Source organism: Vibrio sp. MOR3, from assembly GCF_001557775.1.
Taxonomy (GTDB): Bacteria; Pseudomonadota; Gammaproteobacteria; order Enterobacterales; family Vibrionaceae; genus Vibrio; species Vibrio jasicida.
In genome coordinates this window covers 230342-288012 of record NZ_LNRD01000004.1, presented here as the reverse complement: position 1 = coordinate 288012, position 57671 = coordinate 230342, and the positions used below count along the sequence as shown (strand labels likewise).

General features: G+C 45.6%; 52 protein-coding genes (2 of these 52 running past the window's edge). 20 read left to right on the top strand and 32 right to left on the bottom strand.

Translation table 11 applies throughout. From position 1 onward, the window contains the following. Window positions 1-409: the 5' portion of an AraC family transcriptional regulator gene (locus ATB76_RS11055; RefSeq protein ID WP_227741140.1), read on the bottom strand. 284 nt of this gene lie to the left of the window's left edge; 409 of the gene's 693 nt are visible here — the first part of the coding sequence; the start codon lies at window positions 407-409; the stop codon falls past the left edge of the window. A 660-nt stretch (window positions 410-1069) separates the two neighbouring features. On the opposite strand from ATB76_RS11055, the gene ATB76_RS11045 reads away from it, so the two are divergent. After that, complete coding sequence (locus ATB76_RS11045; protein WP_038880092.1) at window positions 1070-1846, top strand: hypothetical protein; 777 nt, start codon at window positions 1070-1072, stop codon at window positions 1844-1846. Between the two features lie 51 nt (window positions 1847-1897). Here ATB76_RS11045 and ATB76_RS11040 read toward each other — a convergent pair whose 3' ends face one another. Both ATB76_RS11040 and gltS (ATB76_RS11035) read right to left on the bottom strand, forming a co-directional pair. Next, window positions 1898-2653, bottom strand: a complete 756-nt coding sequence (locus ATB76_RS11040; RefSeq protein WP_061035196.1) for a hypothetical protein — start codon at window positions 2651-2653, stop codon at window positions 1898-1900. Between the two features lie 243 nt (window positions 2654-2896). Next, a complete protein-coding gene (gltS, locus tag ATB76_RS11035) occupies window positions 2897-4123 on the bottom strand; it encodes a sodium/glutamate symporter (RefSeq protein WP_061035195.1) in 1227 nt (408 codons plus the stop codon). A 448-nt stretch (window positions 4124-4571) separates the two neighbouring features. Here gltS (ATB76_RS11035) and ATB76_RS11030 point away from each other — a divergent pair, with 448 nt between their 5' ends. Genes ATB76_RS11030 through ATB76_RS11020 form a run of 3 tightly spaced genes read left to right on the top strand, consistent with a single transcriptional unit; the run spans window position 4572 to window position 6627 of the window. Then, window positions 4572-4943, top strand: a complete 372-nt coding sequence (locus tag ATB76_RS11030) for a GntR family transcriptional regulator (RefSeq protein ID WP_005428840.1) — start codon at window positions 4572-4574, stop codon at window positions 4941-4943. Then, complete coding sequence (locus ATB76_RS11025; protein WP_061035194.1) at window positions 4940-5797, top strand: ABC transporter ATP-binding protein; 858 nt, start codon at window positions 4940-4942, stop codon at window positions 5795-5797. The genes ATB76_RS11030 and ATB76_RS11025 overlap by 4 nt, the downstream gene beginning before the upstream one ends. Further along, entirely contained in the window at window positions 5797-6627 is an 831-nt protein-coding gene (locus tag ATB76_RS11020; protein ID WP_061035193.1) for a hypothetical protein, read from the top strand. Before ATB76_RS11025 ends, ATB76_RS11020 begins: the two co-directional genes overlap by 1 nt. 96 nt (window positions 6628-6723) lie before the next feature. Here ATB76_RS11020 and ATB76_RS11015 read toward each other — a convergent pair whose 3' ends face one another. Further along, the gene (locus ATB76_RS11015; protein WP_061035192.1) at window positions 6724-8085 is read right to left on the bottom strand and encodes a tetratricopeptide repeat protein; all 1362 of its coding nucleotides are present in this window, start codon (window positions 8083-8085) and stop codon (window positions 6724-6726) included. Between the two features lie 75 nt (window positions 8086-8160). After that, on the bottom strand, window positions 8161-8730 hold the full coding sequence (locus ATB76_RS11010; RefSeq protein ID WP_061035191.1) for a TetR/AcrR family transcriptional regulator: 570 nt from the start codon (window positions 8728-8730) through the stop codon (window positions 8161-8163). Window positions 8731-8865: 135 nt separating this feature from the next. Between ATB76_RS11010 and ATB76_RS11005 the strand changes: the two genes are divergently transcribed. Further along, entirely contained in the window at window positions 8866-9963 is a 1098-nt protein-coding gene (locus tag ATB76_RS11005) for an FAD-dependent oxidoreductase (RefSeq protein WP_061035190.1), read from the top strand. Window positions 9964-10182: 219 nt separating this feature from the next. Further along, window positions 10183-10710 (top strand): RNA methyltransferase, encoded by a 528-nt coding sequence (locus ATB76_RS11000; RefSeq protein WP_061035189.1) that lies wholly within the window; start codon window positions 10183-10185, stop codon window positions 10708-10710. A 94-nt stretch (window positions 10711-10804) separates the two neighbouring features. On the opposite strand, the gene ATB76_RS10995 is transcribed toward ATB76_RS11000, so the two are convergent. The 4 genes from ATB76_RS10995 to ATB76_RS10980 all read right to left on the bottom strand — a co-directional run bounded on the left by ATB76_RS10995 (window position 10805) and on the right by ATB76_RS10980 (window position 14940). Then, on the bottom strand, window positions 10805-11350 hold the full coding sequence (locus tag ATB76_RS10995) for an OsmC family protein (protein ID WP_038869862.1): 546 nt from the start codon (window positions 11348-11350) through the stop codon (window positions 10805-10807). Between the two features lie 101 nt (window positions 11351-11451). Further along, on the bottom strand, window positions 11452-12222 hold the full coding sequence (locus ATB76_RS10990; protein ID WP_061035188.1) for an SDR family oxidoreductase: 771 nt from the start codon (window positions 12220-12222) through the stop codon (window positions 11452-11454). Window positions 12223-12507: 285 nt separating this feature from the next. Continuing rightward, a complete protein-coding gene (gltS, locus tag ATB76_RS10985) occupies window positions 12508-13743 on the bottom strand; it encodes a sodium/glutamate symporter (protein ID WP_038869865.1) in 1236 nt (411 codons plus the stop codon). A gap of 564 nt (window positions 13744-14307) precedes the next feature. Next, window positions 14308-14940, bottom strand: coding sequence for a CatB-related O-acetyltransferase (locus ATB76_RS10980; RefSeq protein WP_061035187.1), 633 nt, complete (start codon window positions 14938-14940; stop codon window positions 14308-14310). A 198-nt stretch (window positions 14941-15138) separates the two neighbouring features. Between ATB76_RS10980 and ATB76_RS10975 the strand changes: the two genes are divergently transcribed. The 4 genes from ATB76_RS10975 to ATB76_RS10960 all read left to right on the top strand — a co-directional run bounded on the left by ATB76_RS10975 (window position 15139) and on the right by ATB76_RS10960 (window position 18793). After that, the gene (locus tag ATB76_RS10975; protein WP_061035274.1) at window positions 15139-15912 is read left to right on the top strand and encodes a DUF4344 domain-containing metallopeptidase; all 774 of its coding nucleotides are present in this window, start codon (window positions 15139-15141) and stop codon (window positions 15910-15912) included. A 41-nt stretch (window positions 15913-15953) separates the two neighbouring features. Then, window positions 15954-16340: a DUF393 domain-containing protein gene (locus tag ATB76_RS10970; protein ID WP_039986424.1), complete on the top strand. Its 387-nt coding sequence runs from the start codon at window positions 15954-15956 to the stop codon at window positions 16338-16340. A 175-nt stretch (window positions 16341-16515) separates the two neighbouring features. After that, the gene (locus ATB76_RS10965; RefSeq protein ID WP_061035186.1) at window positions 16516-18177 is read left to right on the top strand and encodes a methyl-accepting chemotaxis protein; all 1662 of its coding nucleotides are present in this window, start codon (window positions 16516-16518) and stop codon (window positions 18175-18177) included. A 121-nt stretch (window positions 18178-18298) separates the two neighbouring features. After that, window positions 18299-18793 (top strand): peptidylprolyl isomerase, encoded by a 495-nt coding sequence (locus ATB76_RS10960; RefSeq protein WP_020195057.1) that lies wholly within the window; start codon window positions 18299-18301, stop codon window positions 18791-18793. Between the two features lie 103 nt (window positions 18794-18896). Here the strand turns inward: ATB76_RS10960 and ATB76_RS10955 are convergent, their stop codons facing one another. From ATB76_RS10955 to ATB76_RS10915, 9 genes are all read right to left on the bottom strand, one after another. Continuing rightward, on the bottom strand, window positions 18897-19547 hold the full coding sequence (locus tag ATB76_RS10955; RefSeq protein ID WP_061035185.1) for a DUF2268 domain-containing putative Zn-dependent protease: 651 nt from the start codon (window positions 19545-19547) through the stop codon (window positions 18897-18899). A 68-nt stretch (window positions 19548-19615) separates the two neighbouring features. Continuing rightward, window positions 19616-20407 carry a LytTR family DNA-binding domain-containing protein gene (locus ATB76_RS10950; protein ID WP_061035184.1) on the bottom strand — a complete coding sequence of 264 codons (792 nt, stop codon included), beginning with the start codon at window positions 20405-20407 and terminating at the stop codon, window positions 19616-19618. 15 nt (window positions 20408-20422) lie between these two features. Further along, window positions 20423-21445 carry a sensor histidine kinase gene (locus tag ATB76_RS10945; protein WP_061035183.1) on the bottom strand — a complete coding sequence of 341 codons (1023 nt, stop codon included), beginning with the start codon at window positions 21443-21445 and terminating at the stop codon, window positions 20423-20425. After that, window positions 21446-22792, bottom strand: a complete 1347-nt coding sequence (locus tag ATB76_RS10940; protein ID WP_061035182.1) for a hypothetical protein — start codon at window positions 22790-22792, stop codon at window positions 21446-21448. It abuts the gene before it with no gap. Window positions 22793-22837: 45 nt separating this feature from the next. Beyond that, window positions 22838-23623: an outer membrane lipoprotein-sorting protein gene (locus ATB76_RS10935; RefSeq protein WP_061035181.1), complete on the bottom strand. Its 786-nt coding sequence runs from the start codon at window positions 23621-23623 to the stop codon at window positions 22838-22840. Further along, window positions 23616-24884 carry an ABC transporter permease gene (locus ATB76_RS10930; protein WP_061035180.1) on the bottom strand — a complete coding sequence of 423 codons (1269 nt, stop codon included), beginning with the start codon at window positions 24882-24884 and terminating at the stop codon, window positions 23616-23618. The genes ATB76_RS10935 and ATB76_RS10930 overlap by 8 nt, the downstream gene beginning before the upstream one ends. Beyond that, a complete protein-coding gene (locus ATB76_RS10925; protein WP_061035179.1) occupies window positions 24872-25570 on the bottom strand; it encodes an ABC transporter ATP-binding protein in 699 nt (232 codons plus the stop codon). The genes ATB76_RS10930 and ATB76_RS10925 overlap by 13 nt, the downstream gene beginning before the upstream one ends. Before the next feature lie 9 nt (window positions 25571-25579). Further along, complete coding sequence (locus ATB76_RS10920) at window positions 25580-26248, bottom strand: hypothetical protein (RefSeq protein ID WP_061035178.1); 669 nt, start codon at window positions 26246-26248, stop codon at window positions 25580-25582. A gap of 84 nt (window positions 26249-26332) precedes the next feature. Next, on the bottom strand, window positions 26333-27253 hold the full coding sequence (locus ATB76_RS10915; RefSeq protein ID WP_061035177.1) for a LysR family transcriptional regulator: 921 nt from the start codon (window positions 27251-27253) through the stop codon (window positions 26333-26335). 119 nt (window positions 27254-27372) lie between these two features. Here ATB76_RS10915 and ATB76_RS10910 point away from each other — a divergent pair, with 119 nt between their 5' ends. The 3 genes from ATB76_RS10910 (at window position 27373) to rodA (ending at window position 30841) form a co-directional block, all read left to right on the top strand. Further along, complete coding sequence (locus ATB76_RS10910) at window positions 27373-28422, top strand: HlyD family secretion protein (RefSeq protein ID WP_061035176.1); 1050 nt, start codon at window positions 27373-27375, stop codon at window positions 28420-28422. Between the two features lie 10 nt (window positions 28423-28432). After that, entirely contained in the window at window positions 28433-29443 is a 1011-nt protein-coding gene (locus tag ATB76_RS10905; protein WP_061035175.1) for a DUF2955 domain-containing protein, read from the top strand. A 315-nt stretch (window positions 29444-29758) separates the two neighbouring features. After that, entirely contained in the window at window positions 29759-30841 is a 1083-nt protein-coding gene (gene rodA / locus ATB76_RS10900) for a rod shape-determining protein RodA (protein ID WP_038869887.1), read from the top strand. Window positions 30842-30925: 84 nt separating this feature from the next. On the opposite strand, the gene ATB76_RS10895 is transcribed toward rodA, so the two are convergent. From ATB76_RS10895 to ATB76_RS10885, 3 genes are all read right to left on the bottom strand, one after another. Next, window positions 30926-31642: a YebC/PmpR family DNA-binding transcriptional regulator gene (locus ATB76_RS10895; protein WP_038869888.1), complete on the bottom strand. Its 717-nt coding sequence runs from the start codon at window positions 31640-31642 to the stop codon at window positions 30926-30928. Between the two features lie 135 nt (window positions 31643-31777). Further along, window positions 31778-31987, bottom strand: coding sequence for a DUF3283 family protein (locus tag ATB76_RS10890; RefSeq protein WP_038869889.1), 210 nt, complete (start codon window positions 31985-31987; stop codon window positions 31778-31780). Window positions 31988-32078: 91 nt separating this feature from the next. Further along, window positions 32079-34007, bottom strand: a complete 1929-nt coding sequence (locus ATB76_RS10885) for a hybrid sensor histidine kinase/response regulator (protein WP_061035174.1) — start codon at window positions 34005-34007, stop codon at window positions 32079-32081. A 68-nt stretch (window positions 34008-34075) separates the two neighbouring features. Here ATB76_RS10885 and ATB76_RS10880 point away from each other — a divergent pair, with 68 nt between their 5' ends. Then, window positions 34076-34831 (top strand): transporter substrate-binding domain-containing protein, encoded by a 756-nt coding sequence (locus tag ATB76_RS10880; protein ID WP_038869892.1) that lies wholly within the window; start codon window positions 34076-34078, stop codon window positions 34829-34831. A 96-nt stretch (window positions 34832-34927) separates the two neighbouring features. On the opposite strand, the gene ribA is transcribed toward ATB76_RS10880, so the two are convergent. Both ribA and ATB76_RS10865 read right to left on the bottom strand, forming a co-directional pair. Beyond that, entirely contained in the window at window positions 34928-35986 is a 1059-nt protein-coding gene (gene ribA / locus ATB76_RS27195) for a GTP cyclohydrolase II (protein WP_081094906.1), read from the bottom strand. A gap of 167 nt (window positions 35987-36153) precedes the next feature. After that, a complete protein-coding gene (locus ATB76_RS10865; protein ID WP_038869893.1) occupies window positions 36154-36351 on the bottom strand; it encodes a hypothetical protein in 198 nt (65 codons plus the stop codon). Between the two features lie 361 nt (window positions 36352-36712). Here ATB76_RS10865 and ATB76_RS10860 point away from each other — a divergent pair, with 361 nt between their 5' ends. Genes ATB76_RS10860 through ATB76_RS10850 form a run of 3 tightly spaced genes read left to right on the top strand, consistent with a single transcriptional unit; the run spans window position 36713 to window position 38963 of the window. Beyond that, the gene (locus ATB76_RS10860) at window positions 36713-37567 is read left to right on the top strand and encodes an ABC transporter ATP-binding protein (protein ID WP_038869895.1); all 855 of its coding nucleotides are present in this window, start codon (window positions 36713-36715) and stop codon (window positions 37565-37567) included. After that, complete coding sequence (locus tag ATB76_RS10855) at window positions 37564-38496, top strand: ATP-binding cassette domain-containing protein (RefSeq protein ID WP_061035173.1); 933 nt, start codon at window positions 37564-37566, stop codon at window positions 38494-38496. Before ATB76_RS10860 ends, ATB76_RS10855 begins: the two co-directional genes overlap by 4 nt. Further along, on the top strand, window positions 38496-38963 hold the full coding sequence (locus ATB76_RS10850) for a hypothetical protein (protein ID WP_042600295.1): 468 nt from the start codon (window positions 38496-38498) through the stop codon (window positions 38961-38963). Before ATB76_RS10855 ends, ATB76_RS10850 begins: the two co-directional genes overlap by 1 nt. A 310-nt stretch (window positions 38964-39273) precedes the next feature. On the opposite strand, the gene ATB76_RS10845 is transcribed toward ATB76_RS10850, so the two are convergent. Beyond that, window positions 39274-41244, bottom strand: a complete 1971-nt coding sequence (locus ATB76_RS10845; RefSeq protein ID WP_042600294.1) for a replication initiator protein RctB domain-containing protein — start codon at window positions 41242-41244, stop codon at window positions 39274-39276. Window positions 41245-42488: 1244 nt separating this feature from the next. Here ATB76_RS10845 and ATB76_RS10840 point away from each other — a divergent pair. The 3 genes from ATB76_RS10840 (at window position 42489) to ATB76_RS10830 (ending at window position 46822) form a co-directional block, all read left to right on the top strand. Then, window positions 42489-43706: an AAA family ATPase gene (locus ATB76_RS10840; RefSeq protein ID WP_038871606.1), complete on the top strand. Its 1218-nt coding sequence runs from the start codon at window positions 42489-42491 to the stop codon at window positions 43704-43706. Between the two features lie 7 nt (window positions 43707-43713). Further along, window positions 43714-44688 (top strand): ParB/RepB/Spo0J family partition protein, encoded by a 975-nt coding sequence (locus ATB76_RS10835; RefSeq protein WP_038880009.1) that lies wholly within the window; start codon window positions 43714-43716, stop codon window positions 44686-44688. Window positions 44689-44803: 115 nt separating this feature from the next. Continuing rightward, window positions 44804-46822 carry a GNAT family N-acetyltransferase gene (locus ATB76_RS10830; protein WP_061035172.1) on the top strand — a complete coding sequence of 673 codons (2019 nt, stop codon included), beginning with the start codon at window positions 44804-44806 and terminating at the stop codon, window positions 46820-46822. A gap of 105 nt (window positions 46823-46927) precedes the next feature. Here ATB76_RS10830 and ATB76_RS10825 read toward each other — a convergent pair whose 3' ends face one another. From ATB76_RS10825 to ATB76_RS10790, 8 genes are all read right to left on the bottom strand, one after another. After that, a complete protein-coding gene (locus ATB76_RS10825) occupies window positions 46928-47752 on the bottom strand; it encodes an energy transducer TonB (RefSeq protein WP_042600292.1) in 825 nt (274 codons plus the stop codon). Beyond that, window positions 47749-48180: a TonB system transport protein ExbD gene (gene exbD / locus ATB76_RS10820; RefSeq protein ID WP_042600291.1), complete on the bottom strand. Its 432-nt coding sequence runs from the start codon at window positions 48178-48180 to the stop codon at window positions 47749-47751. The genes ATB76_RS10825 and exbD overlap by 4 nt, the downstream gene beginning before the upstream one ends. A 3-nt stretch (window positions 48181-48183) precedes the next feature. Then, window positions 48184-49044 carry a tonB-system energizer ExbB gene (gene exbB / locus ATB76_RS10815; RefSeq protein ID WP_017818307.1) on the bottom strand — a complete coding sequence of 287 codons (861 nt, stop codon included), beginning with the start codon at window positions 49042-49044 and terminating at the stop codon, window positions 48184-48186. A 154-nt stretch (window positions 49045-49198) separates the two neighbouring features. Beyond that, on the bottom strand, window positions 49199-50677 hold the full coding sequence (locus tag ATB76_RS10810) for a surface lipoprotein assembly modifier (protein WP_061035171.1): 1479 nt from the start codon (window positions 50675-50677) through the stop codon (window positions 49199-49201). A gap of 64 nt (window positions 50678-50741) precedes the next feature. Next, a complete protein-coding gene (locus ATB76_RS10805; protein ID WP_005450033.1) occupies window positions 50742-51467 on the bottom strand; it encodes a Slam-dependent surface lipoprotein in 726 nt (241 codons plus the stop codon). 206 nt (window positions 51468-51673) lie between these two features. Further along, a complete protein-coding gene (locus ATB76_RS10800; protein WP_009696523.1) occupies window positions 51674-53086 on the bottom strand; it encodes a hypothetical protein in 1413 nt (470 codons plus the stop codon). Between the two features lie 149 nt (window positions 53087-53235). Further along, window positions 53236-54555 carry a PKD domain-containing protein gene (locus ATB76_RS10795; protein WP_042600289.1) on the bottom strand — a complete coding sequence of 440 codons (1320 nt, stop codon included), beginning with the start codon at window positions 54553-54555 and terminating at the stop codon, window positions 53236-53238. A gap of 179 nt (window positions 54556-54734) precedes the next feature. Then, a protein-coding gene (locus ATB76_RS10790) for a TonB-dependent receptor (protein WP_061035170.1) crosses the window boundary here: on the bottom strand, window positions 54735-57671 show its 3' portion. 156 nt of this gene lie beyond the right edge of the window; only the last 2937 of its 3093 coding nucleotides appear in the window; the start codon falls outside the window, past its right edge — the gene reads right to left on this strand; it ends in the stop codon at window positions 54735-54737.

Sequence of the window (57671 nt, the reverse complement as noted above, 5' to 3'; positions counted from 1 at the left end):
GTTCAGACATAAACAGCTTGGCTAAACGAGAAGACAACGATATGTGATAATCACTGTTAAACAATATGCTGACATCCACACCTTTTTTATACAGCAGTAATACCAAGTGAAAGATACTCTGCTTCAATGCGATATTTTTAATGCTTTTCAGCTTTTGGCAATTATTAAGTTGTCTATTTGAGTAAAAAATTTCGCACAGTTCTTTACTCTTATACAGAATAAATGACTCATTCTTGTTTTTGTTTAAGATGAGGTCATTAAGCTTTTCGAGCTTCACCTTCATCTTTTTGATGTCAGTCTTGTTGAGAGTCACTACCTCAAATGAGTTCTCATCCCCCTGCCTAAGCAGATCGCACTCCACCATCGCCCCTTCTGGGATAACCAGTAAGCTATTGTTAAACAATGGCACTTCGTTTCCGTTGATGGCGATGAACCCTTGGTAATTGGAGATCCGAACGAGTAAGCTCCTTTTCGAACGGTAGGGCTTCAATGTGACTTTCTTTGATTGAACTTGATGGAAAAACATATGCGAATAACCTGATGCTTTTTTCTGAGAGTATCACTCCTCCTACTGAAAACATCGTGAGCCATAATCAATGAGATATTTTCAAAATAATATGATGGTATTTCTACATTTCGTATTTATTGGTGTATTTTCTGGTAAAAAAATGCAGTTAACATGATAAGCGGCTGTTTATTATAGAAAACAGACAGAAAATCCTGCCCTTGTTATTTAATAACTTATAATAACAACCACTTAGTTATTCGCTTATTCGATATAACACAGCTAGGTTGGTACACTATCTGGGTTTCTGTTTATATTTTTTAAATCATCTGATGACATACCACATTTATCGAAGGAATTATGGAGCGAATTATTCGATTTTTTACTTTCGGACTTTGGGGAACGAAGGAAGAGCGACACCTTTCAAGAAAGATCAATCATTCTTACACATCATTAAAAGTCGTTGGCAGGGGGACCGTGTTTATATCTGCCAAAGAGGTTCATCAAGACCTAATGACGAACAATATTTATGAAAGAGCTCGGTTACTCGTTGAGGAGAAATAGTTGTTTTTGTTGCTAATCTTACCAATCTTGGTAAGTGGTTTTTTGGTTTGTCATATCCATCCGTTCTATCGATACAAGGTACACCGTTATGAAGGGCAGTACCTGTATTTAAAAAGCGCAAACTTAGGCATGATGTGTTTGTTTATCGCCTTAGGCTTAGTCTTGATCGTTAATCGCCACGCGTATTTTTTCACAGCCATCACACATGTCGCTCCGATAAAATGGTTGCCTGACGCATTATTTGCACAGACGCCTTATGAGTTCACATCGAACCTACTCTATGAACTGGATGCCTTTACCAATCAAGAGGTAATCAATCTCACCTGGGTAACCATGATTACGTTTTCGATGTTGCTTGTGCCTGTGTTCTGGTCTCTACTCGCCTACATCAAATATTGCGTTCGCTACATGACGTTAAGCCCAAAAGAACGGCTTAATGCGAGAGTCTTTTCCGACAGCTCACTGGATGACTTTCTCTTTAAGTCTGCGTTAGAAAAAGGGGACAAAATGGTCATGCTGACACTGTCGGATAGAAGGTTATATGTGGGGAAAGTACTCAGCTTAGGCGAGCCCAACGAAGCGGAAGGACTCAACCAAGAGATATCGATAAAGCCGGTAATGAGTGGGTATCGAGACAAGGGTACGCTAGAAGTCCATTTTACTAAGCACTACGCCAACACTGATGCCAATGCCGTCACCATCATAAAGCAAGATCTGATCTCCTCAGCTTGCGCTTTTAGCTTTGCAACCTATGAGAAATTGCATCGAAAAGGCTAAAACTTGTGAAAGCGTATCACCACACCTTTGGTTGATACGCTTATCATGCATCTACGCCAGCTTTACGTTTAAAAGAAATTGCTCTAGTGAACCGATTCCCGCCAGCTCAAAAATCTGATTAAGCACGTTCTGATGGTAATTGTGCATATCAAGGATTTCCTCAATCACCTCTCGATCCAAACTCCCCAGAAAAATGCCCGCTAATATCGTGTCAAACCAGCGGAAAGTACACCGAGCGACGACGTTTTTTACGTTAAGTTCATTTGCCCTAATCGTAATGTCTAGCAGCAGTTGGTACTTATAAAAATACAGCTCACTGCCATATTCCTCCGTAATAGGGAACGCCTCCGCTTCCTCGCCAAATATCAACAAGCAATCTTCTATCATTTCTTGATGCTTGGTTTGCACATTGCGTTTGAAATTACTGACTTCCACACCCAACCATGAACCGACCAGCAAGATGTAGCTGTCCATACCTTGGAGGCTCTCAAGTGCTTCCTGCTGCTTTTCACAGATGGCCTTTCTCACCGCTGGCACTTTAGCCTTCGGGCATAAACCACGCCAAGCAAGGTCCAATAAAGTCACAAGCTCATTGGGATCTTCCTGATCCGAGTAATAAAAAGTAGAACGGTTGATGAAGCGATCTGCCAAACGTTGATGTTTATCCCTGTAGAGGTGAATCAGACAAGCATCCGTCGTTTTACAATAAGCTTCACAAGGTATAGAAACATAGTGTGATTGGACACGGTTGACTTGGTAATGCGTGTTCTCGCACGAGTGTCCCAAAATACGTTTTAAGAGGCCCATAAATCTCCTAAAGACCTACAAGAGGTTGATATCCTTAACAAACAAACTTAATGGTGACTCTGCACCCTAGCACGTTCGTTTTTTATTTGGGTCTCATACCGGAAGTTGACGGTTTTTCACTGTAACTTGCTTGAGAATCTAAAGGAGAGAAGCCTTGCACCACAACTCATTCAAGAGAAGAAGTACGTCAGATCAAAAAAGCCAGTCTCTCGGGACTGGCTTTGTTTTGTGGAGCACGGCTGGTTACTTAATAAATGAAATACAGCCTTGCAGAATCACTAGGTTAACGATGTCGATAAAGAATGCGCCAACGATAGGCACCACCATAAAGGCTTGTGGTGATGGACCGAAGCGATTAACGATGGAGCCCATGTTCATGACTGCGGTTGGGGTTGCGCCCAGACCAAAGCCACAGTGACCACTTGCGATGACTGCTGCATCGTAGTTGCTGCCCATCACACGGAACGTTACGTAGTAAGCGAAGACCGCCAGAATCACCGATTGCACTGCCAAAATGATGAGGAACGGGATTGCCAAATCAAAGATGTTCCACAGTTTTAGGCTCATTAGCGCCATCGCTAGGAACAAAGACAGCGAAACCGTACCAAGAATATCAACCGTCTCGACATCCACTTTGCGAAGTTTGGTCACTTCCATGATGTTGGTGATCACCACACCAATAAACAGCGCGTAAACAAAGTCCGGAATCATCAACCATTTGATGCCAAAGCTGCTCACCCAACCTTCTAAGTAGCCAGCACCAGTGACACACAGCAGGATGATCGACAAGCTCTCGACCACTTTCTTCGCCGTCACGCGGTCTTCTTCGTGCTCGTTGTAAGTCACCAATTCAGGGAAACGCTCGTGAGTCTGGTTGGTGCGCCCGTATTCAGATTCAAGGTTGTGCTTATCAATTAAGCGCTGCGCTACTGGGCTGCCGATGATGCCACCAATCACCAAACCAAAGGTAGCGGATGCCATTGCCACTTCTAAAACGTTGTGCAAGCCGTACATGTCTTGGAAGGTTTGCGACCATGCTGCGCCCGTACCGTGACCGCCCGATAGTGTTATAGAACCGGCAATCAAGCCCATTAGCGGGTCTAAGCCGAGCGCGGTTGCCAAAGAGACACCGACCGCGTTTTGGATAAGAATGTACACCGATGCCACGGCTAAGAAGATAAACACCTTAGCGCCGCCTTTGATCAACTGGGAGTAGTTCGCCGCTAAGCCAACGGTGGCGAAAAACATCAACATGAAAGTGTTTTGCAGCGGTAAATCGAAAACTAAATCCACGCCATTGAAGTGCATCGCGGTGATCGCACATGCGACAATCAAACCACCCACGATTGGCTCGGGAATATTGAATTTCTTTAAGATCGGTAATTTAGCGTTAACGAATTGTCCCAAGAACAACACACAAATAGCGACGAGAAACGACTCTTGTGGACCGACAGAAATGACCTGATTCATAAAACCTCTTTGCCTCCTTTTTTCTCATCCTTTGAGTAACAACTCGCCGGCTGAGCGGTATTTAGGCAGGTCAGAGTGCCTACTGAACGTGTGGTTTTCTAGGGTCCAAACCCACTAAATTCTCATTAAATAAGAAAGCAACAACTCGAATATTCCCCCAATTCTCACTCAGTGAAAAAACACACTTTTTCACCAAGTTTTGTAGCGCAATTTTCTCGTTTTTTTGGCACTTCTCAACTTATGAGAAGTGAACAATTTTTTACCGGTTTTTGAAGGCAAAAACGTATGCGATTGCGTGCAAATTTTGCGTGAAACTCTGGTGTAAACTTTGTCGAATTTTCATCAACAAAAGTGATTGAGAAAACAGCGCAAGAAGATTGGCGCTTTCTATCCCACCGTCAAGGTGTTATACATATATATAACACCAACTCAGCCAAGGAAACCAATCATGACGCATTGGCATGATCGCCAACCGATTTTCCGTCAGTTGGCTGACCAGATCACCCAGCAAATTTTGCAAGGCATCTGGCAAGAGGGCGAAGCTTTGCCTTCGGTACGCAGTGTCTCTGCGGATATGAAGATCAACCACCTGACGGTCATGAAAGGCTATCAGTTATTGGTTGATGAAGGATTGGTTGAGAAGAAACGTGGGCAAGGCATGTTTGTCGCCCAAGGAGCAAAAAAACAGCTGCTTGCTGATGAAAAAGCCCGTTTCCTTGAACAACAAATTCCGCAGATCGCCGACACACTACAACGTCTGGATATGTCTCTTGATGAATTTATCCAACAAATCCAAACACATATTGAAGGTGACCAATGAGCGCATTAGTCAGTGTAAAACACGTCTCCAAGCAATATCGTCAGCAGGGTGAAGCGCTGCATGACGTGAGCTTTGATCTACAAGCGGGTCAGGTGCTTGGCTTGTTAGGTCATAACGGTGCGGGTAAATCGACTCTCATTAACGCCCTACTCGGTGCACACGAATATCAGGGCACCATTCGCATCAACGGCTTTGAGCCAATCATGCAACGCGACAAAATCATGCAGAGCTTGTCTTACATCTCGGATGTGAACGTTCTGCCAAACTGGATGACGGTTGCTCAGCTGCTCGATTACACCGAGGGCGTACACCCAGGCTTCAATCGCAGCAAAGCCGATGCCATGCTTCGTCAAACCGACATCAAGCCGCGCGCACGCATCAAATCCCTATCCAAAGGCATGAAGGTGCAATTGCACTTGGCCGTTGTCATCGCGACCAATACACAGATTCTGATTCTGGACGAGCCAACGCTTGGCTTAGATTTGGTTTATCGCGATACCTTCTACCGTCATTTGCTGGAATGGTTCCACGATGGCGAGCGTGTGCTGATCATAGCGAGCCATGAAGTATCGGAAATCGAACACCTACTGACGGACGTGCTAATTCTTAAACACGGTCGACCTGTTCTGCAAACCTCAATGGACAGCATCAGCGAAGATTACTTCATACTCGATGCCAGTGATGAGCATCGCGCACAAATCGAATCGCTGAAACCACTGTCATCGCAAAAGGGCTTAGGCACGACTAAATGGTTGTTGTCATCACAATACGCAGAACAAGTTGCAGGTCTGGGTAATGTGTATGGCGTCAAGCTTGCGGATCTGTTCTTGGCATTGCAGAAGGAGGCAGCATAATGAAATCGATTATCGCGATGTTGCGTAAAGAATGGCTAGAGAACCCATTGGTTACACGCGTGCCGTTATTTATGTTTGCCTGTGGCGTGCTGCTGTTTGTCAGCTTGATGAGTAGCTCGACACTGCAACACAATATGTTCTTCCAAATGAGCTTTGGCGGTGATGTCAGTGACATCCACAAAGAACTCGGCGATGAAGTCAACATGCTGATCACCGGCGGAATTGGTTTGTTGTCTATCCTGCTTGGCACTCAATACTTCCCGAGAACGCTGCGTAAAGAGCGCTCAGAGGGCAGTATCATGTTTTGGCGCAGTATGCCTGTCAGTGACGTAAAAACCCATCTGGTGAAGCTGGTGTTTGGTTTATTGGTGATTCCATTGGTGTGCTCGGTATTGGTTTTCGCTGCCGACTTTATGCTGTGGATGTTGAATGTTTCAACTGACCACCAGTTGGCGTTGTTGTATCGCCAAGCATCATTGGGTTTCGTGCTGCTGAACTGGATTGAATTTTTGCTTCGAATGGTAGTGGCTGGCGTGTTGTTATTGCCGCTCGCACTAACCGCAATGGCAATCTCACAGAAAGTGAACTCACCCCTGTTGGTGATCTTGATTGGTATTTACGCACTTCGTTGGATGCCGATTGCGATGTTCAACTTCTATGGTCTGGATGACTTCTTCTCTGCTATTTTCTATCTACCATTGCACGCGATTCTTGCACCGAATCCGTTCAGCGCAATTCCAGATGCAGGTTGGATGAATGTCGGTATTTATGCGTTCATCGGTGTGCTTGCTTGGACAGCGAGCATCAAATTCAGCCGCACCGTGAACTAGCAAACACAGGCAAAATAAACCCATCAAAAGCGAGGTACTGTCCTCGCTTTTTTATTTCCGCGCCCATTTTATTTACGCACCCTAGCAGCATTTGCGCTAAACCACTTTGACTAAGCTAGGCAGCAGAGCGTCGATGTTTTTCACTTCATCGAACTGAGCCAACTTTCGCTGTATCCGCTCTGCTGGCAGCGCTTGTACTCTTGCGATATAGCGGTTTTTCAACAGGCACGCCACTTGATCCCACTGTTGTATATGCGCATGGGCCATCAGCAGGTATTGTGAAATGACGTCTTGCTGCGCGTGACTTCCCCCCAGCTTGCTGTGCACATCTCTCACCTGGTTAATCAACTCAATGCAATGACGGTAGTTCGAACTGTGGTACGCCTTGATGGCCTGCATCAACTTGCTGCCTGTCATAAACTCCACTTCCTGAGTTTGTAGTGGCGAACTGATAATTTGCGTTATATTGGCATCTAACTGGTCATGATGATCGGTTTTCGCTAACACCATGGCATTGTGAATTTCAGTAAACATGATAGTGCTGTCGGCAGAAATCTCTAGTGCTCCGGCACTCAATCGATGCCAACGCTCTCCAACATCAGCTCCCATGAACTCCAAGCGAGCCAATAACGAAGCTGCGTTTTGGATATCAAGGTATATCGAAGACTCTGCAGGGTAGATGTACTGATCAAACAAAACCAAGGCGCCATCAATATTGCCTTGCTCAAGATGGAACAACGCAAGGTGCCACCAAAGATGGCCGCGAAACGCATTGTGATTTGAAAACGTATTCGTATGACCTTGTAAGAACTCAATGCCCTCTTTCGCCTCGCCTTGCATCTCAAAAATATGAGCCATCGTATGCTTGGCGATTAGGTCTTGGTGGTTCAACCCTAACGTCTGGCGCGCAAACGCCTCTGCCAATTCATATTCCCCCGCCTCTTCGAGTGCAAAGGCATGAGCGGCGGCAAACATCCAATATCCTGGCGTCTGCTCATCCCAATAGGGTAAGACTTGCAAAGAAACGTGCAGTGCCCGTTGCTTTTGGCCAAACCAAAATGTTTGCCCCGTAAATTGGCGATAGGCAATGATATCCAAAGGCCAAAGACTCAGAATATGTTGCCATGTATCCAGAGCCCCCTTCAGATTGCTTTGGCTCCATTGTTTCAACGCATGCATGTGCAGCGCTTCACGCTTGGTGGCCGATTGCGCGAACTGATCCAACTGCGTAACCATTTTAGCCACGATGGGTAAAGTAGAACGACGCCCATCACTCGCATGGCTGTACGCCTTAAAAATCCATCCCATCATAAAGTCCGGATAGAGCAGTAGCAGTTGATCGAGATCGCTCATTGCACTGGGAAGAAAGGTCAACGTATCTTCGAGAATCCGTTCAAATTGTTCTGCGCCTGCAGCATCAATGCCGTTCATCTCTAGCGTTCTTTTGTCTTTAACCATTACATACCTACTAGTAGATAGCCATTAAATTTAAAATAATACCCGCACTTATCGCGGGCAGTATTATGAATAATATTAGCGTTTAAGGAGTGCGAGACAACTCGCCTTCACGCTGCGAATGTAATCGGCATCTTTAAACTGAGAAAGTAACATACTGCCTTCCAGCGCAACAAAGATTAGCCTTGCAACTTGGGCTGATTCCACTCGTAAGTCGAACTCTCCGTTCTCTACACCCTGATCAATGATTTTTTGTAGCCATTGCTCATTCGTTTGCACAAAACGCGACAGCAGCCCTTCTAGGCCATCTGCCAAAGAGTAAAAGTCAGAAGCGTACATACCACACAAACACAGCTTATCTTGCTCGCGTACGCCAATAAAAATATCAGCCAGCGCTTCAATTTTTTCCTCAGCACTGCTTGGTTGGCCCTCGATCTGAATTAACGCCGCTTCGTAATTTGCGAGATAGCGTTCAAACACCGCTTCAGCCAAGTCTTGCTTGGTTTTAAAATGGTAATGAATACTCGCGGTCTTAATACCCAGCTCATTTTGGATGTCGCGAAAGCTAAAACCATTAAAACCTCGGCTTTGTATGTAGCTTTCAGCAAGGTCGGCAATCTTTGCAGCCGTCGGGCTAAGTTCTTTCATGTGGCTTCCACCTTAAACATTTTTGCAAAAGATAGCATGCCCTCACGAACCTGTCTACCTACTGGTAGGTATTGTTTATTTTTCAAAAAAGGCTTAACCTACCTATCAGTAGATAATTAGCATTAAAGGCAAACAATGAAATACGATTTTATTATTATCGGAGGCGGTTTGAGCGGTCTCTACACCGCAGCGTACCTAGAAAAAGCGGGGTATAACTACTTGCTACTTGAGGCGAGAAGCAGACTCGGCGGTCGAATTCTTTCTTCTGCGAGCTTGGCAGCAAACAGTCAACACGACCAATTTGACCTCGGCCCATCTTGGTTTTGGCCCAAGATGAATCATCGCGTCATGAGGCTTGTCGACAACTTATCGCTTCCCATCGTAGAACAGTATGAAACTGGCGATATGTTAATCGAACAAGCCGGGCAGGCTGGTATTCGTCAAGTATCGAATCAATTCTTTTCTTCTCCTCAATCCATGCGAGTATCGGGTGGCATGGCGCAATTGGTAGCAGGAGTAGCAAAGTTACTCAACCCAGAAAACATCAAATATGAGCATCAAGTGCACGCAGTGAGTCATACTGAAAGCCAAGGATATAGCGTCGATGTTATCCACCAAGCAGAGCGGCTGACCTTAGAGAGTGAGAACATCATCTTCGCTCTCCCTCATCGTTTGATTGCCAATAACATCCGCTTGACGCCCCCCCTTCCAACAACGGCGTTAAATGCGCTGGAAAAAACGCCCACATGGATGGCCGCTCACGCGAAATTCTTCGCCATTTATGACCGACCTTTCTGGCGTGCAAACGGATTGTCCGGTTACGCAAACAGCCAAGTTGGCCCATTAGTGGAAATTCATGACGCCAGTGCTGAAAATGGTCATGCCGCCCTGTTCGGTTTTATCGGTTACGATGCTCAAGATCGCGCACAGCTAGGCGCCACTGAATTGAAAACCATGGCAGTTGAGCAACTAGCGAGACTCTTTGGCCCCGAGGCGTATAACGTCACTGAAGTAAAACTGCTCGACTGGTCGAAAGAGGCATACACGGCGGTTGAAAAGGATCACACCATGCCAACTCATCACCCGCGTTATGGACTCAACGCATCACTGGAGCAATTAAGCCAACAGGGCATGTACTTTGCGGGAACAGAATCAGCACAAGAGTTCGGTGGATTTATTGAGGGCGCATTAGAAGCAGCAGAGAGTGTTATCGAAAAGCTTGCCGCTCGTTAAATTGCTCTATCCATTCATTTATGGGGAGGTTGTTGCTCCCCGTAACCCACTCGTCCCTTAGTTCTACTTCTACTTCTACTTCTACTTCTACTTCTACTTCTACTTCTACTTCTACTTCTAAAAAATATTGTGATAGTACTTCTGGCGGGTTAAGTCCATAATCCCACGATCAACGAGCATCAAGCTCTTATCTTGAAACCATTAAGTAGAACAACAGTAATGACAGCACAGTCAACGGTCATTCTTGGACTGTATAACCCGAAAGATCCAACCAATGTGGGAGCGGTAATGCGCGCAGCAGGTTGTTATGACGCCACACAAGTTCGTTATAACGGTACTCGCTATAATCGTGCGGTAAAATTCCGAACCGACACGAAGAACATGCACGAACGTATCAATTTGATCGAAATGGACGATCTCACCGCTCACCTTGCTGAAGACGTGAAAGTGGTGTGTGTTGAGTTGGCAGTTGGCGCTACGGCGTTGCCTCTTTTTACTCACCCAGAAAACGCGGTGTATGTCTTTGGCCCAGAAGATGGCTCACTGCCGCAAGAGGTTATCGATAAGGCTGACCACGTAGTGTATGTTCCCACCAATGGCTGCATGAACTTGGCGGCAACGGTCAATGTTGTCTTGTATGATCGTTTGGCGAAAAATCTGGGCACGATTGACGACCATCAACAAGTGATTACCAACCGAGACAACAAAAATCGATTGAAGGTCAAAGACTGCGTATCAGCGCAATAATTTGTACTCGGTACTGCTTAATAAAAAAGAGCCTATATCGAAATATAGGCTCAAAGCAGTGAAAAAGTGTGCGTGATTTTGATTAATATTTTAGTTATGCAACGATGGCTGAAACTTTGACCGCATCGCTAATGGTGCGATAGTTTGGAGAGAACTGCTGTACGCTCGCAATGACTTCGTCATAATCAGCCTGAGTCCCCTCACCTTTTACTTCAAATTGAAATTGGATTTCATCAAAGCCAACTGGCGCTTCTTCACTCACATTTAGGAAGCCACGTAAATCCAGAGCGCCCTTGATGGTTAACTTCACAGCGTCTAGCTTGATACCACGAGCACTTGCGCCCGCAACAAAACCCACCATCATGCAACCAGCCATGCCGCCCAATAGGTAATCTTGAGGTGTTGGGTATGCATTGTTGCCCAATAGCTCTTCTGGCTCACCAACTTCAAAGCTGAAGTCTTTGACGATTTCTTTTCCGCCAACCTTTTGATTCAAAGTACGGATTTCACTGTGAACGCCGCCTTTCCATTCAGCAACAATGCCGTATTCAGAGATCGCCTGCGTTGCGTCTTCAGTGATCACTTGAGTGTAAGCCGCTAGGTCATCGAGTTTAATGCCGTTTAGTGGTGAGTTATCCATGATATGTCCTTGTTATTATTTGATGTCGTGTTTACTACTGAATTTTTAATTGGGGCCTTTAGGGATGGAGTGAAAGGCCCCAATTCGCACGTTTAGTGATGTTAGTTACGGCCAGCCATTACACCGCCGTCGACATTAAGCACTGTGCCAGTTACCCAAGACGATTTGTCTGACAGTAAGTACTCAATCGCGTCTGCCACATCTTCTGTTGAACCGATACGGCCAATCGGGTGGAAATCATTGAAGCCTTGCAGTGCTGATTCGATTTCTTCTTCCGCGATAAATGACTTGTAAATCGTCGACATCACAACAGCTGGTGCTACAGCATTTACGCGTACGCCGTGATCACCAAGTTCAATTGCTAGGTTTTTCGTCAGAGCATGAAGACCCGCTTTTTGCATTGAGTACGCTGATGATGGCGTTGCTTTAATTGCTTGGTGAGCCCACATAGAACCGATATTTACGATCGCACCGCTGCCGTGCTCTTTCATGTTTTTCGCCACAGCCTGAGTGATGAAGAAAAACGCGCGGTTCATGTCTAGTTGTAGGTCGTAATCACGCTCTGAGTGGTCAAGGAAATCAACCGGTTTGAAGAAGCCAGCAGCATTAACCAAGTAACCAATATGACGTTTTTCAGCATTCAATTGTTCGATAAAGCTTTTCACTGCACTTGGGTCATACAGATCAACTTGAGCGGTTTCTACCTGGCCTTTGGTCACACTTTCTAAATCCTGCTTTGCTTCAGCAAGGTTGTTTTTATCGTGCGAAAGAATCATGACGGATACACCAGCTTTAAGAAGTCGCTCTGCTGTCGCTTTACCCATACCTGATGAGCCGCCTACGATAAGTGCAATTGAAGATGTGTTGAACATAATACGTTTCCTTTCTCTCATTAACCTACCTACTAGTAAGTAGGTGGTGTTTTTATTAAAAAAGGAGGTGGTTTGGGAACCAGCTCCTCGTCAGTGGTTGTTACTCTAAGATCATATTATTTTCACGTCAATAACTTTATCTACCTACCAATAGGTATATTTGGTTATTTCCTTATTATTCAAGCACTTATTTGTAATACTTTTTATTCTACCCGTTCACATCATCAATAAATAAAAAAAAAAGCCACAGATAAACTGTGGCCTCTATAAGTATTTTTTATCAATCTAGCCAAGGAACGAAATGTAGCCTTGCAGAATGATCAAGTTAACGATGTCGATGAAGAAGGCACCAACAATCGGTACAACCATGAAAGCTTGTGGCGACGGACCAAAGCGGTTAACGATAGAACCCATGTTCATTACCGCTGTTGGGGTTGCCCCCAAACCAAAACCACAGTGACCACCAGAGATAACCGCTGCATCATAGTTACTACCCATCACCTTGAACGTTACGTAGTAGGTAAAGATAGCCAGAATCACCGACTGCACGCCCAGAATCACCAAGAATGGGATCGCTAGGTCGAAAATGTTCCACAGTTTCAGGCTCATCAATGCCATTGCCAAGAACAGAGACAACGATACCGTACCTAGCATATCGACCGTTTCTGTATCTAACTTACGGACTTTAGTTACTTCCAAGAAGTTAGTGATGATCACACCAATGAACAATGCGTAGACGAAGTCTGGAATCATCAGCCATTGAATATCGTAAGTGCTCACCCATTGCTCTACGTACTTAGCGCCTGTCACACAGATCAATAGGAAGAATAATTTCTCAACCACTTTTTTCGCGGTTACTTTGTCTTCTTCGTATTCGTTGTACGTCACCAATTCTGGGAATTTTTCGTGGGTTTTGGCATCTCTGCCCCCAGGACCATACTCAGATTCGATCTTGTTCTTTTCGATCAATCGCTGAGCAACCGGACTACCGATGATACCACCGATGATCAAACCGAATGTTGCTGACGCCATCGCGATTTCCAACACGTTATTTAATCCATACACGTCTTGGAACGTTTGTGACCATGCCGCTCCTGTGCCGTGGCCACCTGAAAGAGTAATCGAACCTGCGATAAGCCCCATCAGCGGATCTAAACCCAATGCCGCCGCTAATGAAACACCGACACCGTTTTGTATGATGATGTAGAACGACGCGACCGCTAAGAAGATAAAGACCTTCGCGCCCCCTTTCATCAACTGAGTGTAGTTTGCTGCTAAACCAACAGTAGCAAAGAACATCAGCATAAATGTGTTCTGCAACGGCAAATCGAATTCCAGATCGATACCGTTGAAATGAAGAGCAGTAATGGCGCAGGCGACTATCAAGCCCCCTACAATCGGCTCAGGTATGTTGAATTTCTTTAAGATCGGTAGCTTAGCATTAATGAAATGCCCCAAAAAAAGCACACTGATCGCAACCAAAAAGGACTCCAGTGCACCTACAGATATCAAATGATTCATATCGCCTCTTATTATTGTTCTCTTCATCCTCCGTAATGATTGAGTGTTAGTTTAACCTTCGCTCAATAGCAAATTTTCTCGCTATATTTTTTCGAAAATACTCAAAAGGTTGTGTTAAATGCGCCTTAGGCTAGTTTAAGGGACGGTCGTTAAGCGATGTTCTGATTTATGCGCTATTCGCAAGCCCTAAAATGTAAAAGGAGCCGATTAAGCTCCTTCTTATCCGGTTCACATTCAAAGCAAAAATGACTGCTTGATGTGGATGGACATATAGTGTTGTGAGTATTGTCCGAGAGAGACTTTCTGAACCGCTATCGGGCTCCCTTACTTAAACAGAAAGTCATCCTCACTATTGGGCAAAGTTCCTTCCCGTTATAACGAATAGAGCGCCGTGGTGGCGCTCTAACATCTGGGTTTGCTTGTATCCTATCGTAGTTCAATAACTCTGACTCATGATGATTAAAACGAGCCGAATCCAAGGAAATTCTCAAGCTTGCAACAAGTGTTCTCGTTACAACGGAGCGAGATTATAACATATCGCTGAAAATTTTCCTCATTTCAGTGCTATTCGCCACTTTTATACTTTTCTTCTGCAATGATTAACTGTTCTATATCATTGTTGCAGACGAAAGAGCGAAGCGCCTCAAACTTATCTTCATCCCACGTGTAGATTTGCAGCGCGAGCAGCTTATCGATGGTGTCTTGCTCAAAGCGAAGCTTGATGGGTTTTGCGGGCGATCCTGCCACCACGGTATAAGGCGGGATATCTCTAGTCACCACACTGTTTGCCGCGATCACTGCGCCTTCCCCAATGGTGACGCCGGGCATGATCATCGCGCGCATACCAATCCAAGCCGCGTCACCAATAACGGTATCGCCTTTGCCTTGGTAAGATTGCTCAATGTCATCAAGAAACGGATACAGACAGAACCAGTCCGTCCTGTGATTATGGTTGCCGCCCATCAAAATCACCGCTTCAGCCGCGATACAAACGTAATCACCGATGTAGAGCTGATCGACTTCCCACCTCGGCTGCCACGCTTTACTGACTTCATCGCCATGCAGATAACGCACGACCGAATCTTCAAAGCCGTTATCCCAACAATCGCTGTAATAACTGTGGGTGCCTTTGATGTGGATGTTTTGGTTTTGCACCACTTGGTGCAGGTACTGAAATTTGGACCAATGTTTTTTCATGACAATTACCTCAATAGAGTAAATGTATGCCACGGAACGATTTCTCGTGGCGTTGTTGCTGCGTTCTCAGTCAACGACGCCTATTGGATGCGGGGTTGCAGTAGCAATGGATTATTCATGAATGTGCCCTCCAGCGCGCACACTATAAAAAGCATGTATAATTTTCAAGCAAACCAAACAAATAACAAGATTCCGAAAATGAAAAGTCACTCTGCCTTTGCCTCTCTGCTGCTGTTTGCTGCCACAGCGTCTGCGAGCGAAAACATTAAAATCGAATACCTCCCAGCGGAAACTGCCGATGATCGCTTTGCTGCGCAAGTGATTGAAAGCAGTGAAGTGAACGGCATCTTTGTCCAGCTTTCTGATGATTACTTCCCGTTTGATAACCCACTAACACTGAACTACGGTGGCGAAGACGGTCCGCTTTACGATCCAGAAACCCACATCATCCATATTCCCTACACCTTCTATCTGGAGTCATTTAACTACTTCACCAACAACAAATACCAAGAACGTTACGGTAAATCACCGAAAACGGGCGCGCTCGATACTTTGCTGCACACGCTATTGCACGAAGCCGGACACGCTTACATTGCCGATCAAAACATTCCGGTACTGGGTAAAGAGGAAGATGCGGTCGATAACTTCGCTACCATTTTGTTGATTGACTACGTTGATGAAGGTGCCGATGTGGCGATCAGTGCTGCAGACATGTTCGCATTCGAATCCGACGACAGACCGGACTACTACGATTTTGGCGAGTACATTGACGAGCACAGTTTCGATCTGCAGCGCTACTTCTCTACCCTGTGTCTGGTTTACGGCAGCAATCCAGAGCGATATAAAGCCTTGTTAGATGAGGTAGAAAAAGATTACTTACGCGATCGTAAAGAGTTCTGCCAATTCAATTACGGCAACATCCGTGATAATTGGCTGCATTACTTGCAAGACAATGAACTAAAAGAAAAATAATCGCGTAAAAGGGATAAGAACAGCCAATAATGAGCTCAATCATGACCAAACTGACCGTATTTTACGATGGCACTTGTCCCTTGTGCGCCAAAGAGATGAAGGCGCTAAAACAACGCGATGCCAAGCAGCAGATTAAAACCGTCGATATCTACAGCGAAGCGTTCGCCGCTTATCCGCAGATCGATCCGGAACAAGCCAACACCATTTTGCACGCCCTCAACGATAAGGGTGAGCTGCTGCTTGGGCTGGACGTGACTCATCGTGCATGGCAACTGGTCGGTCGCGGTTGGTTGTATGCACCGCTGCGTTGGCGCGCTGTCAAACCTGTTGCGGATTGGCTTTACCTCAAATTTGCCAAAAACCGCTACCGCGTCTCCTACTGGTTAACGGGCACTTCTCGCTGCAATAACGGTTCGTGTTCACGTTAATTGTGATCCTGCTTAAAAATGCTACGACCTTAGTCTAAATTTATAAACTTCCTGTACTTCTGATTGATTAACTCGGTTAATCTCTAAGCATTACAACAATAAGTATTAATAATTTTATCAGGCAAGCTTATTCAGCTTGTCACTTGTAACGCTGCGCCGAGAGAAGGACGTCTCTATGAATCTGACGATCAGAAAACGACTATATATCCTTTCAATAATTCCAATTCTAACCATGGCAATAGGCATGATGTGGTTCACCTATCTACAAACCACAGCCTACAACGAACACGAGATTGAACAGACTCGAAGTCAAATGATGGAGATGAAAAAAGCCGAGCTCAAAAACTACGTCCAAATGGCGCGCTCCGCCGTCGAGCCACTACTCGCTCAAAATGCCTCGCTTGAAGAAGCACTGCCTATCTTGAAACAGTTGGAGTTTGGCCAATCCGGCTACATCTTCGGTTACGATTCAAAAGGCGTGCGTGTCGTGGTGGGTAAAAACACCAAAGGCATAGGAGAGAACTTCTATAACTTGCAGGACAAGAAAGGCAACTACTTGATTCAGGATTTGATCAAAAATTCCAAAACTGGTGAGTTCACGACTTATTACTTCCCGAAACTCGGTCAGAGCGAAGCGCTACCGAAACTGAGCTACTCAGTCTTTATTCCTGAATGGGATTTGATGTTGGGAACGGGTTTCTACACTGACGATATCGACGCCATTGTGGCAAACATGGAAGAAGCCGCGCATCAGGCCCTCAACACCACACTGACGGCAATTGCTCTGTTCTGTGTCTCGATTGCTGCGATCGTCGCAGTCTTCGCGGTGTTTGTTAACCGCAGCATCATGAAGCCTATTGAGCAGTTTGATGCCTCAATTCACTCTTTCGCGCAAGGCGATGCAGACTTAACCGCGCGGATGGCAGAATCAAGCGTGCCGGAGTTCACTCAGTTGAGCCGTAACTTCAATATCTTCGTTGAAAGCCTGCAAGGCATCATCAAGAGCGTTAGCCATGTCGGGCAAGAAGTGGTTTCAGAGACCAACGACATGTCACAGCGAGCATCGCAAGTGGACGAATTGGCTTCAGGTCAGCGTGAAGAAACCGAACAGGTCGCTGCGGCAATGACCGAGATGACAGCAACGGCGCACGAGATTTCCAGCAACGCTAACCAAGCGGCGCAATCCGCCAAAGACGCCGATGAAAATTCACAGCAAGCGAAACACATTGTTGATTCCGCAGCAAACTCTGTCGAAGCGCTCGCGCTAGAGGTGTCGGAAGCCAGCACGGTGATTTCTCGCTTAGAAAGCGATGTACAAAACATTTCTTCTTCGCTAGAAGTGATTCAAGACATCGCCGAGCAAACCAACCTATTGGCACTGAACGCAGCCATTGAAGCAGCCCGTGCAGGCGAACAAGGCCGCGGCTTCGCAGTCGTTGCCGATGAGGTTCGTAAACTGGCGAGTCGCACTCAAGACAGCACAGGCGAAATTCACCAAATGATTGAGCAGTTGAAGTCTGGCTCGGATGCAGCAGTGAAAGCCATGGGTTCAAGCCAAGCGCGCGGTGAAGCAACGGTTGAGGAAGCACGAGCTGCCTCTGCCGCACTGCAAGAAATCCAAGCCGCAATTGCTAACATCATGGACATGAACACCCTGATCGCAACGGCAACCGAAGAGCAAAGCCAAGTTGGGCAAGAGATTTCACAACGTATTGAAGTGATCTCTCAACAAAGCAGCCAATCGGCGCACCTTGCAAATCAAAACCGCGCAGGCAGTGGCAACCTCAACCACAAAGCTAACGAGCTGTATGACTTAGTCGGTCGCTTTACGGTTTAAAGCTTTCCTCACCCTTCCACTATGCAAACAGCGACGCCAAAACGTCGCTGTTTTTATTTCTGCTATCCTCAGAAGTCTTAGCTATAATGCCGCCAACTAAGCACCCACAAGGGCAAACCAGATGATTATTATGACCACCAATTTCGGTGACATCGAGATTGAACTGAACCTAGAACGAGCGCCGGTTAGCTCAAAGAACTTCAAAAAATACTGTGAAGATGGCTTCTACAACGGCACCATTTTTCACCGCGTTATCGACGGCTTTATGATCCAAGGTGGCGGTCACACCGAAGACATGGCAGAAAAGCCAACGCGCGCGCCGATCGCGAACGAAGCAAACCGTGGTCTTAAGAACCTTGTTGGCACTATCGCAATGGCGCGTACCGATGCACCGCACTCTGCAACGGCACAGTTCTTCATTAACTTGGAAGACAATGATTTCCTAGACCACACCGCAACTACCAACCTAGGCTGGGGCTACGCCGTGTTTGGTAAAGTGACCGCGGGTATGGATGTCGTAAATCGCATCGCGAAAGTAAAAACGACCTCTAAGCTTGGTCACGATGATGTGCCATGCGATCCAATCATTATTGAGAAAGTGACAATCAGCGAATAAGCACATTCGCCTCTTCGGAGAAATCGTCGCTATAAAACGACAAAAGCGCCTAATGTCTGATGACTTAGGCGCTTTTTGTTTTTATGACTGGCTTATGCCGGAATTATTGATAGAAAAGCGCGGCTTTTGCTCCAACTAAATCAAGCTCAGAGCCTTGAAAGTCCACCAGATATTCAGCGACAAGGTTGTACCCAACCCAATACCCCATGTATTTCGGCCAGCGGCTTTCATCACTGCCAAGAAAGTAAGCGTCGAAGTTGTAATCTAAGCTGGTCAGCTTGTCTTTCATCTCAGCATAGAAAGGGCGCCAATCTTGATCTTTGATTTGCTCAAACAAGCTCGGAGTGGTGCCTCCATTCACCTTACGTTCGAAATGACAAGCTAACCCTTCCATAATCAGCACATCACCAAGCGCAACGCCATTCTCTCCCGATCGCATACGGAACAGGTGATGCAACTCATGCGCTAACACCGCAGCTAGTTCTTTCTCAATAATGTTTTTAATATCAGCACGTTGAGTATCAAGCAGAATCTCTACACGATAGGCACTTAAGCAATATCCACCAATCCCCGTCTGCGGTACGTCATTGCGATCAAACGGGCTAACGGTCAGGTCAACGTTACTTAAATCGTTGTTACTCAAATCAAAGTAACTAGAAAGTTGTGAGCTCAGATCATCAAGTTTCTGATGCAAATACTCAGAGATTGGAGACAACTCTCCTGTCGCATTTAACAGGGTTACGCGATAACTCATTTATCTTCCTTGATAATTTGGGTTAAGAGTAGCGAGTTTACAGTGTAAAGAGTGAGCAGTTCTAGCGATTACATCCCTTTGAACAAACTTTGAGATGCACGGCTCACAGCGAGCTTAGTTTCTCCAACGTGAACAAACATTCTTCCAGCAAAGTCTTTGTTTACTTTGCTAATTTTGCACACTTGCACAACGCTTGAACGGTGTACTTGCCAGAACTGTTCTGGGTTAAGCTGCACTATCAACTCTTTCAACGATGTGCGAATCAAATACTCCTGCACTTTGCCCTGTCCTTGTTGGGCATACACAGAAACGTATTTTTCTTCCGCTTTGAAATACAACACATCAGACGTGGCGATCAGATGAATGTCTTCCCCTTGCGTCGCTTTGATCCACTGAAGATATTGCGGCGTTTGTGGCGCGGATAATTGCTGCAGTTGCTCTAATAGGCTGCTCATCTGCACATTACTGCTTTCTTGCTCTCGCTTGGCAAGGCGTGCTTTCACTCTTTCACACGTCGTCAGGAGGCGCTCATCTGAAATAGGCTTGAGCAAATAATCGGCGGCATTTTGTTCAAAGGCTTTGATGGCGTAATCATCGTACGCGGTGACAAACACAATCAAAGGTGGATTGGCGAGTTGATTGAGTTTTTGCGCTAGTGTCATGCCATCCAGAACTGGCATACGAATATCGAGAAACGCAATGTCAGGTTGGCTGTGTTCAATGGCTTGTAACGCTTGTTCACCATCTGCGACTTTGGCAATTACCTCTAGCTCTGGCCACACTTCAGCTAGGCTTTTATCAAGATGACGCCTCAATAGCGGTTCATCATCAGCAATAATGGCAGTAAACCCTGTATTCATTCCTTTCTTCCTTGATTACGATTCCATTGGCCAGCTCAAGCGAACACAAACACCACCCTGAGCAGACTCACTGATAGAAACCTCTCCTTGCCCGGCGAACAAAGCTTCAACTCGCTGCTTGAGATTACTTAAACCCACGCCAGAGCCCATGTGCCCACTCACGTGATTTAAGCCAACACCCGTGTCTCTGACTTCAATCTTCAAGTTCTGTTGTTCACGCTTGATGAGCAAACTGATTTCGCCGCCTTCTCGCTTCGGCTCAATACCATGGATGATGGCGTTTTCGATTAAAGGTTGGAGCATCATCGGCGGTAATTCGGTTCTGCCTAGCCCTTCTTCCACCTCAATCTTGTAACTGAGTCGGTCACCCAAACGAGTTTGTTGGATGCCTAAGTAAGCCTCAAGTAACGCCGTTTCATTGTCTATGGTGGTGTGTTCTTCGCGTGAGCTTTTAAGCGTTGCACGCAGTAGCGCGGTTAACTGTTCTAGCATGAGCTTGGCTTTATCGACATCTTGCGACATGAGCGCACTGATATTTGCCAAAGTATTGAATAAGAAATGCGGTTCAATCTGACTTTGCATCTGCTTAAGCTGGCTCAGCAACAGCGCACGATCTTGCTCTGCTTTCTCGCGTTTGATGGCTTCCAACTCTCGTTGAGCGATTGCATGTTGCTCGCGTGAGTAGAAATAGAAAAAGCACATGGCACTGAATAACAACCCCATGAGACCAACCGACAGCATACTTGAAATACCGAAGTATTCCCCAAGCCAAAGCTGGGCGTTCACCACACCAAACAATAGGCAAGCCGTCAGCGAGATAGCCACTTCCGCCAAACGAGGAATGGTAGGAAACAGGCGGTCGACAAGCCATGAGAAGAAGATAGCCGAATAGCCAAATCCAAAGCTAACCGCTACATGAATGTAAAATGGACCGCCCCAAACAGAAAGCGTCATTGCTGCGATAAAGAGACAAAATGCCGTGGTCACTAATAAGCTACGCGGCCATCCACTTTTCACCACTGATTTTGCTGAACACATTTAGAATTTCCCTTTGATGTTAAATACAATCATATGCTTATCATTGATTTGTGCGTAAGCAGATTGGTCGTCTCCGGTTAAAAAGCGTGCGGCAACTTCCACTTCTACACTTTGATCGCCAGTATCAATCCATTGGTAGTTAAGCCACTGCGTGACAATCACACCACCATCTTGGGGCGACAACATCACATCCAACGTGGGGGTTACATCACTTAGCCAGCCCATATCCGCTTTACCGTTCCATGCAGCCCACGCTTCCACATCCCAACTCCAGTGCAGCATTACGTTATGCTGAACGATATTAGCGTGCTGAAACCCTTGGGCGTAGCTTGTCGCAAGTAGAGCGCTGCTAGCCAACAGAGAGTTGTTAGGATCAGGGTTCTGAGAGAGTAATTCTCCACGCTCTATTGCTTGTTGCCATTCGTTTTTCGACCATGCTCGGCTGTCGTACCAATATTCAGCAATCACGTTGTGTCCGGCTTGGTTTGCCCAGTTCAATCCAATTAAGGCTTGGAATGCGCTGCCCTGCTCCTCAACCGAAACGGGTTGGTAAAGATCATCCTGCTGAAACTGATACCCAACACTTTGCTTTTGCCACAGCATGGAACCGTGCATGGCGATGGATTCATCCCACACCGCAATGGCACTGGCTCCGAGTAAACCTCGGCGCACATCATCGTAATAACCAATAAGTTGATACTCGGTGTCCCCCACCAGCGCGTATCGACGAATACCAACACCTTGCTGCTCTGCGGCTTGATCCAGTGCACTTTGGTCTTGTTGCCCCCAACTTGAATCCGTTGCAATCACCGTCCACTCGCCTGCCATATCGTAGTGTGAGAGTGAAAACACACCCGCACCTTCTTCTGCTACTAAGCCAACAGGATTTTGTCGATAAGGCTTAAACAGATCCAAAGGTCGGTAGCCATAACCCACGCCCCAATCTACGCGCAACTTACCCAAACTCACATCAAGAGTGGTGTCACCGACTTGCCACTCTCCTAGCCAAGCAAGCTCTCGAATCAACAGTTGGTTATCAGCGTCACTCCACCAATCACTCTTTCCTTGTTGATTGAGGTACAAACCTTGGCTATACAGAGCGAACAAACCACTGAAGTTCTGATAATTCACCTGCACATCCAACAGTGCATTAAGTGAATCACGAGAACTGCCCTGCGCCTGCATAAATGCGCTGTCACGTTGCTTGGCCGTTTCGTAACTGACAGCCCAATCCCACTCAAAACTCAGTTCATCATTGGCAAAAACTGGGGCTGATGCGCCCACACACAATGAGGCAGCAATCAACAAACTGGTGCTTTTGTTAAGGTTAGGCTGTTGCGATTTCATGTGACTTCCTTGCTCGTTTTCATGGTTTTATTTACTAAGCTCAGACTAAAGCTGAGTCGTGTTGGCTTTAGGCAAATAGCTTGGGTTGTAGAACTTATTGTCCAGTTGCCAAGGCACGATTTCTTGGTACTCGATAACGGTTTTTTTGCTCGGCTGAATGCTATCAAGCAAGGTCATCTCACTGACGTAGTCTTCGCCGTTGTCGGTTGCACGTCCATATTGCGCTTGCTTGGCGAGTTTGCCAGAGCGCAAGTAAAGATCAGCTTTGATTGGAAACGCATCTTGCTCAGACAACCACAAGTCGATCTTCTGATAGCTCGCCCCTTTGGTTTTCGCGGTTAAGGCAAGGTGATAAGCCGCAACACTTTCTCCATTAACCGAAACAGTTTCTGTCGCTTTCCATTCACCTTGATAATCTTGGCTCCACGTCAGGGTTGAGATGTCGCCGATAGACGCTTCACCAAGCAGCTTTTGCATCGGCGTAATGCGAATCGGACGGCGGCTCTTTGGCATTTGCAGCCAGTAGTTGTCGCCCATCATCAGCATCTTTTGCCCGGCTTCAACTGCCGATTTGAACACCACCAGCGATTCACGATTTGGACGCGTGTACACGTGGTAAAGGCGAGTTTTATCTAACTCTTGGTCTTGATATAAGCGCACCAGAGACACCACTTTGGAGGAATCATCTTGCAAGCGGTAGCTGTCGGCTTTTTCAATCAATTGCGCGACTTGTTTTGCATCTAACGCTGTTTCATTCGCACTGGCATTCATGCTTGTCATGCCGCTTACCGTCAGCAGTGCAATTGGTAATAGTGATTTGAAATTAAACATAAATCAGTGCCTCCGTAATTGGCTTGTTCACCCCTTTGCGCGCCGAGAAAAACGCCGCAACCAAACAAATCATCAATACTGCGAATCCTGCGACAGCCACCAGCTCCCAAGAGAAGTAAATCGTCAATGGGTAACCTTCCGTGCGTCCTGGCGGTGGCGGCATTTGCACATCCACGACCATCAGTAAGACGGTGACTAACGCAGTAAACAAAGCGCCGATTAAGCTGCCAATCACCGCAAGTAACCCTGCTTCGCGCAAGAACCCAGCAATGATTTCGCGAGGGTAGCTACCAAGTGCTGACAAGGTGCCGATTTCACGAGTACGCTCGGTGACCGACATGGTCATGGTGTTGAACAGGGCGACAAAGACTACCAACGCCATTACTGCGCCCATGATGCCGAAGATGCGGTCATACAAATCTTTCACTTTGAGATAGAAGAACGCACGCTCTTGCCAAGGCGTAATCTCAATATCTTGGTCACCAAAGTTCTGCTTTTGCTTACTCAAAACCGAAGCCACTTGTTGCTCGACTTGGCTCGTTAAACTGGTATCGAACAGGAAGACCGATAACGCACTGACTTTGTCTGAACCGAGCAGCGATTGCGCGCTGTTGATGTGCACGTAAAGCTGGCGTTTATCAAGCTCTGGTACGCCTGTTGAATAGATGCCACGAACTTTGAAGTCATACGCGTTCAATGCGCCGTCGGTAGTGGTCGCCAGCAAGGTAATCCAATCGCCAACGAGCACGCTTAAGTTGTTCGCCAAATCAACGCCGAGCATCACTTCTGGCTCTGCTGGGTCATAACGCGATGCATGAATGTTGGAAAGTGTTTGCCCTTCGCGCACATCCAAAAACGGTCCTTTCATATCGAATTCGCGCTCGTTCACGCCAATGCCGATAAAGATCGAGGACTTGTTGCCGTTGGAAATCAAACCGCTGAACTCAACTCGTGGCTGCACGCCTCGCACTTCATTCAACCCAATCAATTGCTTGGTGATGTCGTCCGCATGAGTTAACCCATTACTCAGCGGCATCTCTTCTTCTTTGGCGAAGTAACCCGGTGTGGTTAACGTCAGATGCCCCGTGTCACGTGCTGTCGATTCTTTCAAACTGTCGTAGGTATACAGACCAAAACCACCCGCACTGGTTAATGCAAACACGGCAATGGCAATGATCAGCATCGACAATAAACTGCGACGGCGATTGCGTTGCAGATTCAACCAAGCAAGGCGAACCGAAACAGGAATTAGCTTGCCCATGAAACCTCCTCCACACTCGCGTGCGTTTGGGTGATTTTGCCATCCACCAACTCAATGGTTCGATCGCAGCGAGATGCCATACGAGGGTCGTGTGTTGCGACGATAAAAGTAGTGCCAAGCTCGTGTCCGAGCCATTTCATAATGTCGATGACCTTGTTGGCAGTTTGGCTATCAAGGCTTGCGGTTGGCTCATCAGCAATCACCAACGCCGGTTTGTGTACTAACGCACGAGCAATTGCCACACGTTGTTGCTGACCACCTGATAGGTTATCGGGCATATGATGAATAAACTCGCCCAAGCCAACGTGTTCTAGCATTTGTGTGGCGAGCTCGGTTTGTTCCGCTTTTGAAAAACCGTTGAGATGCAGCGGATACGCCACGTTCTCCAACGCTGTCATCACGGGGACAAGATTGAATTTTTGGAACACAAAACCAAGCTTTTCACGACGCATTTTCGCCGCCTGCATTTGTCCGGTTGGGTATGGGCTGCCTGCAAATGTCACCTGACCTTGGTATTGAGTATCCAGCATGCCAAGCACATTAAGTAAGGTGCTTTTGCCTGAACCAGACGGCCCGCACAGAGCCACCATTTCGCCGGAAAACACTTCACCAGAAACGTCTCGCAATGCACGCACGGTTTGGCTACCAAGGGCGTAATCGCGGCTAAGTTGATTAAAAACGATCATGACGCCTCCCTAATACTTGGCTAGCAGCGCTTTCGCGGTTTGCGTTTCTAGATTGCTTTCACCCAACTGCTCCATTTGCGCTAACCATGTTTTGGCTTGTTGAACATCTTCAGCTCGTAGTGCTGCTTCAATGGCGTAGCGATAAATCCAAGACATTGCGGCGAAAGGTTGCTGACTAAAACTCGGTTCATCGAGCAGAGAAAGGTACAGCTCGTAGCCACGCTCAAAGTGATTGAACATGTCTGGCAGAGAGGTAAACGTAGTAGCTGCCATGGCGGTAGCTAGCTGGTATTCCGGCAAACCTTGTAAGCGTTGTTGCTCTTGCAGTGGTACTGGCTGATTCGCCATTAGATCCAAACCTTTTTGGATTGTCGCAAGACCGCGCTCGGTGAACTTCATCTTGTTCCAAGGCATAAACGCCTCACGACCTTGCAACGTCTCCGCACTGCCCAAGTAAACCAAGGTCACCGGCGTTGCGCCCTGCTCTTCGAGTTGTTTGGATAGTTCGCCATAAACAGTATCAACTAAGCCAGAGTCACCCTGTGCTGCTTGGTTGAATTGACTGAGTGTGCGCTCGCTTGGGTTAGCCAGAGCCAGATTGCTGCTGAGTGCAAATGCGGCGATAAACGTACTTGCCAGTTTAAGAGCTTTGATTGAGCGAGATTGAGAAACCATCATGTACTGTCCTTAGTTGAACGTGATTGGATGGTTTCAGATTAAGGGAGAAGATCGCACGCTGCTTTTGCATGCGACCAATGGCAGTTATGCGGAGTGAATGGTATTGAGAGAGGATGAATGGTTTCGCTCCTCTGAAGCCTGCAAAATCGCTTCGACCATTAAGGTCAGCGCTTTAGGCTGATAGTTACGCTGACGATAAACCAAATAGGCTTCGCGATCCCCGCGGCTATAGGATGGTGCGACGCGCACGAGATTCAATTCAGGCTTAACGTGGCGTAATGGGATCGACGCAATTCCCAAACCGTTTTCCACGGCTTTGATCACCGCGGTGATGTCATTGACCACTAAGCGCGGCTTGCAGTTGAGCATGTCAACCAGCTTGTCTTGCTGATAGATAGGCACTTGTGTGGTGTGTGTGCTGGCTACCCAGTCTTGCTTGGCTAAATCTTGTAAGGTTTCAATATTGCCGCCCGCTTGTGCTAGATATTCAGGGCTAACAAAGAAAGCATGCTCTACTTTAAACAACGGGCGCGCGATCATATCGTCCAAACCATCCAAATCGAACGTCACCACTAGATCGCGATCGGTTTCTGGAATCGAATTCACTTGGCTAAGCAGAAGATCAATGGTCACTTTTGGGTAGGTTTTGATGTAATCCTCAACCACCTTGTCGACTAAGTCATTGTAAAAGCGGCTTGGCATCACCAATCGGATTCGCCCCTCCACTTCTTGGCTTTGCTGATTGAGCTGCAAGATGCCGGATTCAATCTGCGCCATCGCACTGCTGAGCTGATCAAACGCCTGTAAGCCTGTCTCGGTTGCCACCAACTCACGGCCTTTCTTCTCCAACAATCTGAGCCCTAGACGCGCTTCCAGCGCCGATAAACGACGAGACATAGTAGAGACCGGCAGTTCGAGCTTTTTCGCCGCCGCGAGCAGAGAACCTTGCTCAACCACAGAGCAAAACAGGTACAAATCATCAATATTTCCAAATATGGAATTCATACTTCTTCCATTGGTTATTTTTTCCAATTTTAGATGAGTATAACCTAGCCCACGTAGAAAAGAGACCCGAATATGCCGTGAACGCGGCGCTTAATAACGAATGAATACTAGGTACAGACGTGAAAGAAAATTTTTATAAATACGCGATATACACTGTTTTTTCAGCGGCAGCTTTGTTCTCCGCTTTTTTAGTCACCTCAGATAATGTGTCCCCTTTCACCACCCAAGCGACACTGCATCGTAATGTCGCAACCATTGCGCCGGAGGTATCTGGCGTGATCACAGATGTGATGGTGAATAACGGTGAATTGGTTGAAAAAGGTCAGCCACTTTTTGCTATCGATGCCAGCAGTTACCAATTGAAAGTGGCACAAGCGAAAGCCGAACTGCGCCAAGCACGTGAATCCGATTCCGCGAAATGGCAACAATTGGCAGCAGCGAAACAAACCCAAAGCCAACGCGAATTCGAATATCACAACGCGAAGCAAAAACTGGCGCGTAACCAAAAACTGCGCAACAAAGGGCTGGCAACTGAGCAAGAACTTGATGACGCTATCACCAATACACAAGTCGCCAGTAGCGCGGTGGAAGCGGCGAACGCGGAAGTGAAACGCATTGAGGCAGAGCTTTCTACGCAAGACCGCACAGCGGCTATTGAACTAGCAGAAGCAAAACTTGCCAGTGCGGAGCTCGACCTAAGCCACACCAAAATCGTGGCGCAAACCGAAGGCGTGGTAACGAACTTGCAACTGCAATCAGGCAGCTACATCACACAAGGCACAGCGTCTTTGATGCTGGTGGACGAAGCTCATGCGTGGATCAGTGCTGACTTCAACGAAAAAGGCATTAATAAGCTAACTAATGGTCGCGAAGTGTTGGTGTCCTTCGATGCGCTACCGGGCAAAGTATTTACTGGTGAAGTCAGCAGCCAAGAGCGTGCGATTTACGATACCAACAATGCTAATGGCCAGCTTTCTAGCGTAACCAATGATACTCGTTGGATCCGTGAGCAACAGAAAGTGCGTACTCGCATTACAGTTAACGAGTTAGATCCTTCAATGATTTCTGGTTCACGAGCGAGTGTGATCATTGAAAGCGGCAATCCTGTTATGGATGTCATTGGCTCGGCTTGGATTTACTTAGTGGCGATGTTCCGCTACATCTACTAAGGGGTGAGCCATGTGGACCTTCGAAAGCCTGTTTCAAAGTCGTTCTGAGCGCAATGAAGCACTGCGTGTCGCCCTTACTGTGACAATTTGTATGGTGCTGGGCAAACTGCTGAATCTTGATTCTCCAGTTTATCTGGCGCTGTACCCAACCATCATCATGACCAAGAACAAAGACTATTCTTGGCTTGGTTTGCTTCGCACCTTGCTACCTACGTTATTAGCAGCAAGCGCAGCATTGGTGGTGACCGAAGTGTTTTCACAGCATCCCTTTGTGATGTGGACCATTAGTTTGTTCTTCTTCGATTTTATGCGCCGCAGAGCGACCACACCGCCGAAGAAAGGTCAGATGCTAATGCCAACCTTCAACTGGATTCTTATTGTGGTGTTTGCTCAACACACCACCATGGACATGCCAATGCGCATTCATGAAATCTTGCTATCGATGCTGATTACCATGATCGTCGCAAAAATCATGGTGACTCTGTTCCCTGTTGAACGTGGCGGCAAACCACCAGCATTTGAAGAAGAACCTGTTACGTTTGAGAACCGAGCGATTTCACTCGCATTGATTGGTCTTGGTGTGGCGTTCTTGATGATTGTCGACATCATTTCAGCAACGTTTTGTTTGGTGCCTGTGATTGCCGCAGCAACACAAACCACACACAAAAGCTTTATCGACGTGGTTGACCGTCGTTTTCAAACTCAGGTGGGCGGCTGCGCATTAGCTGTAGTGTTCACCTTACTGATGGCTGGGCATCAGTCCACGTTCGGTTACTACACCATCGTATTAGGTCTGCTTGCCTTTATGATCACCGCATCAATGGCAAAAGCGAAAGGTTCAGCCAAAGACGTTCATGCTGATGCATTGTTGGCGACCATGCTGCCGATTCAGCTTTACATGACCAGCAGCGAACTGGGCTTGGAAAGCACCTTCCTTCGAGCTTGGGAGCTCACCGTGACTTTGTTTGTGCTGTGGGCGTTATACCATTTCACGCACAAACCAGAAAAAGCCCAAGCCTAATCATGCCATCGTCTTAAGTACTCAATACTTAAGGCGCCCCTTGTTCTTATCGCGCTCATTTCATTGCGCTGTCTGTACCAATTTCTATTTCAACCTTATAAAAAGTGTGGCGCAAAACCTCAGCCTGGTGTATTTATCCATCCCACGACTTTCCAAGTCAGCTTACCCATAACAGGCGGCGTCGCACACTCCTCTCTTGCACACCTTTGCGTGGTGTCTGTTATTTCCAAATTGGATTCTTAGCATCGGAATGTTTGAGCTCGCAGAGTTCTGGTTGTTTTCGCCCCGCATTGGGGCGTTTTTAGGTTGTAGAAGATGAACAAGCGTTTCTTCCCTAGGATTGATTTGCCATTGCTGATGGCGATCATTCCGATCATGCTATTGAGTTCGCTCACTCTCTGGAGTGCCAGTGGATTCAATGAAGCTATGCTCTTTAAACACCTCGCTCGATGCGGTTTGACGCTGGTGTGTATTTTGGTCATGTCGTCGATTCCAGCGTCCAGCTATCAACGTGCAGCGCCTTATTTGTATCTGGTTGCGGTTTCGCTCTTGGCGGCAGTTGCCCTATTTGGCGATAGCACCAATGGCTCGCAGCGTTGGCTCGACATCGGCTTCTTCCGCTTCCAGCCTTCGGAACTTATCAAGCTTTCAATCCCCATTATGATCGCGTGGATGCTGCATCTAGAAGGTGGCCGACCAGACATTCGCAAAATTGCTTTCTGTTTGCTGATCACCTTTGTGCCTGCTGGCTTGATTGCCTTACAACCAGACTTGGACGGCGCTATCTTCACCGTGATTTACGCGTTGTTTGTGCTGTTCTTTGCTGGCATGAGCTGGAAGATAATTGGCGGCTTTTTGGTGAGTATTCTAACGCTGGCACCAATACTTTGGTTCTTTGTGATGGAAGCGTATCAAAAAAGCCGTGTAACGCAGTTCTTGCACCCTGAATCGGATCCATTGGGTTCGGGCTACCAAATCATCCAATCATTGATTGCGATTGGTTCTGGCGGCATGAAAGGTAAAGGCTGGATGAATGCCACTCAAGGTACACTAGGCTTTATCCCTGAAAGCCATACTGACTTTATCTTCTCGACCTACGCAGAAGAATGGGGCTTTATTGGTTGTGTGGTGTTGTTAGCGCTGTATTTGTTCATTACGGCACGTGTGATGCTGCTGGCGTGCCAATCTGAGCATTTCTTCAGTCGCTTAGTGAGCGGCGCATTGGCGATGAGCTTCTTCCTCTATGCCTTCATCAACACAGGTATGGTCAGTGGTTTATTGCCAGTAATGGGGAGTCCTCTGCCGTTCTTTAGCTACGGTGGTACGGCGATGCTGACTCAAGGCATCTGTTTTGGCGTGATCATGTCGCTGTGTTATTCCAAGTACCGAAACACCTAAACGCTAGTCACAATAGAAAAGACAAACAACACGATCAAAAAAGGCTTCCCTCGGGGAAGCCTTTTTTACAACTGGAGAACCGAATTATAGTTCGCCGTTGTGGTATACCTGTTGAACGTCGTCACAGTCATCTAGAAGGTCTAGGAACTTCTGGAATTTCTCTGCATCTTCACCCGCTACTGGCGTGTGAGTTTGCGGAACGAATGTGATTTCTTCAACGTCGATCACGAGATCTGGGAATGCTGCGTTAAGTGCAGTTTTCGTTTTGAAGAACTCTGTATGAGGAGCAAATACAGTGATCACGCCGTCTTCTAGTTCAACGTCAGTAACATCAACGTCGTCCATCATTAGCGTTTCAAGAATGACTTCATCATCTTCGCCTTTGAACTGGAATACTGCTTGGTGATCGAACATGTGAGAAACTGAACCTTCAACACCGATCTTCGCGCCTGTTTTAACGAAACATTGGCGAACGTCTTGGAAAGTACGGTTACCGTTGTCTGTTAGACAGTCAACAATCACACTTGTGCCGCCAGGGCCAAAACCTTCGTAACGTGCTGGTGCGTAATCTTCACCGCCACCGCCGTTCGCTTTATCGATCGCTTTATCGATAACGTGTGCAGGTACTTGGTCTCTTTTCGCTTTACTGATCAGGTGCTTCAGAGACAAGTTCATGTCTGGATCACCGCCACCGTTTTTAGCGCACATGTAAATTTCTTTACCGTATTTGGAATAAACTTTAATTTTTGCGCCTGCAGTTTTCGCCATAGAGGCTTTGCGCACTTCAAAACTTCTTCCCATCGGGATGTCTCTCTAAATTCAAATTTAATGCGAAGGATTTTAGCAAAAAGCGAAACTTTTTCCATTTCGCCCTGCAAAGGAATGGGGAGGTCACCTCTTCCGCCGCGGTAATTTCATTTACCGCCACGATTCGCTTTACGCGACACCCATTACTCGTTTGTACTTATCGACTGCCTGTTGAAAAAACACTTTTTCGCCAGCGTCGTTAATCTTAGACAATTGTTCTTCTATCGCCTCAGGACCAGATTTGGCCTCTTTGAGTTTCCAAACTAAAAACGACGCTTGTTTATCAAGTTCGATTTTATTTTTCTCGTCAGGCGGTAACAAGGATAGATTGAACGACATTCACAGCCTCAAGGTACTTTAAATACTAGCCGCGCACTATAACATACAGAATTACCATTTAAGAATAGAAACGCGCTTATCTTGATCAATTTCAAGTTGCTTCTTTAGGTTTATCCCGAGTTTGCAGCTCTTGTGGTAAGTGCTGCTCAAAAATTTGCTGCAACCGCTCCTTCGTCACAGGCTTAGAGACAAATTCATTCATTCCGACATCAAAACAACGTTTTTGGTCTTCTTTGATGACATTCGCACTCAAAGCAATGATTGGCACTTGTTTGCCCCATTCGCTCATCTGTCTAATATTTTCTGTGGCAATAAAGCCATCCATGACGGGCATCTGACAGTCCATGAGAATGAGATCAAAATGGTTTGCTTCGCATAGTTCTAACGCTTCTTCACCGTGCTCAGCCACACTGACTTGCATACCCAATTTTTCCAACATGATGCGTACAACTTTCTGATTCACAGCCGTATCTTCGACCACTAGTATCCAAGGTTTACTTTCATCTCTTGGGGAGGAAGGCACGCTCTGCGTTTTACTTTCTCCGTTCGGAAAATCGAGAATATTGGGAGTGTTGGGCGTGCTCGGAGAGATAGGCTTATCACTGACGACAATCAAAGGAATGGTGAACTCAAAACAACTACCAAGTCCGGGCTCACTCGTGAGACGAATTTGCCCTCCCATCACTTCAACTAACTTCGCACAAATGGCTAATCCTAATCCAGTGCCGCCATATTTACGTGTGGTGCTGCCATCTGCTTGCTGAAACTTCTCAAACACCGCTTGCTGGTTTTCTTTGGCGATACCGATCCCAGAGTCCACAACTCGAAAGTGCACTTGTGCGAGCTTATCTTCTTTGCTCACAAGGGAAACCATTAGTTTCACGTGGCCTCGTTCTGTAAATTTCACGGCGTTGCTGAGTAAGTTACTCAAGACTTGCTTCAGTCGGCCAACGTCCCCTTCCACCTCAGACGGCAGTTGCGGATCAATATCGCACACTAACTGTAAATGTTTTTGCTGTGCTTTTACTGTGTGCAAGCTGCCTACTTCATTAAGCAACTGCAGCAGATTGTAGGTCGCCGCTTCGAGTTCGATCTTACCCGCTTCAATCTTGGAGAAATCAAGAATATCATCGATGATCACCATTAGTGAGCCGGATGAACTGTTGATGATGTCGACATATTCGTGCTGCTGATCATCTAACTTAGTATCACCGAGTAATGATGCAACTCCAATGATACCGTTCATCGGCGTACGTATTTCGTGACTCATTGTGGCAAGGAATTCACTCTTCTTGCGATTGGCCACTTCGGCTTTTTCACGTGCGTCTTCAATTTCACTTTGGTGTTCACGAACTCGTTCAACGCTTCGATTATATTTGTGTTCTAGTAACCCTACTTCATCAAAGAACCAACGCTGAGGCAGTTGCAATTTGCTTGGCACATGCCCGCCACTGAAATCGCTCACCGCTCCAGAGAGTAATTGCAATGGTTTCACCATCAAACGAAAGGTAACCCAAAGCACCCCAAGAATGAGCAAGAAGATCTTGATCGCCTCGGCGATCACAAGGAAAAAGAAAGTTTGCCATAATCCTTGGTAGATCGGACTCAGATCCGATTGCACCGTAACCTCTGCAAGATCATAAGTTTTGACGCCCATGTCATACTGTAATGGCCACTGGCGCTTGATACTGTCGGATCCTAATGGCGATCCTAATTCCACGATCACTTCATCCGGCGTAGCAATGAGTAAATAGTCGACCGAAGGTAAACGCATCGCCCCTTCAGCCTGTGTCAATAATAGCTCTCGATCTTCCACCCATAAGCTGGCAGAAAAACCAGACAAGTAGCTGGTTTCAACCTGCTTCAACTCCATATCTAAACGAGCAAGGTCATCATTGAAATCACGATACAAACTCAAAGAAGAGATAATCACGGTAAAGATAAAACTCAACGCAAAAATCGCCAACATAAGCTGGTTGCCGATGCTAAACCGACGTTGAGTTCGCTCTTTTTTTTCCATATGAAATCACTCCCTTAATCTTGCGCTACTATAAATATAGTCTGGTCACGACAATAATCGAGGTTAGGATGAAAGGACTCTTACGGACATTGGGCTTTAGTTTCATAGCCCTAAGCACGCACAGTATGGCAAGTGAAGTGAACTACTACGTGATTTCTGAACAAGCCAGACCATTTCAAATAGAACAACAGGGTGAACAGCATTCCGGAATTGTGACGGATATCGTCAGTGAAATTTTTGCCGAGTCCAATTATGAAGTGAAATACCATACTTATCCGTTTAAACGCATGATCTCCGTTTTGGAAGCGGGCGGAGAAGAGAATTGGGTGACTTACGGCAGCCCAAACTGGGGCAAGGTACAATCAGAAAATTTGTCAGAGCAACCTATTTACACTGTAAAACATGTATTGGTTTCCAGCAGTAAAGCACCATTTAAATTCAGCGATATGGAGCACATGCAAGGCCGCTCAATCGTACTTCTACTCGGCTTTGATTACCCAAACCTCAGCCCGTTTTTTGATAACGGCACCGTGAATGAAATGCGCGTCAAAGATTACGATGCAGCGTATCGAGTTCTGCAAAGAACCCCTGGCGATACCGCATTTGTTGAAATGGAATCGCGGGTGGTATACAACATCAAACGTTTAGAGCTTCCGATGAGCGATTTCCAGATCCAATCTTTTAGTAATGTGATCCCAGATTACTCTATCTATCTAGCCTTCTCTCCGAACATGAAGCCGGAAGTACAGAGCTTCATCAATAAGCGCCTAGCAGAGCTCAAAAGTTCGGGGCAAATCGACAACATCATCAAAAAATACATCTAACCACTCATACCTAACCAATCATGAAAAAACCGCCAGCTTCGATAAGCTGGCGGTTTCATTTTTATATCTTCTCTGTGATTAATCTTGTTCGAGCGCTTAATCTTGTTCGACAAATTTGGGATCGAACATGTGGCCGAGCTTATTGGCTTTGGTTTGTAAGTAGTGTTGGTTGTTTGGGTTATTGCCCTCTTGCAGTGGCACTCTTTCTATCACGTTGATGTTCACCTTCATCAGCGCTGCAAGCTTACGTGGATTGTTGGTCATCAAACGTACTTCATCGATTCCAAGATGCTCCAGCATCCCTTTGCAAAACGCGTAGTCACGCATATCTGCGGCAAAGCCAAGACGCTCATTGGCTTCGACCGTGTCTGCGCCTTCGTCTTGCAAGTGATACGCACGAATCTTGTTGATTAAGCCAATCCCCCTACCCTCTTGGCGCAGATAAAGCAGCACACCGCAGCCTTCTTCGACAATGTTTTGCAATGCACGGTTAAGCTGGAAGCCGCAATCACAACGCGTACTAAAGAGTGCATCACCAGTTAAACATTCAGAATGAAGGCGAATCAGCGGGGCTTTACTGTTGGCCGGATCACCATAAACCAATGCTAAGTGCTCTTTGCCTGTGGCGCTCTCGATAAAACCGTACATTACAAACGTGCCCCACTGAGTCGGTAATTTGGCTCTATCAATAAACCTCACCAAGCTGCTGGGCTCGATATGTTTTAATTCAGCACGCACGTTCATCAGAATCTCCCCTAAATGATTTTGACCAGAGCCATCTCCCCCATCTCCCCAAAAACCATCTTTGTGTGAGTGCTCTGTTAGACAGGCATTACCCGTTTTCATCAGTTGCTTGGCTAATTGAGGGTTTTGCAAAAACTTCTCACGCACAACAAACGCCATCACTGAGAGTTTGTCGTCATCCCAGTCTTCACGCACGAAGTGTTGATATTGACGACTGAGGGCGAAAGCTTCATCAGGCGTCTTCGCTGATTGGATTTTACTTTGCAGTTTGAGGTCGTTGAACTTTTGGGCTTGGTAATAGTGTTCGCTGGTGGGCCAAGATTGAGCTGAGACTTGAATCGGGGCATGACAGAAATTAGAAAGAAAGCCGTGAGATTCATCGGGCTCATAGAAAAGGATCTGATCAACCATAATCGTACTCCTGACGTTGCTGTTTTAATAGTCAACACAAAGCATATTGCTATTGATATAATCTTTAGTAACGCTGTAGGAGAAAGTCAAACAATTGGTTGTAAAACAAAAAATGAAAAGGGCAGTCTTATGACTACCCCATGATTGGTATTACCGTAGTGCGAGAATTAGTGAATCAAGCCAAGTTCCCTTGCTTCTTCGATGCTCAAACCGCTTTCACGGATTTCACGAAGTGCTTCAATGCGTCGTCTTGCTTCTGCTGACTTCACGATTTTCTCAGGTCTCACAACGGATTCTTCTTCTGGGAGTTCCCATTTGTGAGCGATGTTGCTCATCTCTTCATGGTCGATAGAATTAATGGACATATTTCCTCCGAACACACCATGTTTTCGATGGGTAATCTATAGCAAACCCCCAATGCAGAGGTAAGAAAAACAGTGGGGAAATGTGACCCCTCCCGACCTTTCATCAACTCGTTAATAGATTCATCATTTAGTTTTTGCAAACCACAGTATTAGCGATTAAATTTGAAGAATTCCCCCTACGAAAAGTGAGCTGATCCAGCTCTCATTTTTCCCGTGATTCTTCACACTTCTATAACCGAAAAAATTCTTTTTATTACACTCAACTTTCGAGTCACTTCACTTATTAGACGGTTCTGTCTTTCGTAAAACTCGCACACCTGATAATGATAATAATTATCTTTTGTATTGGTAAGGTGTTTTTATGAGTGACATAAACCTGATTCAGGCATACCACTCTGATCCGGTCATCCAGATCAGAGACTTATGTGTGGACTACATCACCGATCACGGCGACTTTAACGCAGTGAAATCGGTAAGCTTCGATATTGGCAAAGGCGAGATATTTGGCCTCGCTGGTGAGTCTGGCTGTGGTAAAAGTACCATTGCTTTCTCTATCAACCGTTTACACAAGCCGCCAGCGTTTATCTCAGGAGGCCAAATTCTATTTGAAGGCAAAGATATTCTGAGTCTATCCGACAGTGAGTTAAACACACTGCGTTGGAGCGAGATTGCGATGGTGTTCCAAAGTGCCATGAACTCCCTCAATCCAGTATTAACCATTCAGGAGCAATTTGCCGACGTACTGCGCCATCACAAAGGCATGACCAATGAACAAGCCAAGGACCGCGCAGAAAAGTTGCTCGACTTGGTCAACATTCCCCGCGATCGACTTGGCGAGTACCCACACCAGTTCTCCGGGGGCATGCGCCAACGTTTGGTGATTGCCATCGCCCTTTCTCTCAACCCAAAGATGATCATCATGGATGAGCCAACCACAGCGCTTGATGTCGTGGTACAGCGTGAAATCTTACAGCAAATCTATCAACTGCGTGATGAGTTCGGTTTCTCTGTGCTGTTTATCACTCACGATTTGGCACTCATGAGCCAGTTGTGCGATCGCATAGCCATCATGCGTCACGGTAAGATTGTCGAAGTAAACAGTTCATACGAAATTCGCAATAACCCTCAGCATTCTTACACTCAAAAACTATGGGCTTCATTCCCGAATATCCACGACGTGCATAAAGAGTCAGCCACTGAAGGAGCGTTATCATGAGCGAACCAATCATCCAAATGAAAAACGTGATCAAAGAATTTAAAGTCGGTGGTGGTTTCGCGAAAGAAGAAACCTTCCGTGCGCTTCAAGGCGTGAGCTTTGACCTTTATGCAGGCAAAACTCTCGCGCTGGTTGGCGAATCAGGTTGCGGTAAAAGCACCTGTGCGCGATTAATTACCAAGGTGTATCCGGCCAGCGATGGTGAAATCCTTTTTAATGGAAAAAACATCAACGATATTACCGCTCGCGCAGAAATTCAGGACTATCGCAGCAAGGTACAAATGGTGTTCCAGGACCCATTTGGCTCTTTGAACCCAACCCACACGATTCGTCATCACCTGACTCGCCCACTTAAGATTCATAAGCAAGTTAAAAACGATAAAGAGATCCCGGGCAAACTACTCGAACTCTTGGATCTAGTGGAGCTACCAGAAGAAACATTAAATAAGTTCCCACATGAACTGAGTGGTGGACAACGTCAGCGCGTTAACTTGGCTCGCGCATTGGCAGTAGGCTCCCAAATCATTCTTGCCGATGAACCAACATCAATGTTGGATGTTTCAATTCGTCTGGGCGTATTAAACCTGATGCAGCGCATGAAACAAGACTTGGGCATCGGTTTCTTGTACATCACCCACGATCTGGCAACCGCTCATTACATCGCCGAAGAAACCGCCGTGATGTATAAGGGCCAGATTGTTGAGTGGGGTGACACGCAAGCAATCTTGAAAAACCCGCAGCATCCATACACTAAGTTATTGATCTCTGCGGTACCAGATCCTGATCTACCATTTGGCAACCTCGTGGAAAGTGAACCAAACTATTCAGTAGATGCAGATGAGATCCGAAACCGCAGCAGTATTGTGGTAGAAGACTTTGATCAAATTGGACCAAACCACTTCGTAAAACAATGGACTAAGGCAGCTTAATGGACTTGAATACTTGGCAAGATCTTATTTCGGATTGGTACGAAAACCGGAAGCATGATCAAGTTGAAAGATTGGAAGCGATCCTGTATCAGGCACCGGAATCAGTGTTTGGTCCTGAATTGACTGACGAGCAGAGCAAAGCGATCGCTTGTTGGCTCGATGGCTGCTTAAGAGTATTTCAATATGCCAGGTATCAAAACCATCAAAAAGCCTATCAGACCTTGCAATACACGAGTGCTAAGCTCGAACAAGCTGCATGTCAACCAATGACAGACATTCTGATTAAAGATTGGAGCTTAAAACGCTTACAACATTTAACGGTATTAGCGTTGGAATTTTGCAATCAGCAACAAGATCAAAGCGAATGGCAACAACAAGCGAATTGCTTGATAGAGTCGCATGTAGCGTTGATGCGATCGTTGAATTGGAATGAATCAAGGAAGCATGATCAAGGCTTACGTCATTAATTCGGAAGAATGATCAAGGCGTTGATGACTATAAATTAGGTTTTGAGCGGAATTTTAGATAAAAAAAAGCGAGTTTCTTGAGGAGAAACTCGCGAAGTCTATTCAGAATGAATGTAACAATATGAGCCAATCTATTAATCATCAGAAAGGACAAAAGGTTGTCTATTCGGGATAAATCTTAGTCTGCCATCCGATCATCAATGTCAGTGATTTGTAAGAGTTAAGTCTGATTTCCATCAGTGCAATTCATTGTTACATTCTGAATCAATTGGTCATGCTTATTACTTAAAAAGCATCGACCCTACATATGTTAAATGGCCATTTCATCAAGTGCTCTGAATACCATCTCGTCCATGTGCCCATCAAAAATCTGACGACATACCTTCCGACGAACGGCCAAGCCCGCAATCAAACGTTCAATGGTCAAATGCTTTACATCATTTTGGCTGTTGAACAGCTCCACCGTCTTACTCAGTGTCTCGTATGGCAGAGGAGCATCCCCTACTCTCAAGAAATCAAGCTTCTCAATGAAGTCAGAACACTCTTCTTTGATTGAGGCATACGAATGCCCTGTCATCGCTGACAAAGCCGTTACACTGCGTTCTAGAGCCTCTGGAGAGGTATATTTGGATAGAGTAATGGTGATCTCGTCAGCATTGATCTCAACCAAGTGCTTTTTCTGCTTCACTCTGCGGCCTAAATTGCCACGAGGGGACGGTGCTTTACGCTGAATAGGCTCAAATTCGCCGTCTATGATGCCTGAGAGCTCGTCTAGCTGCTGCCTTGTCACCATCTCATTGCGAAGTGGATTTGGCAGTGTAGGCGCCATATTGCGCTTACCAGCGTTGGTTGTACGTGCTCGTGAGTAACGCAAGACCTCTTCGACATCACATTTGATGTCGATTTGGTAATCCATCACCTTACCGTTCTCGATCATCGTTTCGATCGTTAGGTGATAGCCCCAAAGATTGACAACAAAAAGATCTTCCGTCCCCTTGCCGTCTGACAAACGCTTCAACTCGCGGATCAAATCCATTGAGAATCGGCGCCATTCGATATTACGTGCCAATTTCTGGTTTAACTCGCTCAACAGCATGCAATCAGTATGCTTGCGTACTAGGCGACTACGGAAGAATGAGTACATCTGGAATACCAGCGTATGCTGCTTCAGAATTTCTGGCGGGAATAGGAAGAAGTAATCACGAGTGAGCAATTCTTCGTAGAACGAAGGCTCCCAAACCAAGATGTAAAGATTAGGTTTGATTCGAATCTCACCATCCAGACCTTCTGTAGGCGCTTCTTCAGAGGCAGTAATGGTTCGAGCGATAAACCGGAAACGATCACTCTTAAAACCTTCAGGCATGTTCTCACTCAGCCAACGGCCAGTCAGTTCATGCAACTGGAAATCGGTAAATTCAATACGATCGATACTGTCACGAATAGAATCTCGAGCAGGCCCACTGTCTTTTTTGCCACGCAAAGACAGAATATCGGTAATGTACAACGGCGTCTTGTTAGGGACATGCGCTGCATCCATGTGGTACTGATCTTTGTGATGATCATGGTATTGAACTGTAAGCGTAAACAACGCAAACAACGTCATCAGATCATCAACGGTCATGATGTTTTTAGAAGATCGCGTTTCAATCACAGCTTTGGTGCCAGAGATCGATACCATCGATTTCTGATAACTCTTACGAGTACGAGGTGGTGCGAGGGCTTGGTCAATGATCCCTGCCCAATTGGTCGGTGATACGATGAATTGATCCGCTTCATCTTTCATCATTGGAGGTGTGTTAAGACCGTGCTCATTGAGCAAGCGTTTGTTCACTTGTGTTTGTGCTAACGCTTTGGAACGCTTTTGCTTCTCGCTTTGACGAACCTTTTCTGTCACCAGGCTGGTGGCTCCCAATGCCGAAATTAATTGGTTCGGGTTTACGAACTTATGCAGCATGGTTTTACCAGCAAGGCCTTCTTCAAAACGGACTGGTGTTTGCGTAAATAAACCAATATTCACCGCTGCTCGTAAACGTTGCTGTAATGCAGCACGCGTAAGTTGACCGTCGGTAGCACCAACAATTTCTGTTGTTGAAACTAATCCATCTTTGCTGCTGAATCCACGCAGTGAAATAAGATTAAGCAGTTCTAAGATGCTTTTGGTTACCCCTTTGAAATGTTGGTATTGTTCTACCCAATCTGCAGAAGATTCGTGTACCTCAAAAAGGTGCCCATCCTTATGGCTTCTTGGCGCTTTAATCAGAATTTTTTCATCAGCCGTCATTTTAGATCCAGATCACACTAGCCGTAGTTTCGCTATGGTTCCGAAGAATAAAGAAAAACAGATCATAAATAAAGAAAAAATCTTTGTTTTTTAAATAACTGATCTTTTTGATTAATCTGATCTTAATTGATTATATGATCTAATGATCTGGACATTTTTAGCGTCGTAAGTAGCTGTTTAACTTAGATATTTTCAATCGCCATTTCGGAACTATGATCATGTAACCATCGAAAGTATGATCATCGAAAGCCAGAAAGCATGATCACAACTCTCCGTAAGCATGATCATTAAGTTTATGAAAAGATGATCAAAATAGGGCTGAAACGATGATCATGATGTTTATACAACTTATCCACAGAAGCTAGGGCTTCACTTGGAAAACTCATCGTGTGTTATTGCTTACTTGTCTTCATATTAACGTCGGATCGATGATCAAGAGAGAAGATTTTCATCGTTCTGCTCTTAATATCGCGCGGAAATTATTCAATTGATGAAAACTCCACCATTTTGGTTGAATCTCGCTACTTAACAGGGCTTAAGATGAAATCAACGGAAGCATGATCATGATTGTCTTGTCTACATTTTACATGATGCTTTAATTCATCGTTCCGGCTTTTACGCTCTGGTTTTCTCTCTATCCCCCAGTCTATCTACATTCTTCCGTAAATTAGAGGGAAAAATACATGCTTCCGTGTTAAAAACGTTCTTGATCATTTTTCCGATAAATTGATCTGATTGAAAAATTAGCCCGATATGTAAATAGAAGCATGGTTTCCTTGATCATGCTTTCAGTTTTGATGCTTACCTCGGAAGAATGATCATGTACAGTCCTTGATCATTCTTCCAATAGAAACCTCATTCCCTACAAAAAATAGCACTGGACGCATGATCAAGGGTTAGTTGGGAAGAACTCTTTTGACTTAAAGCCACATAAACACTCCAATACCTGATTGATCTCACAGTGCCCGTAATTTAGGGCTGTTTTATAATCGTTCCGAGATAAATGCTAGATTTACATTGTAAATACGTGACGATGTAACATTTTTAATTTCATCGAGTTTGAATCTCTTTATTGGCAAGTATTTGATTAAATTTTGTGATGTTTTCATGGGAGAATCATAAAAGTGGCGTTTGTGAGTGTTTTTTTATGTGATGGTTATTCAAAATGTTTGTTCACCTTTTTGTTGTTTTAGAATGCTAGTGCTGTACAATTAAAATCAGATATCCTTCCAACGGAATTTGGCATGAAAAGAGAAAAAACGATTGAAAATCTCCAGGAGTTAGCGGAACTGACGCAGCAGGTTCAAGCTGACCGTATTGAGATTGTTTTGGAAGAGCGAAGTGACAATTACTTCCCACCAATGTCTAAAGCGATGATGGAAACCCGCTCTGGTTTAACTCGTCGTAAGCTGGATGAAGCTATTGGTAAAATGGAGGCAGACGGCCATCAATTTACTAAGAATAATGCTAACCATTATTCAATCACTTTAGATGAAGCGCACATGCTAATGGACGCGGCAGAAGTGCCAAAATTCCATGAGCGTAAAAAGAATTCAGAAAATAAACCGTGGATTATCAACGTACAGAACCAAAAGGGTGGTACGGGTAAATCAATGACTGCGGTTCATTTGGCTGCATGCCTAGCACTAAACTTAGATAATCGTTACCGCATTTGTTTGATTGACCTTGACCCTCAAGGTTCATTACGTTTGTTCTTAAATCCACAAATCAGTGTGGCAGAACATGACAACATTTACTCTGCGGTTGATATCATGCTTGGTAACGTGCCAGATGGTGTGGAAATCGATCGAGAATTCCTACATAAGAACGTACTGCTACCGACGCAATACCCGAACTTGAAGTCGATTTCTGCTTTCCCAGAAGACGCAATGTTCAACGCAGAAGCATGGCAAACACTCTCTGAAGACCCATCGCTAGACATCGTTCGTCTGTTGAAAGAGCAGTTGATTGACAAGATTGCGAATGACTTCGACGTGATTATGATTGATACCGGTCCACACGTTGACCCGCTAGTATGGAACGCAATGTACGCATCAAATGCGCTATTGATTCCTTGTGCAGCGAAGCGTCTTGACTGGGCTTCAACAGTAAACTTCTTCCAACACCTTCCAACGGTTTATGAGATGTTCCCAGAAGATTGGAACGGTCTTGAGTTTGTTCGTCTGATGCCAACCATGTTCGAAGACGACAACAAGAAGCAAGTTTCTGTTCTAACTGAAATGAACTATCTTCTAGGTGACCAAGTTATGATGGCCACTATTCCTCGTAGTCGTGCATTCGAAACGTGTGCTGACACCTACAGCACAGTGTTTGATTTGACCGTAGGCGACTTCGAAGGTGGTAAGAAAACGCTCGCTACTGCACAAGATGCGGTACATAAGAGTGCACTAGAACTAGAGCGCGTACTGCACTCTAACTGGCCGTCATTGAATCAGGGGTAATGAATAAATGGCATTGAAAACGTCTGAATTAAACGCGAAATTATTTGGTAAAACCAATAAGCGTCGTGTTGCGACACCTCAAGAAGCGCAAACGGCGGCAAAAGACAAAGCACAAACTATCGAACTTGCTGTCGCAGGCGAGAACACCGTTCAGTTTGAATTGGTCCGCATTCCTGCGGATAAAGTGGCGACAGACACTAGCGTATTTGCAGAAAACGCTCGTGAGCAATCTTTCCTAAACGAACACGCTTTATCGGATGTGTTGGTGACGTTGAAAGAACGTGGTCAACAATATCCAGCGGTTGGTCGTCGCACTGAAGATGGCAAGATTGAAGTATTGGACGGTAGCCGCCGTCGTATGTCTTGTATCTTAGCAGGACAGGATTTCTTGGTTTACGTTGGTGACGGCATCAACACGGACCACGCGAAATTCCTTTCTGATGTTGCAAACGCGCACAAGCCACTGTCTCTATACGAAAAAGGTAAAGAGATGCAGGCGAAGCTTGAAAGTGGCGAAGCTGAAGACCAAAAAGCACTAGCAAAAATGTTCCAGTGCAGTGAAGCATTGGTGAGTGGCGCATTAAAAGCTGCGGCACTTCCGCTTGAACTTCTGCAAGCTTACCCGAATGTTGGTGATTTAGGTCGTCCAACGATTGTTAAGCTGCATAAGCAGTTCTCGACATTGAACGGCGAACAACAACAAAACTTGTTGGATAAGTGTCGTACGTCGGAAGGTTATTTGTGGCAGCGCAGTACAGCTCAAGGTGTGGCTCGTCTTACTAAAGAAGTGACAGAAAGCATCGAAAGCTGGATTGCAGAATTAGCGCCTGTGAAGCCGGCTAAGAAAGCAGAAAAAGTCGATTTAGTTAGAGGTCGTGCAAGCTACAGCCGTAAAGGTAACAACCTTGCTCTTAACTTGAAGAAAGTTGACGACAGCTTGATGGAAGAAATTCTTGCTTTCGTTGAGAGCAAAATGAAGTAAAACTCTCCTTGTTTGAAACCGCCTTCGGGCGGTTTTTTTATGTCTGTAATTTGGCAAAGTCTCCATGAATCGAGATGTGATAACATGGTGTCAGTTTAATGATCGGACATACGTAATGCTCGCACAATCTGAATTCCTCTCTCAGCTTCAACGCCAATCTTACAATGCCTTTCAACGCAACGGCGTAGTGATTTATGGTGATGCCGATTGGCAAAACACCTTGATTGCCGACTTTCATCAAAAGCAACAAAATCAAACGTGGTTCTGTGTTGGGGATTGGCAACTAGAAAATGCCCTCTGCATAAATTCAAAGCAAGGCAATATGTTGCTCGGTCGTGAATGTGACGTGCTGCTGTTTGACGCGAGAAAAGAGTTTGACGCAAACAGTTTTACCTCGGCTCTTGGTGCGCTCGTCGGCGGTGGTCTATTGATTGTGGTTGCCAATAAAGACCAAGATGCGGATGAAGCGGAACTGTGGCTGCAAACGCAATGGCAACAACTCACCGTTATTGAGGAGAATTCACCATTACCTCAATTACCAGGTTTCATCCAAGCGGAAAAAGCACAACAGTATAGTGAGCAAGCTGAAGCGGTTTCTTTTATCGAAAAAGTGGTGACAGGGCATCGCAAACGTCCTTTAGTATTAACCGCCGATCGTGGTCGAGGAAAAACCAGTGCGTTAGGCATTGCGTGCGCGCAGATTCTAGAGCAAAAGCCATTACGAATTCTCGTCACAGCGCCAAGCATCAAAGCTGTTGAACCTGTTTATCAGCACTCGCTCAGATTGCTATCAACAGCAGAGCGCGTTAAGAAAGACCGATTAGAAGCGGGGCAGGGCTACATTCAGTTCATCGCACCGGATGAATTACTCTCTACTTTACCTGAGTGTGATTTGTTGTTGGTTGATGAAGCTGCTGCGATTCCGGTTCCTATGCTTAAGCAGATTACTGAGCAATATCATCGTCTCGTGTTCTCAACCACCATTCATGGTTATGAAGGTTGTGGCCGTGGCTTCACGCTTAAGTTTGTCGATTGGCTACAAAAGCAAAGACCTGGAATGAAGCTTTGTCATCTTCAACAACCTATTCGATGGGCAGTAAATGACAACTTGGAATCTTGGTTGTATCAAGCATTTTTACTGGATGCAGAACTCACTCCGAGTCAACCTGCCGAGCTTGGCGATATTTCATTAATCAACCTCCGTAAGTCAGCGTTGATTTCTAATCCTTCCGTATTGAAAACGTGCTTTGCGTTACTTGTGAATGCGCATTATCAAACCTCTCCAAATGATTTGCTGCATCTTCTGCAAGATGAACATTGCCAGATCTACGTAGCCCAGAATAACAATGAAGTCGTCGGGGTGATGTTAACTGTGGAGGAGGGCAACCTCGATTCGAATCTCGTTAAAGATATTCAGCTTGGAAAACGTCGTCCGAAAGGGCACCTGACGCCAGTGACTATTATCAATCAACTTGGTTACGCTGATGTGGGTGCGCTTTCTACTTTGCGAGTCATGCGAATTGCGGTTCATCCAGATTTGCAAGGGCAGGGTATTGGCCAACAAATGTTAAAGCAGTTGGAACAAACTACGCCGCCTCATATCTCTTATTTGTCCACCAGCTTTGGTGCAACAAAAGAACTGATTACGTTTTGGAACCAATCTGGTTTTGAATCCATTCGTCTTGGAAGTATGCGAGATGCGGCAAGTGGGTGTTACTCATTGTTGATGGTTCGTCAGTGTGGCTCACAACAAGCTTGGATAAACGAAGCCAAATCGCTATTCGAAGAACTGTTGCCATTTAGTGCGGCGTCTACTTATCCTAAGTTAGAGCCAAGTTTGCTTCGTGCGCTATTGCCAGCCTCGGTATCTACTTGTCAGTCCCATTTAACGAAGCGCACTTTAATCGAGTGTTATGCTCAAGGTGGGAACAACTTTGAATCGGTCTCTGTTTGGATTCAGCAATGGTTATTGCAATGTGGTTTGGCTGACGTGTCTGACTTGATGATCAGTAAATTATTCTTAAACAAAGACTGGAGTGCGTGCGCTAAGCAATATGGCTTGCCAGGACGTAAGCAAGTTGAAGCACAGATAAGAAACGAGCTGCAAGTTTTGATAGCTAAATTTACAGTGTAAAACGATACACGGTTTTGTAATTTACACTGTAAAGTGGAACGGATAAGAATCTAGATAGGGGAGAGAGTTTACACTGTAAATTCTCTCCTTTGTTTTTCAAGTTGGCTAGAACGAAAAATTGATTGGGAGAGTTAGTGTCAAGCGAGCGCCTTTGACACTTGAAGGTGGTTTTACTAACGGCTGCGCTCGTCCGACAAGCTCAATCGCTTCTCTATCTAATGACGCTGTTCCTGAGCTTTTTACGAGCTCCACGTCGAGAACACTTCCCTCTCTGTCCATGGTAAAGCGAATAACAGGCATCCCTTTCTTCTTTAGTCGACGTGCTTGTCTTGGATAGCGTTTCTCTCGTTCTAGGTGCGCATGTAACGCTTGTTGCCAGCTAACCTTTGCCGCTCTTCCTGCTTCGGATTGTTGACCCTGCCTTAATGCGCTGATTTGCTTGGATTCACGTTTCGTTTCCAAGCTAGGTTTTGAACTCGCGGCTTGATTGATTTCAGGTCGTTTCTCCTTTGACAGCTTTTTTATTTCCGGTTCAGGTTTTGTTCTGTCCGGCTTTGGTTTCTCGGTTTTTATTGGCTTTTCAGGTTTTGCAGCAATCGTGCTAGGTTGTTTAGATTCGATTAAAGCTGGAGACTGCTCTTGTTTGGGCTCCTGCTTTACGGGTTGTTCTTGGCGAGCTTGTTGAACTAGCTCTTCTTGTTGCTCTGTACTTTCAACTGCTTTGATCGTGTTTTGGGGTGCCGCCATTGGTGCGACGATGCTCACTGTAATCGGTATAGCTTGTGGTGGAGAGGAAAAGTCATACTCAGGTGTCCACATGTAAGCGATGGCTATTAAGGTGTGAAGAGAGGCGCTCAGTAATATAGCCGTAAAAACAAAACGTTTTTTTCTATGGCTATGACGAAAAGATGGTCCCGCTAGCGCGCTCATTGTGTAGCTCCTGACACCTGCTCTACACCAACCAATGCGATTTGGTTGTAGCCGCTAGCAACCATTGCATTCATCACTTTCATTAGATCTTGATAACTCAGAGATTTGTCAGCTCGGAGAAATATCCGAGTACCTGTTTCGACCTCGGCTTGTATCAAGGTTTGTTCTAAATCGGCAAGTGAAGTCTCGTGCTTTTCTCCCACCACTAGGGTTAGGTCTTTTTGAATCGTGAGGTAAACCGGTTTATCTGGTTGAGGTAGGGGCTCTGCAGATGACGTCGGCAAATCGACTGCAACGTTGACTGTTGCTAAAGGGGCGGCAACCATCACAATGATTAAGAGCACCAACATAACGTCAACCAGAGGCGTAACGTTGATCTCATGATTTTCAACCATATCGTCGCTGTCTGAGGCTGGCTTAAATCCCATGGCTTAACCCACCTTCTTTAGCACTGTGTCGTTGTGTTCTTGGTGAGATTGCATTCGCTTTTGATCCAAATCTCGGCTAACCAAGATCATCAATGCTACGGAGACATCGGCGAGTTGCGCTTTGTAGCCAGAAATTTTACGTGTGAAGTAGTTATAGATGACCACTGCTGGAATTGCTGCCACTAAACCAATTGCCGTGGCAAGGAGGGCTTCTGCGATCCCCGGAGCGACCACCACTAGCGTCGTGTTCTGAGATTTTGCGATTCCGATGAAAGCATTCATGATGCCCCAAACTGTGCCGAACAATCCAACGAAAGGACCGACGGAGCCGATGGTTGCGAGGATGCCGGTCAATGAAGTCATGCTTCTCCCTAATTCAGCTTGCACTCTTTCTAAGCGCAGTTGTACGCGTTCTTTAATGCCATTTTCTGAAGCAGAGCCTAGAGAAGAGAGTTGCAATTCATGCTGCGTTGCTGAAATTAGTGAGGATTCTACGCCTTTAAAAGGCTGAGTGGTCTGTTTGGCATTTTCCAATGACTCTGCATCAACAAGCTCAGTAAGTAGTTTTTGTGTGCGTCGTGTTGCTTTCATCAGTTGTACTTGTTTAAAAAGAAAAACTGCCCAAGTCAAAATGGATGCGGCAAGCAGTGAGAGCATCACTCCCTTTACCACCCAATCAGCAGCGTGGTACATACCCATTGGGGATAAATCGTGGGTGATGAGCGGGTTAGAAGGTGGTGCTATTTGTGTTTCAGTGACTGAGTTATTTATAGAAGTACCAGTTGACTCAGTTGCAGAAGAAGAAAGGGGAAGAAGTGCCAGACTAAAAGATGCCGACACTAGGAGAAAAAAACGCTTATTCATTATCCATTGCTCGTTGTGAAAATGACTGATGGCGCAAAAAACCTTTTCGCGCCTGCTCTATCCACTACACCGAATGAAGTAACGAAATCCGTAAAATAAATTTAAATATTTGGACCAATTTACACTGTAAAGCATGTTTGCCGTGATTTTAGAGTCAAAAACGCTTTTCAAATTTTACGCTCACCTCATTCTGCTGATAGGTGTAAAGCCAATCAACGTTGCTGTTTACCCGTTTATGAGTCCACTCTAGAATGGGTGTCAACGTCCAAAAAACCAACTTTGGAGAGGAAAATGTGACAGTACAGTTTTGCTCTGTGTCTCTTCTCTTTGCATCGAGTAGGGCGTTATATCCCTCGTATTGCCTTTCTCGCAGTGATGCAAACAGGTTAGCGTCAAGCCAACCTTCGACGCTTTTCACGACTCCGATTCGACCACCATAGAGCTGGTAAGCATGTACATCTTGATCATTTTGTTTATGCGTCCAGTCTATGCCACCGAATGCGAGCCATTGTTGTGGCAACTGGTGCCAATAGTTGATGCTTGCATTCCATTGCCAATCTGATTGATAGTCGAGCTTTGTTGGACGGTAATCTTGGTATTCGCCTTTTAGTTCCCATCTCAATGCGCTTTTCGAGTCTAAGCTATGGAATCCATTCAACTTTAGACCTGTTGACCAATACAAACTCTTATCCGCGTATGTGCTGTACTCGATCAACGGCGCAACCAAGATACTATGACGCTGGTCTTGAAAGCTGTAACCCAAGCTAACATTCGCTGTTTGCTCGTTGTATTCACTGTGATTGTTGTAACGAGAACCATACGTCAGCGCTTGCAAACTCATACCATGATGACCTTTGAAGCTAATGCGCTTATTCGCACTTGCGTTAAAAGTTAACCCTGCTGCTCTCTGTTTTTCCGGTGTGACTCGATCAAATAAACACTTTCCTGTCTCATGACGGACTAAGCAAGTATAGGTTTCTGAGCTGCTATTGAGATTGTCATTGAAAGTTGGACCAAAACTGATAGCACCTTGCCATGCATCTCTGTGTTCTAGTGCTGATATAAAAGCATCGAGAGTACGTCTGACACCATCAGCCCTTGGGTTATCAGTAGGGAGAGTGGATTTGATTTGTGAGAAAAGGGTGTGTGCGTCTTGGTTTTTCTTACGCTCAAACAAAACGCGAGCAAGCTCTAACTGAGCGGGAAGAAAATTCGGATTTAACGATAAAAGCGATCGGAATTCTGCCTCTGCATCACTTAAACGACCTAAATAGCGTGATAGACCGCCTTGGGCATAATGGATAAGTAAAGGATCTGCATAGGGTGAAGATTGATACTGGTTCAATAGTACTTCTACTTGTGACCATTGCTTTCCTTTAACTGCTAGGTAAAGCGCTTGCCCTAAGTTGTCGTTGCTTTGATCTGACGAGCTTTGTTCCTGAGCTTGCTTAGACCTCTGTAATTCGAGTTCTTTTTCTTCTTGCAGGAGACGCTTTTCTTTTTCTTGTGCTGATAGCGCATCTCTTTGCTGAATGCGAAGATTCGTATCTTGGTCATTGGCTACAACAGGAAAAGAAAACAACGGCACTAACAGGGATGTCAGAGCGATGGTGTAAGAGGTTCTAACCGCCATAAATATTCCATATAAAAAGAAGCAGCACGGGCTGCTTCTTGGTTATCACTCATTGAATCGAGAGTTATTTTTTCTCGCCGCCAAAAGCAGTGTCTAGATCGCTATTGTTGGTAAAGGTGGCGATACCAGCCAAGCCAGCAGCATTCGCACCAAAGAAGTGACCTTGAGAAGCGCCATTCGTGGTTGTGCCATTCTGTACAGCTTGAGCAGTGCCATTAAATGCTGCGGTTGCTGCATTAATCGTTGCGTCTACACTTACCGTTAGGTTGCTATTGTTGATTGAACCGTCTAGCGTTTTGGCTCCGAAGTCAGCGTTAAACGTACCTGAAAGTTTGTTTGCGCCAGAGAACTTGTTAATACCAGTAATGTTGTAGGTCGCCTTGCCGCTGGTTGGTACAGTCGTTCCTGCATCATTACCGACGTAGTAAACGGTACGGTTGTTAAACTCAGAATCTTTCTTACCTTCGTACCATTCTCCAAACCACACATCTTGATTCGCTACTTGGACAAAACTGTAAAAATTGTCTTGAAAATGTTTGCTGCCTGATGTGTGAACACCATTTCGCTCGTCATCAAAAATACCACCAGCTAGACCTTCAAAGTCCACTCGTTTGCCACCTGTTTTACCGATGCCTGCATTGCCTTTAGAGTGAATAAATGGGACCCAAACTTCTGATTCTCCTACTTGGCGAAGCGAATCATCACTGATCGCGCCATCAAATCCTGCATGAACAAGTGGGCTTAGACCAATCATTGCTGCTGCAATCCATGAAAGTTGAAGTGGTTTCATTGTCTCTTCCTTTTGTTGATTGAAATAGTTAAAGAAAGAGACCATGCCAGTGCATCCGGTGCGCGCGACAGATGACTAACGCGGTCTCATTTAGTACACCGAAATAGGAGACAAAACCCGTAAATAAGTTTGTGATTTTTTTAATTGTTGTCGAATAAAAAACAAAACGCCCACAGCTGTGGGCGTTTTTGATAGCTGCTTGTGTTTTAACGGCTGGTAAATTCAATCGTTGTGGAAATTCTTTCAACCATACTAAAGTCATTAGGACCGTTAAGACTCCAGCTGAAGCCCATTGAGGCTTTTGCCACTTTGCCGTTGGTCGGTGGACTTTGTAGTTGGAAGGTTAAGCTGTCACCAGCGGGGATAACAATAATGACATCGTTATCTTGAAGGTCTTTACTAAAGTAGCTTTGAGAGCCAACTAATATCCTTGGTGTTACATCGTCGCTGCTACTACTAAGCGTATACTTTCCGAGAGTAATGGTGATTGGCTTTCCTACTGCTTCAAAAGTATAGCTATCGAGAGTGTAATAGTTAGGAATAGGACCCGTATCGGATGTTTTATCGATGACGTCATTTTGCTTGTGAGGCAGTCGCAAAGGAGTGGTATCTGAGCCGCGTGTGAGTTTGGTGTGCGGTTGGGATTCAGAAATCGCTCTTACTCTAACTCCCACAGAATGGCTATCTGAAAACTCGCCATCATTTACGGTTAAACTGACGACGTAATCCCCGGAGATATCTGGCGAAAATGAAGTTAGTACAGCATAAGGATCATCGATGACGGCGGATGAGCCGTTTGGTTTTTTAGTGAAGTGCCATTCATAAGTGAGTACATCGCCGTTGGCATCACCACTGGGTGTGCCATTCAATGGGACACTCATGTTATCAAGAACCCAAAACATTGAACCATCTACCTCCGCATGTGGAGGGACATTTTTATAAAAAAAGGAAGCGGTGGTCGTAGCGGAAGCTTCAGAAAAGCCATCGAATGCAGTCACTTTAACCACATAATTGCCCTCCGTATCAGCTTTGATTGAGTTGAAATCATACACAGTCGATTTCGCTATAGAGTAATTGCTGCCTTGTGGGTGGGACAACACTTCCCATGTAAACGACAATTTATCGCCATCAATATCTTGAGGTCTTGTGTTTAGGTTAATTTGCTGAGTTAGGTTACCGGTGTACTTATCTTTGGTAAATTTAATCGTTGGTGGTGTATTTTCGTCTTCCCTGATGACTTCTATCTTTACTTGGTTAGGGCGGCTGTCTGTTTTGCCATCGTTCACCACCAATTCTACAAGGTAAGTGCCCAATAAGTCTGGTTCAAAGCGCGGAGTTCTGGATTCTGGATTAATGAGCTCCGCCTTACTCTTGAAGGGTTTCGATACCATTTTCCAAGAGAAGGCTATTGAGTCTTGATCGTAGTCGACGCTACCCGTGCCATCGAGATGCACCACTTTTTCACTCAGCTTTACATGTTGATTGATCCCAGCTATCGCAATAGGGGGGTGATTGTTAGGCGTTTGGGGTTCAGAGGCATCATTCCCACCGCCACCATTACAACCATTAAGAAGTAATAATAGCAATGGTGTGAGAGTATATTTCGAGCTTAAACTCATCTTAGTTCATCCTAATTGATTAGAAGCGCGGTCCATAACGCGGCGCGGTAAAAGAAAGGCTTTATCTGATACACCGAATGAGATTTGAATATCCGTAAAAAAGCGCGGAGAGACCGCGCTTTTTTATGTGTCGTTGTCGTGCAGGACGATCAGTTTGTTTGGAAGTGGTAGCCAAGACCTGCATAAAAGTCTGTTTGATCTTTGATCATAAAACCGTAAGACAATGTAACAGTATTTCCTTGCGTTGGCGCCGACCAAAGCTTAACAACTATTTCATCGCCGACAGGTAGCACGCTACCATCTTCAATGCCGCTTAATTTAACGTCGTGAGTGAGGCTGACTGCGTCCATTGCAAAGATCTGCTGAACCTCATAATCGTGTCCAACGGCTTGAAGAGTTAATGACCCTAGGAGTACGTATTTGGGCGCTTCACCTTTAATTTCTTCATTCAGAGTAACCTCCTCTGCGAACGGCCATTGTTTTTTCTCACCGTTGAAGTGCAATACGAGGTCGCTTGTTCCTGCTTTCGATGCCGTTACTCGAACAAAATCTTTTTCACTGCTTAGAGCACCATCACTTACGGTTAGAGCAAGCGCATAATCACCCTCGACATCGGGGGTGAATGTTGGTTTTGCTGACGTAGCATCCGACAATTCTGCAGTACTTGCCGAAGGCTTGGACACAAATTCCCACTGGTACGTGATACCTGAATCATTGCCATCAATGCTTGCGCTAGCGTCTAAGGTTGCGGTTCCACCCAATTCGAATGTGGTATCTCGTCCCGCCATGGCAACCGGTGCGACGTTATCGGCAGAGTAGTTGATGGTGATCTCTTTAGTTGTCTCTTCTTTACCGTCTGAGACGGTTAGAGTTAGTTTGTATTCACCCGCAACGTTTGCTTTTAGCGCTGCTTGTTTGGTGCTTGCGTTGCTCAACGACATCGTGGTGTTTTTTGGTGCTGAGTTAAGAGTCCATTGGTAGCTGAGCATATCATTATCAGCGTCGTAAGCTTTCGCGTCTAATTTCAGGGTTTGATCAAGCGCTGCCGTGTAGGTTTCCGATGCATAAATAACGGGCGCCACGTTGGTATTTACTTCTGTCGCGGTGATAGTCAGCGATTGTGCGCTACTGTCTTTTTTGCCATCGTTTGTTACTAACTGAACGGTGTAGTCTCCTGCCACGTCTGGTGTGAAGTATGGAGAGACCGCATTTACGTTATTTAACTTGACGTTACTGCCTTGTGGTTTTTTGCTGATAGACCAAGTGTACGTTGCGATACTGGCATCTACACCGTAGCTACCCAGTCCATCTACACGAATTCTGTTTCCGACTTTTGCTGTTTCGTAACCAGATACAACGGATACAGGCGCTTTATGTGAATCTGCAGTGTTTGAGTCTGAACCACCACCACAAGCGATAAGCGAAGGAATGGTGATAGCAAGAAGCGTCCATTTCATGTTGGGTTTCATTAAATCATCCTAAATATACGGTTCTATAGGCTTGGTGGTGTTTGGGACACCAAGCCTATATTGGGCTTTATGAAGTTTCATCCACTACACCGAATAGCAATTGGAAATCCGTAAAAATAAAATGAAAAAAGAAAACGCCTCGGATGAGGCGTTTTCTTTTTAAGGGGCGTTCATAAGGTTTAGAAGCGTCCGTTTAACTTGAGTCCTATCGTTCTTCCTGGTGCAGGCATCCCAGATACCGATCCAGCTTCAAGATAATAAACATCGGTGATGTTGCTTCCGATAAGCTCTGCAGATAGGTGTTCGTTAAATGCATATTTAATGTAAGCATCAAATGTTGTTACATCGGTTCGTTTAATTTGTTCATCTTCGTGGCTGCCAGAAACATAGTTGGTGCGTAACCCGCTTTCTAATGCTTGATTAAAGAACCTTGCTCCGACTAATAAGCTACCCGAATACTCTGGTGCCGCTTGTGCTGCCAGATAGCTTGCTGCTGTGAAGCCACCGCGAACACACGTTTCTGTTGATGGTGTGGTTTTATCGACAAGAGCTGGGACGAAGCCTTGAGCAGCAGAGTTTTTGTCACACACCTCATTGCGGAAGTTATAAGCCAATGACGCATCGGCAAAGTACAGTTGGTTATCGAACATACCGTTGATTTCAATACCACTGGTGCGTTGGCTATCCAGATTGGCAAATGAAAAACTGGATCGATCGCGATCCATTACATCATCAATCGTTTGATCAAAGTAAGTGAGCTTTGCACTTGCGTTCTCAAAGTAGTGAATGTACGCGACCTCGAAGAGTTTCGCTCGCTCTGGTTCAAGGGGTACTGATGCTGATGGGTTACCAGAAAATCCACTGGTACTCTCAAATAAGCTTGGGAATCGCAGTGTCTCTGCATATCGAGCATACGCACGGCTGTTTTCGTTGATTAGCCATGTAGTGGTAAGAGAGGGCATCCAACCACTGCCGCTGTTCTTGTAGCTGAGGTTACGGTTGTCCTTGCCATCAATTTGTCCTTTGGTTTTACAACTGCCTTCAACAAAGTTGTCTTTCTTTTGGGCAATCAAACAAGGGTTGTTAGCAAGATCCAGTTCGTTTTTACTGTTGGTTCGCCATTCAACTACGTGATCCTCAACGAAACTGGTTTTGTTTTTGGCTTCCGTTGTTTTCTCTTCTACCTTTGCAGTTAACAGTGAATCAAAGTTATTGATCTCATTTTGACGCAGTTTTAACTCTTCACGGTAAGTATCAGCTTGGGTGGGATCGGAGGTGATCAAATGTTGCAAGCGATTGATTTCTCGGTTTATGTTCTTTTTTGTGAACGTTGCGCGAACTTCATGCTCAGCATTCGCGACGTTTTGTGCGATTTCTTCTGGGGCGTAAGTTTCAATGGTTTGAAATGCGAGACGATAACCATCTTTCTTGTATTCTTTAAGACCAACATCGTCGCTATTGCCCGTTTTGATGCGATTCTCGATGTAAAAGTCGGTGGCTTCATAACTGATATAGCGCACGCCTGCGTTGATAATAAAGGCATCTAGTGGACGCCATTCGATGACCGCGGCTCCGTTATATTCTTCTCTTTCTCCCGAGCGCACAGGACCACCGTACAAATCAATGAGGTATTCCAAACCTTCTTTTGGGGTCAATTCATGCTTCATGTAGCTGCCGGAAAGCGTGACATCCAAGTTATCGAGCAATAGCATTTTGTTCTTAAAATCAAAGCCAAAACGGTTTTCATCACGATTGACGGTCGAGGTGTTGATGATGATATCTGGTGTCTCGCTACGAAAGTTCACAAAATTGGGAAAGCCATAGCCAGTATTGCTTCTGGAATCCGTTAACGTTGTCCATAGGTTAGTACTGAGGTCAATGTAGCGGCTTTCTGGGTTTGCTCGAAACTTGATGCTGTAAGCTTGCATCTTGGCATTCGCTAGCGGCCATTGAGGCAGACCGTCACTGTTTCGATAATCTGAACGACTCGCGAGGATTTCCCCGTGAGTACTCTCTGTATAGCGCGCATTCAGCTGTAACTTATAGTAATCGCTAAAATTAATGGTTGTTTTTAATAGGAACGATTCCATCTCAGAGGATGTATTTGGTACTTCGTGCCCAGGGATATGGCTCAATGCAATGTGTTCCGGGTTCAAATATGGGTTTCTGCCCGCAACGATCTCGCTACCGCTACCATCTCTTGATTTGGAGTAGAAACCCGTTTTATTTGTGCCTGAGTAGTAGTTACCACGATTACGATATGCATACGCGCCAAGCCATTCAATTTTTGGTTTTACGCCCGCAATAGCTAATCGATAAGCTGTATCCTCACCGTTTAGCGGATTGTCATCTTTATCATCTCTAGTTTGAAAGCGTACTTCTGGGTCGTCATATAATGGTACGCCGCCTAACTCATTGTATACTGGGACATCTTGCCATCGTTTACCTGTATGCAAGCGAGCTTTATTGGGCTTTACTGAGTTGCTGCTGCTTTCCGCCACGAACTCCATACCGAAATTATCACCCTCAGGCACAATGTCTTGTGGCTCCAATGTCGTGACTTGTACTGCGCCCCCTACAGAGGTATTCACGTCCGAACTGATCTGTGCGCCTTTGTAAACTTTCAGGCCACCAATCAAGTTTGGATCAATGTAGTTTCGGTTTGAAGCGCCTCGGTAACCGTTATAAACGGAAATGCCTTGTTCTGTGCCATCTATGACGACAGGGACTCGTCCAAAACCTTGTACACCACGAACATTAGGATCAATGCTTCCACCGCCATTACGAGCCTCACCACTAAAGGTATTTGCCATTCCGGTAAACAGATCGGCGGCGCTTGCGCCTTTGAAGCGTTCTATTTCTTCTTTGCCCATGTAGGCACTGGCAACATCGGCGTCATAGATCGCCATCTCACCATCACTATCGCGATAATAAGCATCTTCAAAACTCGTTCTTACCTGAATTGCGTCGAGTGTCATTTCAGAGGAAGGAGAAAGTTGATAAACGCCATCAGCCTGCTTCTCCGCATTCAATCCCGTGTTTGCCAGCAGCAATGTCAATGCATGTTCGGGGTCATAGTTACCTGTTAATCCAGGACTTTGCAGGTTTTCTGAAAG

What these genes read in the sequence shown, in the direction of transcription:
- ATB76_RS11040 (WP_061035196.1), bottom strand. Translation starts at nt 2,653, where the DNA reads ATGGGCCTCTTAAAACGTATTTTGGGACACTCGTGCGAGAACACGCAT.
- gltS (WP_061035195.1), bottom strand. Translation starts at nt 4,123, where the DNA reads ATGAATCAGGTCATTTCTGTCGGTCCACAAGAGTCGTTTCTCGTCGCT.
- ATB76_RS11030 (WP_005428840.1), top strand. Translation starts at nt 4,572, where the DNA reads ATGACGCATTGGCATGATCGCCAACCGATTTTCCGTCAGTTGGCTGAC.
- ATB76_RS11025 (WP_061035194.1), top strand. Translation starts at nt 4,940, where the DNA reads ATGAGCGCATTAGTCAGTGTAAAACACGTCTCCAAGCAATATCGTCAG.
- ATB76_RS11020 (WP_061035193.1), top strand. Translation starts at nt 5,797, where the DNA reads ATGAAATCGATTATCGCGATGTTGCGTAAAGAATGGCTAGAGAACCCA.
- ATB76_RS11015 (WP_061035192.1), bottom strand. Translation starts at nt 8,085, where the DNA reads ATGGTTAAAGACAAAAGAACGCTAGAGATGAACGGCATTGATGCTGCA.
- ATB76_RS11010 (WP_061035191.1), bottom strand. Translation starts at nt 8,730, where the DNA reads ATGAAAGAACTTAGCCCGACGGCTGCAAAGATTGCCGACCTTGCTGAA.
- ATB76_RS11005 (WP_061035190.1), top strand. Translation starts at nt 8,866, where the DNA reads ATGAAATACGATTTTATTATTATCGGAGGCGGTTTGAGCGGTCTCTAC.
- ATB76_RS11000 (WP_061035189.1), top strand. Translation starts at nt 10,183, where the DNA reads ATGACAGCACAGTCAACGGTCATTCTTGGACTGTATAACCCGAAAGAT.
- ATB76_RS10995 (WP_038869862.1), bottom strand. Translation starts at nt 11,350, where the DNA reads ATGGATAACTCACCACTAAACGGCATTAAACTCGATGACCTAGCGGCT.
- ATB76_RS10990 (WP_061035188.1), bottom strand. Translation starts at nt 12,222, where the DNA reads ATGTTCAACACATCTTCAATTGCACTTATCGTAGGCGGCTCATCAGGT.
- gltS (WP_038869865.1), bottom strand. Translation starts at nt 13,743, where the DNA reads ATGAATCATTTGATATCTGTAGGTGCACTGGAGTCCTTTTTGGTTGCG.
- ATB76_RS10980 (WP_061035187.1), bottom strand. Translation starts at nt 14,940, where the DNA reads ATGAAAAAACATTGGTCCAAATTTCAGTACCTGCACCAAGTGGTGCAA.
- ATB76_RS10975 (WP_061035274.1), top strand. Translation starts at nt 15,139, where the DNA reads ATGAAAAGTCACTCTGCCTTTGCCTCTCTGCTGCTGTTTGCTGCCACA.
- ATB76_RS10970 (WP_039986424.1), top strand. Translation starts at nt 15,954, where the DNA reads ATGACCAAACTGACCGTATTTTACGATGGCACTTGTCCCTTGTGCGCC.
- ATB76_RS10965 (WP_061035186.1), top strand. Translation starts at nt 16,516, where the DNA reads ATGAATCTGACGATCAGAAAACGACTATATATCCTTTCAATAATTCCA.
- ATB76_RS10960 (WP_020195057.1), top strand. Translation starts at nt 18,299, where the DNA reads ATGATTATTATGACCACCAATTTCGGTGACATCGAGATTGAACTGAAC.
- ATB76_RS10955 (WP_061035185.1), bottom strand. Translation starts at nt 19,547, where the DNA reads ATGAGTTATCGCGTAACCCTGTTAAATGCGACAGGAGAGTTGTCTCCA.
- ATB76_RS10950 (WP_061035184.1), bottom strand. Translation starts at nt 20,407, where the DNA reads ATGAATACAGGGTTTACTGCCATTATTGCTGATGATGAACCGCTATTG.
- ATB76_RS10945 (WP_061035183.1), bottom strand. Translation starts at nt 21,445, where the DNA reads ATGTGTTCAGCAAAATCAGTGGTGAAAAGTGGATGGCCGCGTAGCTTA.
- ATB76_RS10940 (WP_061035182.1), bottom strand. Translation starts at nt 22,792, where the DNA reads ATGAAATCGCAACAGCCTAACCTTAACAAAAGCACCAGTTTGTTGATT.
- ATB76_RS10935 (WP_061035181.1), bottom strand. Translation starts at nt 23,623, where the DNA reads ATGTTTAATTTCAAATCACTATTACCAATTGCACTGCTGACGGTAAGC.
- ATB76_RS10930 (WP_061035180.1), bottom strand. Translation starts at nt 24,884, where the DNA reads ATGGGCAAGCTAATTCCTGTTTCGGTTCGCCTTGCTTGGTTGAATCTG.
- ATB76_RS10925 (WP_061035179.1), bottom strand. Translation starts at nt 25,570, where the DNA reads ATGATCGTTTTTAATCAACTTAGCCGCGATTACGCCCTTGGTAGCCAA.
- ATB76_RS10920 (WP_061035178.1), bottom strand. Translation starts at nt 26,248, where the DNA reads ATGATGGTTTCTCAATCTCGCTCAATCAAAGCTCTTAAACTGGCAAGT.
- ATB76_RS10915 (WP_061035177.1), bottom strand. Translation starts at nt 27,253, where the DNA reads ATGAATTCCATATTTGGAAATATTGATGATTTGTACCTGTTTTGCTCT.
- ATB76_RS10905 (WP_061035175.1), top strand. Translation starts at nt 28,433, where the DNA reads ATGTGGACCTTCGAAAGCCTGTTTCAAAGTCGTTCTGAGCGCAATGAA.
- rodA (WP_038869887.1), top strand. Translation starts at nt 29,759, where the DNA reads ATGAACAAGCGTTTCTTCCCTAGGATTGATTTGCCATTGCTGATGGCG.
- ATB76_RS10895 (WP_038869888.1), bottom strand. Translation starts at nt 31,642, where the DNA reads ATGGGAAGAAGTTTTGAAGTGCGCAAAGCCTCTATGGCGAAAACTGCA.
- ATB76_RS10890 (WP_038869889.1), bottom strand. Translation starts at nt 31,987, where the DNA reads ATGTCGTTCAATCTATCCTTGTTACCGCCTGACGAGAAAAATAAAATC.
- ATB76_RS10885 (WP_061035174.1), bottom strand. Translation starts at nt 34,007, where the DNA reads ATGGAAAAAAAAGAGCGAACTCAACGTCGGTTTAGCATCGGCAACCAG.
- ATB76_RS10880 (WP_038869892.1), top strand. Translation starts at nt 34,076, where the DNA reads ATGAAAGGACTCTTACGGACATTGGGCTTTAGTTTCATAGCCCTAAGC.
- ribA (WP_081094906.1), bottom strand. Translation starts at nt 35,986, where the DNA reads ATGGTTGATCAGATCCTTTTCTATGAGCCCGATGAATCTCACGGCTTT.
- ATB76_RS10865 (WP_038869893.1), bottom strand. Translation starts at nt 36,351, where the DNA reads ATGTCCATTAATTCTATCGACCATGAAGAGATGAGCAACATCGCTCAC.
- ATB76_RS10860 (WP_038869895.1), top strand. Translation starts at nt 36,713, where the DNA reads ATGAGTGACATAAACCTGATTCAGGCATACCACTCTGATCCGGTCATC.
- ATB76_RS10855 (WP_061035173.1), top strand. Translation starts at nt 37,564, where the DNA reads ATGAGCGAACCAATCATCCAAATGAAAAACGTGATCAAAGAATTTAAA.
- ATB76_RS10850 (WP_042600295.1), top strand. Translation starts at nt 38,496, where the DNA reads ATGGACTTGAATACTTGGCAAGATCTTATTTCGGATTGGTACGAAAAC.
- ATB76_RS10845 (WP_042600294.1), bottom strand. Translation starts at nt 41,244, where the DNA reads ATGACGGCTGATGAAAAAATTCTGATTAAAGCGCCAAGAAGCCATAAG.
- ATB76_RS10840 (WP_038871606.1), top strand. Translation starts at nt 42,489, where the DNA reads ATGAAAAGAGAAAAAACGATTGAAAATCTCCAGGAGTTAGCGGAACTG.
- ATB76_RS10835 (WP_038880009.1), top strand. Translation starts at nt 43,714, where the DNA reads ATGGCATTGAAAACGTCTGAATTAAACGCGAAATTATTTGGTAAAACC.
- ATB76_RS10830 (WP_061035172.1), top strand. Translation starts at nt 44,804, where the DNA reads ATGCTCGCACAATCTGAATTCCTCTCTCAGCTTCAACGCCAATCTTAC.
- ATB76_RS10825 (WP_042600292.1), bottom strand. Translation starts at nt 47,752, where the DNA reads ATGAGCGCGCTAGCGGGACCATCTTTTCGTCATAGCCATAGAAAAAAA.
- exbD (WP_042600291.1), bottom strand. Translation starts at nt 48,180, where the DNA reads ATGGGATTTAAGCCAGCCTCAGACAGCGACGATATGGTTGAAAATCAT.
- exbB (WP_017818307.1), bottom strand. Translation starts at nt 49,044, where the DNA reads ATGAATAAGCGTTTTTTTCTCCTAGTGTCGGCATCTTTTAGTCTGGCA.
- ATB76_RS10810 (WP_061035171.1), bottom strand. Translation starts at nt 50,677, where the DNA reads ATGGCGGTTAGAACCTCTTACACCATCGCTCTGACATCCCTGTTAGTG.
- ATB76_RS10805 (WP_005450033.1), bottom strand. Translation starts at nt 51,467, where the DNA reads ATGAAACCACTTCAACTTTCATGGATTGCAGCAGCAATGATTGGTCTA.
- ATB76_RS10800 (WP_009696523.1), bottom strand. Translation starts at nt 53,086, where the DNA reads ATGAGTTTAAGCTCGAAATATACTCTCACACCATTGCTATTATTACTT.
- ATB76_RS10795 (WP_042600289.1), bottom strand. Translation starts at nt 54,555, where the DNA reads ATGAAACCCAACATGAAATGGACGCTTCTTGCTATCACCATTCCTTCG.